Annotated in this window: 53 protein-coding genes and 1 tRNA gene (2 of these 54 only partly in view); 20 read left to right on the top strand and 34 right to left on the bottom strand. The window is 74.7% G+C overall.

Annotated features, from left to right (window positions below; genetic code table 11):
• The 4 genes from QWY29_RS08360 to QWY29_RS08345 form a co-directional block, all read left to right on the top strand.
• Positions 1–171: the 3' portion of an FAD-binding protein gene (locus QWY29_RS08360; protein WP_300960256.1), read on the top strand. It extends 1389 nt beyond the left edge of the window; only the last 171 of its 1560 coding nucleotides appear in the window; the start codon falls outside the window, past its left edge; the stop codon is at positions 169–171.
• Between the two features lie 111 nt (positions 172–282).
• Positions 283–1467: a pyridoxal phosphate-dependent aminotransferase gene (locus QWY29_RS08355; protein ID WP_300960398.1), complete on the top strand. Its 1185-nt coding sequence runs from the start codon at positions 283–285 to the stop codon at positions 1465–1467.
• Positions 1468–1509: 42 nt separating this feature from the next.
• Positions 1510–1947: a WXG100 family type VII secretion target gene (locus QWY29_RS08350; RefSeq protein WP_300960255.1), complete on the top strand. Its 438-nt coding sequence runs from the start codon at positions 1510–1512 to the stop codon at positions 1945–1947.
• Positions 1944–3365 (top strand): lipase family protein, encoded by a 1422-nt coding sequence (locus tag QWY29_RS08345; protein ID WP_300960254.1) that lies wholly within the window; start codon positions 1944–1946, stop codon positions 3363–3365. The genes QWY29_RS08350 and QWY29_RS08345 overlap by 4 nt, the downstream gene beginning before the upstream one ends.
• Here QWY29_RS08345 and QWY29_RS08340 read toward each other — a convergent pair.
• A complete protein-coding gene (locus tag QWY29_RS08340; protein ID WP_300960253.1) occupies positions 3355–4791 on the bottom strand; it encodes a YncE family protein in 1437 nt (478 codons plus the stop codon). The two genes, QWY29_RS08345 and QWY29_RS08340, sit on opposite strands and share 11 nt — an antisense overlap.
• A 102-nt stretch (positions 4792–4893) precedes the next feature.
• Between QWY29_RS08340 and QWY29_RS08335 the strand changes: the two genes are divergently transcribed.
• Genes QWY29_RS08335 through QWY29_RS08325 form a run of 3 tightly spaced genes read left to right on the top strand, consistent with a single transcriptional unit; the run spans position 4894 to position 7731 of the window.
• On the top strand, positions 4894–5343 hold the full coding sequence (locus tag QWY29_RS08335) for a hypothetical protein (RefSeq protein WP_300960252.1): 450 nt from the start codon (positions 4894–4896) through the stop codon (positions 5341–5343).
• Between the two features lie 7 nt (positions 5344–5350).
• Complete coding sequence (locus tag QWY29_RS08330; RefSeq protein ID WP_300960251.1) at positions 5351–6391, top strand: hypothetical protein; 1041 nt, start codon at positions 5351–5353, stop codon at positions 6389–6391.
• Entirely contained in the window at positions 6388–7731 is a 1344-nt protein-coding gene (locus tag QWY29_RS08325; RefSeq protein WP_300960250.1) for a hypothetical protein, read from the top strand. The genes QWY29_RS08330 and QWY29_RS08325 overlap by 4 nt, the downstream gene beginning before the upstream one ends.
• Positions 7732–7934: 203 nt before the next feature.
• Here QWY29_RS08325 and QWY29_RS08320 read toward each other — a convergent pair whose 3' ends face one another.
• The 3 genes from QWY29_RS08320 to QWY29_RS08310 all read right to left on the bottom strand — a co-directional run bounded on the left by QWY29_RS08320 (position 7935) and on the right by QWY29_RS08310 (position 10782).
• Positions 7935–8213: an HU family DNA-binding protein gene (locus QWY29_RS08320; RefSeq protein ID WP_300960249.1), complete on the bottom strand. Its 279-nt coding sequence runs from the start codon at positions 8211–8213 to the stop codon at positions 7935–7937.
• Between the two features lie 221 nt (positions 8214–8434).
• Complete coding sequence (locus QWY29_RS08315; RefSeq protein ID WP_300960248.1) at positions 8435–9904, bottom strand: VWA domain-containing protein; 1470 nt, start codon at positions 9902–9904, stop codon at positions 8435–8437.
• Positions 9901–10782, bottom strand: a complete 882-nt coding sequence (locus tag QWY29_RS08310) for an AAA family ATPase (protein ID WP_300960247.1) — start codon at positions 10780–10782, stop codon at positions 9901–9903. The genes QWY29_RS08315 and QWY29_RS08310 overlap by 4 nt, the downstream gene beginning before the upstream one ends.
• Before the next feature lie 140 nt (positions 10783–10922).
• Between QWY29_RS08310 and QWY29_RS08305 the strand changes: the two genes are divergently transcribed.
• Positions 10923–11294: a hypothetical protein gene (locus tag QWY29_RS08305; RefSeq protein ID WP_300960246.1), complete on the top strand. Its 372-nt coding sequence runs from the start codon at positions 10923–10925 to the stop codon at positions 11292–11294.
• Between the two features lie 124 nt (positions 11295–11418).
• On the opposite strand, the gene QWY29_RS08300 is transcribed toward QWY29_RS08305, so the two are convergent.
• Complete coding sequence (locus QWY29_RS08300) at positions 11419–11943, bottom strand: gamma carbonic anhydrase family protein (protein ID WP_300960245.1); 525 nt, start codon at positions 11941–11943, stop codon at positions 11419–11421.
• A gap of 77 nt (positions 11944–12020) precedes the next feature.
• Between QWY29_RS08300 and QWY29_RS08295 the strand changes: the two genes are divergently transcribed.
• Positions 12021–12599, top strand: coding sequence for a hypothetical protein (locus tag QWY29_RS08295; RefSeq protein WP_300960244.1), 579 nt, complete (start codon positions 12021–12023; stop codon positions 12597–12599).
• Positions 12600–12602: 3 nt separating this feature from the next.
• Here the strand turns inward: QWY29_RS08295 and QWY29_RS08290 are convergent, their stop codons facing one another.
• The 7 genes from QWY29_RS08290 to QWY29_RS08260 all read right to left on the bottom strand — a co-directional run bounded on the left by QWY29_RS08290 (position 12603) and on the right by QWY29_RS08260 (position 18595).
• Positions 12603–15005, bottom strand: coding sequence for an ATP-binding cassette domain-containing protein (locus QWY29_RS08290; RefSeq protein WP_300960243.1), 2403 nt, complete (start codon positions 15003–15005; stop codon positions 12603–12605).
• A 115-nt stretch (positions 15006–15120) separates the two neighbouring features.
• Positions 15121–15774, bottom strand: a complete 654-nt coding sequence (locus QWY29_RS08285) for a hypothetical protein (protein ID WP_300960242.1) — start codon at positions 15772–15774, stop codon at positions 15121–15123.
• 27 nt (positions 15775–15801) lie between these two features.
• Positions 15802–17022: a calcium-binding protein gene (locus tag QWY29_RS08280; RefSeq protein WP_300960241.1), complete on the bottom strand. Its 1221-nt coding sequence runs from the start codon at positions 17020–17022 to the stop codon at positions 15802–15804.
• Positions 17023–17065: 43 nt separating this feature from the next.
• Positions 17066–17377, bottom strand: a complete 312-nt coding sequence (locus QWY29_RS08275; protein WP_300960240.1) for a hypothetical protein — start codon at positions 17375–17377, stop codon at positions 17066–17068.
• A gap of 131 nt (positions 17378–17508) precedes the next feature.
• A tRNA-Ser gene (locus QWY29_RS08270) sits at positions 17509–17598 on the bottom strand.
• Positions 17599–17636: 38 nt separating this feature from the next.
• Positions 17637–18113, bottom strand: coding sequence for a nucleoside deaminase (locus tag QWY29_RS08265; protein ID WP_300960239.1), 477 nt, complete (start codon positions 18111–18113; stop codon positions 17637–17639).
• A complete protein-coding gene (locus tag QWY29_RS08260; protein WP_300960238.1) occupies positions 18110–18595 on the bottom strand; it encodes a tRNA adenosine deaminase-associated protein in 486 nt (161 codons plus the stop codon). Before QWY29_RS08260 ends, QWY29_RS08265 begins: the two co-directional genes overlap by 4 nt.
• Before the next feature lie 125 nt (positions 18596–18720).
• Here QWY29_RS08260 and upp point away from each other — a divergent pair, with 125 nt between their 5' ends.
• Positions 18721–19362 (top strand): uracil phosphoribosyltransferase, encoded by a 642-nt coding sequence (gene upp / locus QWY29_RS08255; protein WP_300960237.1) that lies wholly within the window; start codon positions 18721–18723, stop codon positions 19360–19362.
• Between the two features lie 205 nt (positions 19363–19567).
• Here the strand turns inward: upp and QWY29_RS08250 are convergent, their stop codons facing one another.
• From QWY29_RS08250 to thpR, 4 genes are read right to left on the bottom strand one after another with little or no spacing between them, the layout of a single operon-like run.
• Entirely contained in the window at positions 19568–20953 is a 1386-nt protein-coding gene (locus QWY29_RS08250; RefSeq protein ID WP_300960236.1) for an NAD(P)(+) transhydrogenase (Re/Si-specific) subunit beta, read from the bottom strand.
• The gene (locus tag QWY29_RS08245; protein ID WP_300960235.1) at positions 20950–21258 is read right to left on the bottom strand and encodes an NAD(P) transhydrogenase subunit alpha part 2; all 309 of its coding nucleotides are present in this window, start codon (positions 21256–21258) and stop codon (positions 20950–20952) included. Before QWY29_RS08245 ends, QWY29_RS08250 begins: the two co-directional genes overlap by 4 nt.
• Positions 21255–22379, bottom strand: a complete 1125-nt coding sequence (locus QWY29_RS08240) for an NAD(P) transhydrogenase subunit alpha (RefSeq protein ID WP_300960234.1) — start codon at positions 22377–22379, stop codon at positions 21255–21257. The genes QWY29_RS08245 and QWY29_RS08240 overlap by 4 nt, the downstream gene beginning before the upstream one ends.
• Positions 22380–22403: 24 nt before the next feature.
• Positions 22404–22982 carry an RNA 2',3'-cyclic phosphodiesterase gene (gene thpR, locus QWY29_RS08235; RefSeq protein ID WP_300960233.1) on the bottom strand — a complete coding sequence of 193 codons (579 nt, stop codon included), beginning with the start codon at positions 22980–22982 and terminating at the stop codon, positions 22404–22406.
• A gap of 69 nt (positions 22983–23051) precedes the next feature.
• Here thpR and QWY29_RS08230 point away from each other — a divergent pair, with 69 nt between their 5' ends.
• Positions 23052–23786: a GTP pyrophosphokinase gene (locus QWY29_RS08230; RefSeq protein ID WP_300960232.1), complete on the top strand. Its 735-nt coding sequence runs from the start codon at positions 23052–23054 to the stop codon at positions 23784–23786.
• A 158-nt stretch (positions 23787–23944) separates the two neighbouring features.
• Here the strand turns inward: QWY29_RS08230 and QWY29_RS08225 are convergent, their stop codons facing one another.
• Positions 23945–25090 (bottom strand): acyl-CoA dehydrogenase family protein, encoded by a 1146-nt coding sequence (locus QWY29_RS08225; protein ID WP_300960231.1) that lies wholly within the window; start codon positions 25088–25090, stop codon positions 23945–23947.
• 163 nt (positions 25091–25253) lie between these two features.
• Here QWY29_RS08225 and glgX point away from each other — a divergent pair, with 163 nt between their 5' ends.
• Genes glgX through treZ form a run of 3 tightly spaced genes read left to right on the top strand, consistent with a single transcriptional unit; the run spans position 25254 to position 31616 of the window.
• Positions 25254–27443 (top strand): glycogen debranching protein GlgX, encoded by a 2190-nt coding sequence (gene glgX, locus QWY29_RS08220; protein WP_300960230.1) that lies wholly within the window; start codon positions 25254–25256, stop codon positions 27441–27443.
• A 2-nt stretch (positions 27444–27445) separates the two neighbouring features.
• Positions 27446–29830: a malto-oligosyltrehalose synthase gene (gene treY / locus QWY29_RS08215; RefSeq protein ID WP_300960229.1), complete on the top strand. Its 2385-nt coding sequence runs from the start codon at positions 27446–27448 to the stop codon at positions 29828–29830.
• A 1-nt stretch (position 29831) separates the two neighbouring features.
• Entirely contained in the window at positions 29832–31616 is a 1785-nt protein-coding gene (gene treZ / locus QWY29_RS08210; RefSeq protein WP_300960228.1) for a malto-oligosyltrehalose trehalohydrolase, read from the top strand.
• Positions 31617–31811: 195 nt separating this feature from the next.
• Here the strand turns inward: treZ and QWY29_RS08205 are convergent, their stop codons facing one another.
• Genes QWY29_RS08205 through QWY29_RS08195 form a run of 3 tightly spaced genes read right to left on the bottom strand, consistent with a single transcriptional unit; the run spans position 31812 to position 34053 of the window.
• The gene (locus QWY29_RS08205) at positions 31812–32504 is read right to left on the bottom strand and encodes an NAD-dependent deacylase (protein WP_300960227.1); all 693 of its coding nucleotides are present in this window, start codon (positions 32502–32504) and stop codon (positions 31812–31814) included.
• Positions 32505–32557: 53 nt separating this feature from the next.
• Positions 32558–33094, bottom strand: a complete 537-nt coding sequence (locus QWY29_RS08200) for a DUF4333 domain-containing protein (RefSeq protein ID WP_300960226.1) — start codon at positions 33092–33094, stop codon at positions 32558–32560.
• Positions 33095–33117: 23 nt separating this feature from the next.
• Entirely contained in the window at positions 33118–34053 is a 936-nt protein-coding gene (locus QWY29_RS08195; protein WP_300960225.1) for a 1,4-dihydroxy-2-naphthoyl-CoA synthase, read from the bottom strand.
• A gap of 71 nt (positions 34054–34124) precedes the next feature.
• Between QWY29_RS08195 and QWY29_RS08190 the strand changes: the two genes are divergently transcribed.
• Positions 34125–34577, top strand: a complete 453-nt coding sequence (locus QWY29_RS08190) for a nitroreductase family deazaflavin-dependent oxidoreductase (RefSeq protein ID WP_300960224.1) — start codon at positions 34125–34127, stop codon at positions 34575–34577.
• A 128-nt stretch (positions 34578–34705) separates the two neighbouring features.
• On the opposite strand, the gene QWY29_RS08185 is transcribed toward QWY29_RS08190, so the two are convergent.
• From QWY29_RS08185 to QWY29_RS08165, 5 genes are read right to left on the bottom strand one after another with little or no spacing between them, the layout of a single operon-like run.
• The gene (locus tag QWY29_RS08185) at positions 34706–35317 is read right to left on the bottom strand and encodes an ACT domain-containing protein (protein WP_300960223.1); all 612 of its coding nucleotides are present in this window, start codon (positions 35315–35317) and stop codon (positions 34706–34708) included.
• Between the two features lie 44 nt (positions 35318–35361).
• Positions 35362–37155, bottom strand: coding sequence for an exodeoxyribonuclease V subunit alpha (gene recD / locus QWY29_RS08180; protein ID WP_300960222.1), 1794 nt, complete (start codon positions 37153–37155; stop codon positions 35362–35364).
• Positions 37152–40550: a UvrD-helicase domain-containing protein gene (locus QWY29_RS08175; RefSeq protein ID WP_300960221.1), complete on the bottom strand. Its 3399-nt coding sequence runs from the start codon at positions 40548–40550 to the stop codon at positions 37152–37154. Before QWY29_RS08175 ends, recD begins: the two co-directional genes overlap by 4 nt.
• Positions 40547–43891: an exodeoxyribonuclease V subunit gamma gene (recC, locus tag QWY29_RS08170; RefSeq protein ID WP_300960220.1), complete on the bottom strand. Its 3345-nt coding sequence runs from the start codon at positions 43889–43891 to the stop codon at positions 40547–40549. Before recC ends, QWY29_RS08175 begins: the two co-directional genes overlap by 4 nt.
• A gap of 40 nt (positions 43892–43931) precedes the next feature.
• A complete protein-coding gene (locus tag QWY29_RS08165) occupies positions 43932–44633 on the bottom strand; it encodes a SemiSWEET family transporter (protein WP_300960219.1) in 702 nt (233 codons plus the stop codon).
• A gap of 290 nt (positions 44634–44923) precedes the next feature.
• Between QWY29_RS08165 and QWY29_RS08160 the strand changes: the two genes are divergently transcribed.
• Positions 44924–45613, top strand: a complete 690-nt coding sequence (locus QWY29_RS08160) for a hypothetical protein (protein WP_300960218.1) — start codon at positions 44924–44926, stop codon at positions 45611–45613.
• A 59-nt stretch (positions 45614–45672) separates the two neighbouring features.
• On the opposite strand, the gene QWY29_RS08155 is transcribed toward QWY29_RS08160, so the two are convergent.
• The 4 genes from QWY29_RS08155 to QWY29_RS08140 form a co-directional block, all read right to left on the bottom strand.
• Positions 45673–46128 carry a PGPGW domain-containing protein gene (locus QWY29_RS08155; RefSeq protein WP_300960217.1) on the bottom strand — a complete coding sequence of 152 codons (456 nt, stop codon included), beginning with the start codon at positions 46126–46128 and terminating at the stop codon, positions 45673–45675.
• An 88-nt stretch (positions 46129–46216) separates the two neighbouring features.
• The gene (locus QWY29_RS08150) at positions 46217–46765 is read right to left on the bottom strand and encodes a nuclear transport factor 2 family protein (protein ID WP_300960216.1); all 549 of its coding nucleotides are present in this window, start codon (positions 46763–46765) and stop codon (positions 46217–46219) included.
• Positions 46762–47586 carry a lytic murein transglycosylase gene (locus tag QWY29_RS08145; RefSeq protein WP_300960215.1) on the bottom strand — a complete coding sequence of 275 codons (825 nt, stop codon included), beginning with the start codon at positions 47584–47586 and terminating at the stop codon, positions 46762–46764. The genes QWY29_RS08150 and QWY29_RS08145 overlap by 4 nt, the downstream gene beginning before the upstream one ends.
• Complete coding sequence (locus tag QWY29_RS08140; protein WP_300960214.1) at positions 47583–47750, bottom strand: hypothetical protein; 168 nt, start codon at positions 47748–47750, stop codon at positions 47583–47585. Before QWY29_RS08140 ends, QWY29_RS08145 begins: the two co-directional genes overlap by 4 nt.
• Positions 47751–47768: 18 nt before the next feature.
• Between QWY29_RS08140 and QWY29_RS08135 the strand changes: the two genes are divergently transcribed.
• The 3 genes from QWY29_RS08135 to QWY29_RS08125 all read left to right on the top strand — a co-directional run bounded on the left by QWY29_RS08135 (position 47769) and on the right by QWY29_RS08125 (position 50856).
• Complete coding sequence (locus QWY29_RS08135) at positions 47769–48605, top strand: adenylate/guanylate cyclase domain-containing protein (RefSeq protein WP_300960213.1); 837 nt, start codon at positions 47769–47771, stop codon at positions 48603–48605.
• 160 nt (positions 48606–48765) lie between these two features.
• Entirely contained in the window at positions 48766–49134 is a 369-nt protein-coding gene (locus tag QWY29_RS08130; RefSeq protein ID WP_300960212.1) for a response regulator transcription factor, read from the top strand.
• Between the two features lie 42 nt (positions 49135–49176).
• A complete protein-coding gene (locus tag QWY29_RS08125) occupies positions 49177–50856 on the top strand; it encodes an FAD-binding dehydrogenase (protein WP_300960211.1) in 1680 nt (559 codons plus the stop codon).
• Between the two features lie 10 nt (positions 50857–50866).
• On the opposite strand, the gene QWY29_RS08120 is transcribed toward QWY29_RS08125, so the two are convergent.
• The 3 genes from QWY29_RS08120 to QWY29_RS08110 all read right to left on the bottom strand — a co-directional run bounded on the left by QWY29_RS08120 (position 50867) and on the right by QWY29_RS08110 (position 53624).
• On the bottom strand, positions 50867–51670 hold the full coding sequence (locus tag QWY29_RS08120) for an HAD-IIA family hydrolase (protein ID WP_300960210.1): 804 nt from the start codon (positions 51668–51670) through the stop codon (positions 50867–50869).
• A 195-nt stretch (positions 51671–51865) separates the two neighbouring features.
• Positions 51866–52867 (bottom strand): alpha/beta fold hydrolase, encoded by a 1002-nt coding sequence (locus QWY29_RS08115; protein WP_300960209.1) that lies wholly within the window; start codon positions 52865–52867, stop codon positions 51866–51868.
• 55 nt (positions 52868–52922) lie between these two features.
• Positions 52923–53624, bottom strand: a complete 702-nt coding sequence (locus QWY29_RS08110) for a TetR/AcrR family transcriptional regulator (protein ID WP_300960208.1) — start codon at positions 53622–53624, stop codon at positions 52923–52925.
• 58 nt (positions 53625–53682) lie between these two features.
• On the opposite strand from QWY29_RS08110, the gene QWY29_RS08105 reads away from it, so the two are divergent.
• Positions 53683–55032: a cytochrome P450 gene (locus QWY29_RS08105; protein WP_300960207.1), complete on the top strand. Its 1350-nt coding sequence runs from the start codon at positions 53683–53685 to the stop codon at positions 55030–55032.
• Positions 55033–55122: 90 nt separating this feature from the next.
• Here QWY29_RS08105 and QWY29_RS08100 read toward each other — a convergent pair whose 3' ends face one another.
• Together QWY29_RS08100 and QWY29_RS08095 are read right to left on the bottom strand one after the other, a co-directional pair.
• Entirely contained in the window at positions 55123–56037 is a 915-nt protein-coding gene (locus tag QWY29_RS08100; RefSeq protein ID WP_300960206.1) for a glycine betaine ABC transporter substrate-binding protein, read from the bottom strand.
• 102 nt (positions 56038–56139) lie between these two features.
• Positions 56140–56555, bottom strand: the 3' portion of a protein-coding gene (locus tag QWY29_RS08095) for an ABC transporter permease (protein ID WP_300960205.1). 643 nt of this gene lie beyond the right edge of the window; the window shows 416 of its 1059 coding nt (coding positions 644–1059); its start codon lies beyond the right edge, outside the window; it ends in the stop codon at positions 56140–56142.

Genomic DNA, 56555 nt, shown 5'->3' with positions numbered 1-56555 from the left:
TCCAACATCGCCCAGGACGGCAAGGGCTACTGCTCGGGCACCCAGCTCGGCGAGGGGTCGTTCTTCGGCCGGCGCGCCGGCGTGGCGGCGAGCCGCCGTGGCCTGAGCGCAGCGAAGGCCACGATCGGCGGCGAAGGTCGAGGAGCGTCGGCCCAGGCCCGAACGCAGTGAGGGACTGGGCGACGCGTCTCGAGACCCGGTGGGACGACGGCCCACCTCTGGTCCGCGTCACCACCGCCCCCGCTGGTCGAGCCGCGCAGACCGCCTAGGGTCGGCGGCGTGATGACCGACCGCCTCGCCGTCGCCAGCCGCGCCAACGTCCCGCCGTTCCACGTGATGGACCTGCTGGCGGCGTCGGCGGAGCGGCAGCGCGAGCACGGCGACATGCTCAACCTGCTGGCCGGCCAGCCGAGCACGGGCGCCCCGGCGCCGGTGGCGGCCGAGGCGGTGCGGCTGCTGCAGTCCGGCGACCCGCTCGGCTACACCCCCGCCGCCGGCATCCACGAGCTGCGCGAGACGATCGCGGGCCACCACCGTCGCGCGCACGGGATCGAGGTCGACCCGGCCGAGGTCGTGGTGACGACGGGGAGCAGCGGCGGCTTCCTGCTGGCGTTCCTGGCGGCGTTCGACGTCGGCGACAAGGTGGCGATGGCCCGTCCCGGCTACCCCTGCTACCGCAACGTGCTGGCCGCGCTGGGCTGCGAGGTCGTCGAGATCGCGACCGGCCCCGCGACGCGCTTCCAGCCGAGCGTGGAGCAGGTGGCGGCGCTGCACGCGGAGGTCGGGCTCCAGGGCCTGGTCGTCGCGAGCCCGGCGAACCCGACCGGCACGATGCTGCTGCCCGAGGAGCTCGCGGCGCTGGCCCGCTGGTGCGAGGAGAACGGCGTCCAGCTGATCAGCGACGAGATCTACCACGGCATCGAGTACGCCCCGCTCGACGGCGCGGCCCCGCTCGCCCGCAGCGCCTGGGAGACCTCGCGCGAGGCGGTCGTGTTCTCGTCGTTCTCCAAGTACTTCTCGATGACCGGCTGGCGCATCGGCTGGATGCTCGTCCCGCAGCGGCTGCGGCGGGCGGTCGACGTGCTGACCGGCAACTTCACGATCTGCCCCCCGGTGATCGCCCAGCGCGCGTGCCTGGCGGCGTTCGACGACGCGTCGTACGCCGAGCTCGACGGCCACGTCGCGCGGTACGCCGCCAACCGACGCGTCCTCCTCGACGGCCTGGCCGGGCTGGGGATCACCCGGCTCGCGCCGGCGGACGGGGCGTTCTACGTCTACGCCGACGTCGCGCACCTGACCGACGACTCGATGGCCTTCGCCCACGACCTGCTGCAGCGGGTCGGCGTCGCGGTGGCGCCGGGCATCGACTTCGACACCGCCGAGGGCGGCCGCTTCGTCCGGATGTCGTTCGCGGGCCAGCAGTCGGAGATCGAGCAGGCGCTCGCGAGGTTGTCCACAGCCCTCTGACCGGCGGGTTACCGCCGCGCGGCGGTCGGGCAGACCTGCTCCATGGACGGAGCAGGCACGAGCAGGTACGGCGACCCCGCCGCGGTCCACGCGCTCGCGGCGCGGCTGCGCGACCTGTCGGCCGCCGTCGCGGACGAGGCCGAGCGGCTGCGCCGGCTCGCCGAGGAGGTCCCCTGGTCCGGTCGGGCCGCCGACGCCCTGCGCGAGCGGGCGCGCACCGGGGTCGCCCGCCTGCGCCGCTGCGCCGCGCTGCATGAGGACGCCGCCGAGGCGCTCGAGCGGCACGCCGCGGAGGTCGAGCGTCGCCAGGCGCAGGTCGCTGCGGTCGAGGGGCGGTTCCGGTCGCTGATCGAGGCCGCGCGGGACGCGGTGGACGGCTGGCTGGGCGGTCGGCTCGACGGCTGGCTCGACCGGTTCGACCCGCCGCCGGCCGGCCACCGGGACTGGCTCGACGTCGACCTGCCGGGGCTGCTGCGGTGAGCCCCGACGTGGTCGTCACCGAGGTGGTCGGCGGGTCGCACGGGCTGGCGGCGGCGTACGCCGCGGTGCGGGCGGTCGCCGACGCCTACGACGCCTCCGGCGACCGGATGCGCGGGTGGGCCGACCTCGACCGGCGGGTGCTGCTCGACGCCGACCTGCTCGCCTCGGCGCCGCTGGCACCGCTGACCTTCGCCGAGGCCGAGGCAGCCGTGCTGGCCGCGGCGACCGGCCCCGACGGGGCCCTGGTCGCGAGCGTCGGCTGGGAGGCCGATGCCGCCGCGGCCCGCGCCGCGGTCGCCGGGCTGGCGGCGGCCGACGAGCTGGCGCGCGGCGCGTTCGAGGTGCTCGACCACGCGCTGGGCCAGGCGCTCGGCACGCTGCTGCCCGCGGCCGTGCCGGTGCTCCTGCCCGCGCTGCCGGCGCTGGTCGTCGCCGGTCCGCTGCTGGCGCCGGTGGTCGACGACCTGCTGACCGACGTCGTCGCCGACCACCCCGACCTCGCGCAGCACCTGGTGAACGGCGGCGGTGGCCTGCTCGACGGGCTGCTCCTGGCCGGGCTGCTCGCCCGGCTGGCCCGGTCGCCCCGGCTTCCCCGCGACCTGGAGGCGGCCGCCGCGGCCGTGGCGGCGGCGTACGGCGATCCCGGCCGGGGCCGCGCCGAGCGGCTCTGGCCGCTGAGGGCCGTCCGCCAGCCGCGAGGCCTGGGCGACCTGCTCGCCGACCTCGACGAGGTGCACCGCACCGGCCCGGACGGCACGATCGAGGTGCGCACCGCCACCGCGCCGGACGGCTCGGTGCGCCACGTCGTCCACCTGCCGGGCACCGACGACATGACCACCCTGCCCTGGACCCGCGACGAGGACGCCCGCGACCTCGCGACGAACCTGCTGCTGCTCGCCGGGCTCGACAACCCCTACCAGCAGGGCGTGCTCGAGGCGCTGGGCCAGGCGGGCGTCGGTCCGGGCGAGCCGGTGCTGCTGGTCGGGCACTCCCAGGGCGGGATGGTGGCCGCCGCGCTGCTGGCGGCGGACGGCCCGGTGGCGGTCACCGACGTGGTGACCGCCGGGTCACCGACCGCCCACCTGGACGGCTTCCCGCCCGGCACCCACGCGTTGTCGCTGGAGCACCGGGGCGACCTGGTGCCGCTGCTGGACGGCGAGGACAACCGCGACCGGCCGGAGCAGACGACCGTGCGCTTCGACGACGGGCCGTCGTCGGGCGTGGCCGACGCGCACGGCACCGACCGCTACGTCGCGGCCGCCGCCGCGCTGGACGCGTCCGTCGCCGCGGGCAGCGCGCACCCGTCGGTGGTCGACGCGCTCGACCGGCTCGAGGAGCGGGGGTACGTCGCCGGGCCGGCGGGGACGGTGGTGACCAGCCAGGTGTTCGTCGTGGTCCGCGACGAGGTCACGGGGTGAGGGCGTCGATGATCCCGTCGAGCGGGGAGCGGTCGGGCACGACGTTGGGCAGGCCCGCGACGAGGCGGCGGTCGACGAACCCGTTGCGCACGCGCTGGGGGTGGTAGCCGACCTTCGCGCTGCGGACGATCCGGCCCGTCCTGTAGGAGATCTTGGAGATCTTGTCCGAGCCGCTCCAGGAGATGTAGCAGTGCTCGCCGTCCCAGCTCGGGGTCACCCAGTAGGGCTTGAGCCCGCCCTTCAGGAGCTTGCCGGTCGTGAAGCTCTTCGCGTCGACCACGGTGGCGTAGTCCGACATGGTGCCGGCGACGCAGATCTTGGTGCCCCGGTGGTTCATCGCGATCCCGTGGTGGGCGGAGTCGAGCAGGTAGAGCTCCCGGGGGGTGGTGGGGACGAGGTTCGGCAGCCGCTTGACGCGGGTGATCTTGCCGCTGCGGCGGTCGAGCTCGACGAAGCCGTGGAAGAACGAGAGCTGGAAGTAGAGCTTCTGCTCGTCCGGGCTCAGCGTGATCGGGCGGACGGCGGTGCTGACCTCGTCCATGCCGCGCTCGTCGAGGGCCTTGCGCAGGTCGTAGCGGCGCACGACCTTGTTGGTCCGCGCGTCCACGACCTGCAGCACGCGTTCGTCCTTCAGCGGGTCGAGCGCGGGGTCGTCGAGCGGGGTGTAGACCAGCCCGATGCTGGCGTGCAGGATCCGCCGGCCGTCGTCGATGTAGGTGCTCTCGTGCGGGGAGCCGCCCGAGGGGAACTGCCCGAGGTCCTTGCCGTCCTTCATCCGGATGACGTGGACGACGTTGCCGGTGGAGGCGCTGACCACGACCCGCTTGCCGTCGGGCGAGACCGCCATGTGGTCCGAGCGGACGCCGGCGACCGGGAACCGCCAGGCGATCTCCTGGGTCCTCAGGTCGATGGCGACGACGTCGCCGAAGGACGGGCGGGACACGACGAGCAGCCGGCCGTCGTTGGAGGAGTACATGTCGTCGACGAACTGGTCGTGACCCTCGCCGATGAGCGCGCGGATCGCGAGGAAGTACGCCAGGCGGTAGGGGTTGAGCGCGATCTCCTGCATCCGCGCGGCGCGGTCGGGGATGATGTTGATCCGGCCCAGCTGCTTGAACGACCCCGGCGTCACGATGCTCGCGGTGCCGTCCCAGTTGTTGCCGACGAAGACCGCCCGGCGGACCCCGGCCGGCTTGCGTGCCGCCTGCTGGGCCGAGGTCGGCAGCGCGCGGAGCGCGACCCGGTCGAGCCGCTTGCCGGCGGCACCGGCCGCACCACCGGCCGCCGCACCGGCGGCCGGTGGTGCGGCACGGTCCGGCTCGGCCCCCGCCGGGGCGGCGAGCGTGCCGGCGACCGCGAGGGTCAGGGCGAGTACCGGGGCGAGGACCAGTCCGGCCACGGCGGGCGGGAGCGTGCGGCGGCGCATGGTCTGATCCTGCCCGGTCGCGGCGTTTCGGGACAGGACCGTCCGGGAAAGCGACCGGGAGCCGAGGCACCGGGCCCCCGACCGGCCCGGCGAGGAGGACCGATGTACGGCGACACCGACGTGATGCGCCGGCGCGTGGACCAGCTGCGCGAGCAGGCCACCGACCTGCGCCGGCTGGCCGACCAGCTGGTGGCCCGCACCGAGGGCACCGGCTGGACCGGGCGCGCGGCGGAGTCGCTGTCGGACCGCGTCCGCGAGCGGGCCTCCCGGCTGCGCGAGGTGGCGGCCGGCCACGACCAAGCCGCGGACTCCCTCGACGCCCACCTCCAGGAGGTCGACCGGGTCAAGGACGCCATCGCCCAGCGCGAGCGCAAGGCGGCCGGTCTCGTCACCGACGCCCGGGCGCGGGTGGCCCGCGTGGAGTCCCAGGCCGCGACCGACCCCACCGGCGTCACCCGCACCGCCGACCCGACCGACCTGCAGCTCGCCGCCTTCGACCCTCCCCCGCCCGGCCACCGCGACTGGCTCGGCGTCCACCTCCCCGGACTGTGAGGCACCCGTGACCCTCGTCGACCTCAGCGCCCCGCCGGCGGCCCCCGACCCGGCCCAGTTCTCGGAACAGCCGGCCGGGCTGCTCGACGCGCTCCCCCGCCGCGTCGCGCTCACCCTGGCCGAGCTCCGCTGCGCCGCCGCGCACGCCGGCGACGCCCCCCTGCCCTTCGACGTCCCCGCGACCACCTCCGATCGTGCGGGCGGTCCCGAGGCCGGTCCCGAGGCCGGTCCGTACGCCGGTCCCGGGGCGAGCGCCGCTGCCGGCGGCCTCGAGTCGCGCCTGGGCCGCTCGCCCGGCTCGGTCGAGGACGACGCGTGGGCGACCGTCATGACCGCCCTGCACGAGCCGGTCGGCTCGCTCGCCCGCCGCGGGCTGCTCGTCGACGGCGCCCTCGACGAGGGGCTCGCCGGCGCCGTCGGGCTGCTTGCCGTCCCCGACGTCGCCCTCGACCTCGACGTCGCGGTGCAGACCGCCGGCGGCGCGCTCCGCGCCCGGGCCTGGCACCGGCAGGCGGGCGGGGCCGTGGCGACCCTGGCCACGCTGGACGGTGTGGTCTTCGAGCTGTCCTGGTTCGCCGCGGAGCACTGGCCCGCCGAGCTCGCCCGCGTGCCGGTGCTGCCCGAGGACCACGACGCCGGCCGCTCGTCGGTGCCCGAGCGGGTCGACCTCCCCTACGAGCTGGCCGACGCCGCGGCCGAGGCGGTCCGGTCCTCGCGGCCCGACCTGCTCGCGGTCCTGGCCGACCAGCACGCCGCAGCGGTCCACGACGGCGACGGGACGGCGTACGGCACGACCGAGGTGCTGGACCTGCTCGCCGGGCTCGGCACCGAGGCCCAGGGCCGGCTGCGCGCGATGGTCGCCGACACCCGGGCGGAGCGCACCGAGGTCGTCGGCGTCGCCTCGTGGGTGCTGCTCGGCGACGGGTGGCACGCGCTGCGGCCCTACCGGCACCGCACGAGCGGCGAGGCCCGGGTGGAGGTACGCCGCGTGGAGCCCCCCGACCTCGGCCCGCTGCTCGCCCCGGTGCTCGCGGAGGTGACCCGATGAGCGACCACCTGACCGGCGCCCCGGAGGAGGAACCGACCGTGCCGCGTGACGCGGTGGAGGCGGCGGACCTGGCCGACAAGTACGAGCGGATGACCCGGCTGGCCGACCTCTTCGATGCCGCCGGCGAGGAGGCCCGGTCGCGGGCGGCGCTGGGCGCGGAGGTGCTCGGCGACCCCGACGTCGCCGACTCCGCCGAGGTCGCCCGCGCGAGCTGGACGGAGGTCGAGCGCGACGTGCTCGCCGCGACCGGCGAGAAGCACGGGCTGCTCGCCCGCTCCGCCGAGCTCGACGCCGACGCGCTCGTCGTGCGCGCCACCGTGGCGACGTACCGCTGGATCGACGAGCTCGCCGAGGAGGCCTCACGGACGCTCGGCGCGATCGCGGGCCGCGCGATCGGCTACCTCGCGCCGGAGGTCGCCCTCGGCGGCCCGGTGGTGAGCGCCGGCCTCATCGAGACCGATGCGCTCGACCGCGACGGCGTGGCGGCGTACCTCTCCGAGCTGGCGCAGGAGCACCCCGACCTGCTCGAGCACGTCTCCGGGCGTGGCGGCCTGCTCGACACGTTGTCGATGCGCTCGCTGCTCACCGTCGGGCTGCTGGCCGGCGAGACCGGCCGGGCGGCCGCGCGGGGCGGGCTGCGCGCCCTCGGCGTCGACGAGCTGCGGACCGACCTCGGCGCCGCGCTGCGGGACGTCGCCGGTGGTGTGGTGGACGAGCCGGAGGACCCCGCTGTTCCTTCCGGCGAGGTGCCGGGCGCCGGGGGCGCGCCCCGGGGGCTCGCCGGGCTGATGACCGCGCTGGAGGGGGTCGCGGCCTCGGTGGCCGTCGAGCGGGTCGCGGAGGGCCGCTGGATCGCCTACCTGCCCGGCCCGAGCGGCGGCGGTCGCCGGCTGCGGCTCGTCAGCGGCGACCCCACGCCGTACGCCGCCCAGGTGGTGCGCGCGGTCGAGGCCGCCGTCGGTGACGACCCGGCCGCGCGGGTGATGCTCGTGGGCTCCGCCCAGGGCGGGGTGACCGCGGCCGAGGTGGCTGCCGCGTCGCCGTCGTTCACCGTCGAGCAGGTCGTGACGGCCGGCGCCCCCGGCGCCCAGGTGACCCGGGTGCCCGAGCCGACCCGCGTGCTGGCGCTCGAGGACCGCGCCGACCCGGTCGCGCTGCTCGGCTCGCTGATGAACCTGGAGACCCCCAACCGGGTGACCGTCGTCTTCGAGGCGGGCGCCGTCGACGGCTCCGCCGGCAGCGCGTACGTCGTGGGTGGCCGGGCCGCGGACGCCGCCGACCACCCGGCCCTGCGCGCCGAGCTCGACCGGCTCGCGTCGCTGGGCTACCTCGCCGGCTGACCCGCCCGACCGACCGCCCCCGGCTGACATCTCAGGGGAGTCCTGCACATATCGGGGTAGATCTGCCCCGATATGTGCAGGGGTCACCGGTTAACCGGTGACTCCTGCACCCCGCCTCCCCCGGAACTCAGCCCCCGGAAATCAGCGGAGGGCCGGGCTCCGAGAAGGAGCCCGGCCCTCGGCCGGTGGTGCAGGGGCGGCGATCAGCTGCCGGAGACCGCCGTCTTGAAGGCGGAGGCGGCCTTGAAGGCCGGCGCCGTGGTGGCGGCGATCTCGATGGTCTCGCCGGTCTGCGGGTTGCGGCCCTGGCGCGCCGAGCGCTCGCGCGACTCGAAGGTGCCGAAGCCGGAGATGCTGACCTTGTCGCCGGCCGCGACGGCCTTGACGATGCTGTCGAGGACGGCGTCGAGGGCCTTCTCGGCCTCCTTGCTGCCCAGGCCGGTCTGCTCGGCGACGGCGTCGCGCAGCTGTCCCTTGTTCATGTGTTGCTCCTGTTCGTCAGGTCTGCGGGGGTCGTGCCGTGCCGGCCCGGCGAAGGGCCCGGCGGCACGCCCGGCGGCCTGCGCGTGGTGCCGCAGGCGCGTCCGGCGCTCCGCAGGCTAGCCGCACCACGGCGTGTTGGCGCATCCGCGGGCCCCGGAACGCCGGGCGTGTCGCGCTCGGAGCACCCCAGGAACGTCCCCCGGGGCCGCCCGAGGACCCGTCACAGGATGTCGTGCACGAACTCCCCGAGCTGGGTCAGGTTGCGGCACTCGACCATCGGCACGACGGCCCCGTAGCGCGACGCGGCGGAGTCGCCGTTGTCCCAGTGGCGGCGGTGCTCGGGGTTGAGCCACCACGCGTGCCGGATGCCGCCGACGAGCTCGGCGAGGGTGTCCAGGGCCAGGTCGGAGTAGTTGGAGCGGGCGTCGCCGAGGACCAGCAGCGACGACTTCGGGCCGAGGGCGTCGGCGTGGTTCTCGGCCAGCTTGGTGATCGCCCGGCCGTAGTTGGTCCGCCCCCACAGCGCCGCGTGGGAGGTGCTCGCCGCGAGGTCGGCCATCACGTCGACGACGTCGGCGCCGGGCTTGAAGTGGTGGGTGACCTCGTGGACGTGGTCGATGAAGGTGAACGCACGGACCTTCTGGAACTGGTCACGCAGCGCGAAGACCAGCAGCAGCGTGAACTGCGCGAAGTTCGCCACCGACCCGCTGACGTCGCACAGCACCACGAGCTCGGTGCGGTGCGGCCGCTTCGGCTTGTGGTGGGTGGTGAGCGGTACGCCGCCGGTGGAGATCGACGCGCGCACGGTGCGGCGGAAGTCCAGCGGGCCGCGTCGTCGGGCGTGCTGCTCCTTGGTGAGGCGGGTCGCCAGCCGCCGCGCGAGCGGGTAGATCTCGCGGCGCATCTCCTCCAGGTCGGTGCGGCGGGCCGAGAGGAAGTCGAGCCGGTCGATGCTGGGCCGCAGCGCCACGTTGGCGACGTGCTCGGGCCCCTTCTCCTCGGCGATCCGCCGGCGGGCGTCGTCCTCGACCCGGCGGGTGAACGCGTCGACCCGGCGCCCCGCGGTGCGCGCGGCCTCCTCGTCGGTGCGGCCCTCGGCGAGCAGCCCCGCCACGAGCTGGTCGGTCAGCTCGGCGGGCGAGACCCGCTGCAGCGCGGTGTACGCCGACCAGCTGGACAGCCCCGGACCGCGCCCCGGCATCGCGCCGAACCGCGCGACCATCTCGGCCGCGAGGTCGCCCAGCGCCTGCTGGTCGTCGGCGCCCAGCGCCTCGGCCAGCCGCTCGCGGAAGTCCCGCAGCGCGGCCGCGCCGTCGCGCACCGAGAACCGCTCGCCCGCGGCGTCCGGACCGGTGGCTCCGTCCTCGGCGTCGTCGGCCCCGTCGCCGCCGGTCCCCGCGGCGCCCACCCCCGAGCCGACCATCCGCGGGAACCACAGGTCGAAGAGCGCGTCGAAGGTGGGCCGCTGCGACTGCTTCTTGACCAGCGTGGCGGCGTACGCGGCCTGGACGGTCTGTCGGCTGCCCCACTGCACCGCCGACAGCGCGGCGACCGCGTCGAGGTCCTCGGCGAGGGAGACCGACAGGCCGGCCGCGCGCAGCGCCTCGAGGAACGCGATGTGCCGGTCGAGCAGGCCGCTCCCGCTCCGCTGCTCGCCCGGCTCGTCGACGTCGCCCACCCGGTAGTTCACCGGCGCAGCCGCAGCTCGCGGACGGCGCGGTCGTGGTCGGAGGCGTGCTTGAGGACGACGCCGAGGGTGTCGGCGATCGCCTTGTCGTCGAGGTCGCCGATCTCGAGCGCGATGAGCGTGCGCGCCCAGTCGACCGACTCCGCGATCGAGGGCGCCTTCTTCAGCTCCAGCTCGCGCAGCCGGGCGACGGTGGTGACCAGCTGGCCGGCGACGCGCTCGTCGAGGTCCGGCACCTGGCTGGAGACGATCTCGCGCTCGCGCTCGGCGTCGGGGTAGTCCAGGTGCAGGTAGAGGCAGCGGCGCTTGACCGCCTCCGACAGCTCGCGGGTCGCGTTGGAGGTCAGCACGACGAAGGGCCGGCGCACGGCGCTGACGGTGCCGAGCTCGGGGATGGTGACCTGGAAGTCCGAGAGCACCTCGAGCAGCAGGCCCTCCACCTCGACGTCGGTCTTGTCGACCTCGTCGATGAGCAGGACCGTCGGCTCCTCCCGGCGGATGGCGGTCAGCAGCGGACGAGTCAGCAGGAACTCGTCGGTGAAGATGTCGTCGTGGGTCTCGTCCCACGACGACGCGTCGCCGGTCGCCTGCGTGGCCTGGATGCGGAGCAGCTGCTTCTTGTAGTTCCACTCGTAGAGCGCCCGGGCCTCGTCGAGCCCCTCGTAGCACTGCAGCCGCACCAGCTCGGCGCCGCTCGCGCGGGCGACCGCCTTGGCCAGCTCGGTCTTGCCGACGCCGGCCGGGCCCTCGACGAGCAGCGGCTTCTCCAGCGCACCGGCGAGGTACGCCGTCGTGGCGGTCGCCGGGTCGGCGAGGTAGCCGGTCGCCGCCAGCCGCTCGGTCGCGTCGTCGGGCGAGGAGAACCAGTCGGCGGTCGTCATGGCCCCATCCTCACCCATCGGTCCCCGGCGCGGCCGGTCCAGAGATCTCGCTCACGTGGGCGGGCCCGGGCGTGACCGGCCCCGGGGCGGGTCGTTGTCCCCGGCGTACCCATCCGATCCACCGGCAGCGGGAGTCCGCGATGCGACCGACCAGCAGGCGAGCCCCGTCCCGGGCGCAGCTGCCCTCGGTGCTGCTCGCGGTCAAGGCCGCCGTGCTCGGGGCGGTGCTCGCGCTGACGGTGACCACCGGCGTCAACGCCGCCGGGACGACCGCCGCGCCCGACGCCCGGCCGCCGGTCCTCACGATGGACCCCTCCGCGCAGGTGGTGCAGCAGGTGATGAGCCAGCACAACTGCTCGCCCACCGGCTTCGCCCCCGGCACCCAGCCGGACTCCGCTCTGGTCCGCACCACCCGCGGCCACCTGCGCGTGGTCACCTTCGACCGCGGGTGGGACGTCTTCACCGGCCGCCGCCCCGGCCTCCTCGTCGCGGTCTGCCTCGGCCGACCCTGACTTCGCGGCCCGTTTGTCCGCCTCGTGCTGCTGGGCGTGCGCCCCGGCGCACGCTGGGCAGCACGAGGCCGGAACCGGAGCCCTCAGGGCAGGCGGGTCAGGCGGGCGGGTCAGGCGGGGTGGTTCAGGCCGGGTGGGCGGTGGCGGCGTGCCGCTTCGCGAGGTCGGCGTAGTAGGGCGCGTTGGTGTCGACCCAGAACTGCGAGGACGTGCCCTCGATCGGCTTGACCGCCTTGCAGGGGGTGCCGGTCGCCACGACGCCCGGCGGGATCTCGGTGCCGGGGGTGACGACCGAGCCGGCGGCGACGAGGGTGCCGGCGCCGATCGTCGCGCCGTCCAGCAGCGTCGACCCGTTGCCGACCAGGGCACGCTCGCCGACCTCGGTGCAGTGCACGACGCAGCCGTGGCCGACGGTGGCGTCCGGCCCGACGGTCAGCACCTGGTCCGGGCCCGCGTGCAGCACGCTGTTGTCCTGGATGTTGGTGCCCGACCGCACCACGATCCGGCACACGTCGCCGCGGAGCACGGCGCCGTACCAGACGCTCGCACCGGCCTCGATCGTCACGTCGCCGATGAGCGTCGCGGTCGGTGCGATCCAGGCGTCGGGGTGGACGTCGGGGCGCTTGCCCTCGAACTCGAAGAGGTTCACGGGCGCCATTCCACACTGCCCGGGAGTCGGCGGACGACCGGGGTTCGGCCTGTGGTCGGACGGGCAGGATGCCGCGCGTGCGACGACTCCGAACCGCCCTCGGCGTCCTGCTGCTCGCCCTGCCGACCGCGTGCGGCGAGGAGACCGGAGGCGCCGGGGACGCGGCGTACGACCCCGACGACGACTCCAGCACCTACGACTCGCCCCGCTCCGAGGACGTCTTCGACAGCGGCGCCGGCCCCTACGAGGCGACGCTGACGCTGGCCGACGGCCGCACCGTGCGGATGTGGTACGCCGAGGCCGGCGACCGGCTCATGGAGCAGCACCGCGCCGCCGACGGCGGACGCTGGACCCCGCCGCAGGTCGTCTCCGAGCCCGGCGACGAGGACCCCTGCCAGGGCATCGAGCTCGTCGAGGACGAGGGGCTGGTCGCGGTCATCGCCGACCTCGGCAGCTACTGCTACGACGGCGAGCCGCCGATGTCGTCCATCGCTGCGGTCGGCGCCGGGGACCTGACCGAGTGGGACGTCCACGTCACCCGCGGCTTCGACGGGTGGACCGAGGTCGAGCCGACCGGCGGCAGGTTCCAGTGGTCCGGCGGCGGCGCGGAGCTCACCTGGTCGGTCGCCGACGGGTTCTCCCGCCCCTCGGACTGAGGCTCACGCCCCGGCGCCCGCCCCAGCGCCCGCCCCGACGTACGCCGCGAGGTGCTGGCCGGTGAGCGTCGAGCGGTCGGCGACCAGGTCGGCCGGGGTCCCCTCGAAGACCACCCGCCCGCCGTCGTGGCCGGCCCCCGGGCCGAGGTCGATGATCCAGTCGGCATGGGCCATCACGGCCTGGTGGTGCTCGATGACGATGACGGACCTGCCGGCGTCCACGAGCCGGTCGAGCAGGCCGAGCAGCTGCTCGACGTCGGCGAGGTGGAGGCCGGTCGTCGGCTCGTCCAGCACGTAGACCTCGCCCTTGTCGGCCATCTGCGCGGCCAGCTTGAGCCGCTGCCGCTCGCCCCCGGACAGGGTCGTGAGCGGCTGGCCGAGGGTGAGGTAGCCCAGGCCGACGTCGGCGAGCCGGGCCAGCACCTTGTGGGCCGCCGGCACCTTGGCCTCGCCGTCGGCGAAGAACGCCTCGGCCTCGGCCACCGACATCCCCAGCACCTCGCTGATGTCGCGGCCGCCGAGCTTGTGCTCGAGGACGGCCGGCTGGAACCGCTTGCCGTCGCAGTCCTCGCAGGTCGTCGCCACCCCCGCCATCGTCGCGAGGTCGGTGAAGATGACGCCCGCCCCGTTGCAGGTCGGGCAGGCGCCCTCGGAGTTGGCGCTGAAGAGCGCCGGCTTGACCCCGTTGGCCTTGGCGAAGGCCTTGCGGATCGGCTCGAGCAGACCGGTGTACGTCGCCGGGTTGCTGCGCCGGGAGCCCTTGATGCCGCTCTGGTCGATGGCCACCACACCCTCGCGGCCCGCGACCGAGCCGTGAACAAGGGAGCTCTTGCCCGACCCGGCCACGCCGGTGACGACGACCAGCACGCCGAGCGGCACGTCGACGTCGACGCCGACCAGGTTGTGGGTGCTCGCGCCACGCACCTCCAGCGCGCCGGACGGCGTACGCACCTGCTCCTTGAGCGCGGCGCGGTCGTCGAGGTGCCGGCCGGTCAGCGTGCCGCTGGTCCGCAGCCCGTCGAGCGTGCCCTCGAAGACGATCTCCCCGCCCTCGGTGCCCGCGCGCGGACCGAGGTCGACGACGTGGTCGGCGATCGCCATGGTCTCGGGCTTGTGCTCGACGACGAGGACGGTGTTGCCCTTGTCGCGCAGCTGGAGGAGCAGCTCGTTCATCCGCTGGATGTCGTGCGCGTGGAGGCCGACGGTCGGCTCGTCGAAGACGTAGGTGACGTCGGTGAGCGAGGAGCCGAGGTGGCGGATCATCTTCACGCGCTGGGCCTCGCCGCCCGACAGCGTGCCGGAGGGGCGGTCGAGCGAGAGGTAGCCCAGCCCGATCGCCGCGAACGAGTCGAGGGTGTGGCGCAGGCTCTGCAGCAGCGGCGCCACCGACGGCTCGTCGAGGTCGCGCACCCACGCGGCGAGGTCGCTGATCTGCATCGCGCACAGGTCGGCGATGTTGCGCCCGCGGATGCGGGAGGAGCGGGCCTCGGGCGCGAGCCGGGTGCCGTCGCAGTCGGGGCAGGTGGCGAAGGTGACCGCGCGCTCGACGAAGGCCCGCACGTGCGGCTGCATCGCCTCGACGTCCTTGACCAGGAAGGACTTGTGGATCGAGGGGATGAGCCCGAGGTAGGTCAGGTTGATCCCGTCGACCTTGATCTTGGTGGCCTCCTTGTGGAGGAGGTCGTCGAGCTCGCGCTTGCCGTAGTCCTTGATGGGCTTGTCGGGGTCGAAGAAGCCGCAGCCGCGGAAGATCCGGCCCTGCCAGCCGTCCATGCTCCAGCCGGGGATCGTCAGCGCGCCCTCGTTGAGCGACTTGGTCTCGTCGTACAGCGCAGCCAGCGCGATGTCGGAGACCGCGCCCCGGCCCTCGCAGCGCGGGCACATGCCGCCGAGCCGGTTGAACGTGGCCTTCTCGGTCTTGCTGCGCCCGCCCTTCTCGACGGTGATCGCGCCGGCCGCGCGGACCGAGGGGACGTTGAAGGAGTAGGCGTTCGGCGGGCCGATGTGGGGGTCGCCGAGCCGGCTGAAGAGGATCCGCAGCATCGCGTTGGCGTCGGTGACCGTGCCGACCGTCGAGCGCGGGTTGGCGCCGAGCCGCTCCTGGTCGACGATGATCGCGGTGGTCAGCCCGTCGAGGAGGTCGACCTCCGGACGGGCCAGCGTCGGCATGAAGCCCTGGACGAACGCGCTGTAGGTCTCGTTGATCAGCCGCTGCGACTCCGCGGCGACCGTGCCGAAGACCAGCGAGCTCTTGCCCGACCCGGACACCCCGGTGAAGACCGTCAGCCGCCGCTTGGGGATGTCGACGCTCACGTCGCGCAGGTTGTTGACGCGCGCGCCGCGCACCCGGATCAGGTCGTGGGTGTCGGCGGGGTGCGCCCCGGCCGGCGTGGTGGTCTCGGTCATGGCTCTCCGTCCTCCGTCGGGCGGGGCCAGCATGCCGGACCCCGCCGACAGCGACCACCGCCCTGCTGCTGCTCGGGGTGCTGACCGGCCGGGCGGCCCGGGCTCATCGGTCGGGTCAGGAACCGGCGGCGACCCGCTCGGCGAGGCGGACGGCGGCGGTGAGCACCAGGTCGGCGGTCTCGGGGTCGGTCACGGCCCGCTCGGGGACCAGCCCGCCGAGGAGCGCGGCGGGCTGGGTCAGCCAGGCCCAGGCGCGCCAGGGGTCCATCCGCGCGGCGAGCAGCGGCTCGAGGACCGGCGCGAGGTCGGGGCGCAGCTCGCCCTCCGCGGTGAGCTGGAACGCCGGCACCACGCTGCGCTCGTCGACCGGCACCACCAGCAGGCGGTGGGTGGAGGCGGCCTTGTGCACCGCGAACCGGGTCGCGTCGACCGACGCGCCGCGGACCTCCGCCAGCGCTGCGTAGTCGAACCACGGGGTCGCCAGCAGCTCGACCCGCAGCCGTGCGTGCCGCCGCAGCACCACCAGCGCGACCGGGACGGCGTGCTCGGGCTCGGAGCCCTCGTTGCGCAGCAGCCGCTCGACGTCCTGGAGCTGGGCGAGCGAGAGGTCCTGGCCGGTGCCGGGGTCGATCCACCGGGCCCGGGCGCCGCTGCCGCCGTCGCGGCGGAACGTCGGCAGCCCGGCCTCGGTCAGGTGGCCCTCCAGCCCCAGCGACTCGATCCAGGTCGCCAGCTCCTCGCCGAGCGCGGCCCGCTGCTCCTCCGTCACGGTCCCAGCCTGCCGCATCGGGGCGGGTCAGCCGCAGTCGCCGACCTCGAACGAGCGGCACCGGTCGGCCCGCGCTCCGCCGATCACCCGGTCGGTCCCCGCCCCGCCCCGCAGCACGTCAGCGCCCGACGAGGCGGTGACCCGGTCCCACCCGCCGCCGAGCCGGGCGTCCAGCGGACCGGTCGCCTGGCCGGCGTCGACCACGTCGCGCGCCGCCGTCCCGCGGTAGGTCCACCCGGCGCCGTACCAGAGCTCGAGCACCTCGACCCCGGCGTACGCCGCCGTGCCGGCCGCCGTCGCGACCGTGCCGCGCCGCGCGTCCACCGCCACCCGGCGGGCCTGCTCGCCCCGGCCGCCGAACAGGCGCAGGGCGTCGCTCCCCTCCCCGGCGTCGAGCCGCCACCCGCGGGCCGCCCGGACGTCGGCGAAGTCGTCGCCGCCGCCGAGGTCGACCACGACCGGCTCCGCACCCAGCGCCCGGACGTAGTCGGTGCCGTCGGTGCCGGTCACCCGGTCGCGCCCGCCGTGGCTCACGACCGTGTCGTAGCCGCCGAGGACCGTCGGGCCCAGGACGACCACGTCGTCGCCGTCGCGGTCCGGTGCGCCGTCCGGGTCGAGCCGGACCCGGTCCATGCCCGCCCCCGCCTGCACCGTGTCGGAGCCTGCGCCGGGCTCGAGGAGGTCGTCGCCGTCGGTGCCGACCACCGTGTCGTCGTGCGGGGAGCCCTCGAACGTCACCGGCTGGCCGGCGACCACCAGCCGGTCGGCGCCCTCCCCGGTCACCGTCGCGGCGGGCAGGTCGATGCGCACCGGCGTCGCGGAGCCGGCGTACGTCACCCGGTCGGGGACCGCCGCGCCGTCGCCGTCGAGGTCGGCGCCCGGGTCGAGCAGGTCGTCGCCCGGCCCGCCGGCGAGGGTGTCGCCGAAGGTGTCGATCGTGCGCGTGCGCTCCTCGCGGTCCTGTCCGCCGTGGAGCGCGTCGTCGCCGAGGCCGCCCTCGAGCCGGTCGGCACCCTCCCCGCCGCACAGGACGTCGTCCCCGCCGCGCCCGAGCAGCACGTCGTCACCCCCGAGCCCGACGACCACGTCCGGGCCGGGCGTCGCCCGGATCGTGTCGTCGGCGGGCGTGCCGACGATCGTCGCCTCCAGGCCCCGGCAGGTGGGCGGTGCGTCGGCGGCGACGGTCGGGCTCGCGGCCAGCGTGGCGGCGAGCAGCGTCAGCGGGAGGAGGGCACGAACGGTTCGCATGCCTGGTGCGACGCCGGGCGGGCCCGGCTGGTTCGCGGGTCCGTCAGGCGTAGCGGTGGTTCTTCTCCGCGTGGCCAGCCGGGCGGGTGCAGGTCCGCCCGCTGATCGCGCGGTGGCCGCAGGCCGACTCGGCCGGCGGCGTGCTCCCGCTGTCCGCGGTCGGCGCCGCGGCGGGCGCGCGGCGCGGGGCAGCCTTCCGGGCGGCCGGAGCGCTGCCGCTGGCCCGGCCGGGGCTGGTGCTCGGGCTCGTGCTCGGGCTGGTCCTGGTGCTGGTGCTGGGGGCGGCGGTGCGGGCCGCCTTGTCCTGCTCGTAGCGGGCCTCGCGCAGCGCGCGCAGGTTGTCCATCTTGCTCATCGGCGATCCACGGGACGGACCCTACGCGTCGCCACCCCCAGACCCCGGACGGGCCGCACGAGGACCACGCACGACCGCCCCCGGGAACGACCGAGCCCCGACCGGCGTGCCGGTCGGGGCTCAGGTGGTGCTGGCGGTGGCGGTGGGATTTGAACCCACGGTGGGTTTGACCCCACACATCATTTCGAGTGATGCACCTTCGGCCGCTCGGACACGCCACCGCGGAGGAATGTACCGGAGCGCCGACGGGCCGACGAAATCAGGCGGGGCCGGGCTCGCGGTGGGTGCGGAAGAACTCCTCGAGCAGCCCGGCCGACTCCTCGGCCAGCACGCCGCCGACGACCTCGGGGCGGTGGTTGAGCCGACGGTCGCGGACGACGTCCCACAGGCTGCCGACGGCGCCGGCCTTCGGGTCCCAGGCACCGAGGACGACCCGCTCGACCCGGGCGAGGACGGCGGCGCCGGCGCACATGGTGCACGGCTCGAGGGTGACGACGAGGGTGTGCCCGTCGAGGCGCCACTCGCCCCGGGCGCGGGCGGCCCCGCGGAGCGCGACGACCTCGGCGTGGCCGGTGGGGTCGGCGTACGCCTCGCGGACGTTGCGGCCGGTGCCGACGACCGCGCCGTCCGGGTCGAGGACGACGGCGCCGATCGGGACGTCGCCGGTGGCGAGCGCGGCGCGCGCCTCGGCTAGGGCGGCGAGCATGGGCTCCCGCCAGTCGTGGGGTCCGCTCACGCCGAGGTGAGCCCCACGGCGTCGTCGAAGAGCTCGCCGAACCCCAGCCGCCGGGCCACCTCGGAGAGGACCTCGTCGGGGTAGGAGTCCGGGTCGTCGATGAGGGCGCCGAGGTCCATCGCCGGCATGCCGAGGTCGCCGAGCAGGTCCAGGTCGCCGGCCGGGACCTGGTCGTCGTCGTCCTCGGGCATCGGCAGGTGGAGGAAGTCCAGGGCCGAGGCCGCCAGCTCCCACTCGTCGGCGGCGGTGATGTCGGAGAGCAGCACGCGGGTGCTCGGACCGGCGACGCGGACGACGAGGAAGAAGTCCTCGTCCATCGCGACCATCCCGACCGCGCCGGCGTCCCCCGGCAGCCGCCGCAGCCCGCCGGCCAGGGCGGTGACGTCGTCGAGGTGGTCGTGGACGAGCTCCGCGACCGTCCAGGCACCGCCCTCGCGGTACGCCGCCACGGCGAAGTCGACGTCGTCGAGCCGTTCGGCCATCTCGTCCTCCTGCGCCGGTGGGGACTGCGGGCGCCCCCGCGGACCAACCAGCGTGGCAGACCTCCGCCGCGGGGCCAACCCCCTTCGGCCGGGCCGCTGCCGCGACGACCTCTAGAGTGCGCCTCATGCGCACCCACGTCGTGGACCACCCGCTCGTCGCCCACAAGCTGACCGTCCTCCGCGACAAGAGCACCGACTCGCCGACGTTCCGCCACCTCGCGGACGAGCTGGTGACCCTGCTCGCCTACGAGGCGACGCGGGACGTGCGCGTGACGGACTACGAGATCGAGACCCCCGTCTCCCCCACCACCGGCGTCGCGCTGGCCTCGCCGAAGCCGCTGGTCGTGCCGATCCTCCGCGCCGGCCTGGGCATGCTCGACGGGATGATGCGGCTGCTGCCGACCGCCGAGGTCGGCTTCGTCGGCATGGTCCGCAACGAGGACACGCTGCAGGCTTCGACGTACGCCGAGCGGCTGCCCGCGGACCTCTCGGGCCGCCAGTGCTACGTGCTCGACCCGATGCTGGCCACCGGCGGCACCCTCGCGGCGGCGATCAAGTTCCTCACCGACCGCGGCGCCGACCACATCACCGCGATCTGCCTGCTGGCCGCGCCCGAGGGCTGCGCGCGGCTCGAGCGCGACCTCGAGGGTCTCGACGTGCCCGTCACGATCGTCACCGCCGCCCTCGACGAGCGGCTCAACGACAAGGGCTACATCGTGCCGGGCCTCGGTGACGCCGGCGACCGGCTGTACGGCGTCGCCGGCTGAGCTGGTCCGGCTGGCCCCGGATCTCGCCGGGCGGGTCTGGGGAGCCGTCTCCGGGCGGGTCTCGGGGCGCCACTCCGCGGCCATCTCTCCCGCTTCCCGGCCGATGCAGTGGCCGCGGAGCGGGAACATCCCAAGTTAACCTGGGATGCTCGCACCCCCGGAGGCCCGATCTCGGCGACCCCGGACGGGCGGGACGAGCGAACGCTCAGAGGGCCTTGACGGCGGCGAGCAGCTTGGCGAGCGACTCCTTGGCGTCGCCGAAGAGCAGGGTGGTGCGGGGGTCGAAGAGCAGCTCGTTCTCGATGCCGGCGAAGCCGGGGCGCATCGACCGCTTGAGGAAGACCACCTGCCGGGCCTGGTCGACGTCGAGGATCGGCATGCCGTAGATCGGGGCCGAGGGGGTCGTGCGCGCGGCCGGGTTGACCACGTCGTTGGCGCCGACTACCAGCACGACGTCGGTGTGCGGCAGCTCGGGGTTGATGTCGTCCATCTCGACCAGCTGCTCGTAGGGCACCTGCGCCTCGGCGAGCAGCACGTTCATGTGGCCGGGCATCCGGCCGGCCACCGGGTGGATCGCGTAGTCGACCCGCGCTCCGCGGGCGGCCAGCACCTCGACGAGCTCGCGCAGCGTGTGCTGGGCCTGGGCGACCGCGAGCCCGTAGCCGGGCACGACGACCACGCGCTCGGCGTACCCCAGCAGGATCGCGACGTCCTCCGGTCCGGCGCTGCGGACCGGCCGGTCGGAGGCCTCCCCGGCGCCGAGCGTGGACCCGCCGCGCAGCGCGCCGAAGAGGATGCTGGCGACCGAGCGGCCCATCGCCCGCGCCATGAGCAGCGTCAGGAACGTGCCGGACGCGCCGACCAGGGTGCCGGCGACGAGCAGCACGATGTTGCCGAGCACGTAGCCGCCGGCGGCGACCGTGAGGCCGGTGAGGGCGTTGAGCAGCGAGATGACGATGGGTACGTCGGCGCCGCCGACCGGCAGCACGAGCAGCACGCCCACCGCCAGCCCGACGAGGGCCAGCCCGACCGCCCAGCCGACCGCGACCTCGGCGACGACCAGCCCGGCGAGCACCAGCGTCGCCAGGAGCAGCGCACCGAACAGCACCGGCAGGCCCGGGAACACCACCGGCCGCGAGGTCATCAGCTCCTGCAGCTTGGCGAACGTGACGACCGAGCCCGCGAACGACACCGCGCCCACGGCCACCGTGAACGCCGTCGCCCCCACGTCGAAGGCCGGGGTCGCGTCGCCGAGGTGGCCGAGCTCCAGCAGCGCGACCAGCGCCGCGGCGCCGCCGCCGACCCCGTTGAAGAGCGCGACGAGCTGCGGCATCTGGGTCATCTGCACCCGCTGCGCCCCGACGGCGCCGACGACGCCGCCCACCGCGATGGCGACCAGGATCAGCGCGACGTGGTCGAGGTCGAGGTAGGTGAACGGCACGGCCACCGCGACCACCGCCGCCGCGGCACCGACGAGGTTGCCGCCCCGCGCGGTGCGCGGGCCGGCCAGGCCCTTGAGCGCGAGGATGAAGCAGACCGCGCAGGCGAGGTAGACCAGCTGCACCCAGGTGGGGGCGAGGGTGGGGGTCACGAGCCGTCACCCCGCGGGCGGCGGGCTGGCTTGCGGGAGAACATCTGGAGCATCCGGTCGGTCACCACGAAGCCGCCGACCATGTTGACGGTCGCCAGCACGGTGGCGACCAGCCCGACGACGAGGGTGAGCGTGGAGTCGGCGGTGCCGGTGACCAGCACCGCGCCGAGCAGGATGATCCCGTGGATCGCGTTCGCGCCGGACATGAGCGGCGTGTGCAGCGTCGAGGAGACCTTGGAGATCACCTCCACGCCGACGAAGACCGACAGCACGAAGACCGTCAGCCAGACCACGGCCTCGCTCATCGGACCCCCTCCAGCAGCTCGCGGGTCGGCGCGTGCCGCACGACCCCGTCGTGGGTGACGCAGCAGGCGTCGAGCACCTCGTCGTCGAGGTCCGGCTCGAGGGTGCCGTCGGCGGTGAGCAGCTGGACCAGGCTCACGACGTTCTGCGCGTAGAGCCGCGACGCCGGCCCGGGCATCTGCGCCGGCACGTTGCGCCCGCCCCAGACCTGCGCGCGCCCGAGGCGCACCACCTCGCCGGGCACCGACCCCTCGACGTTGCCGCCGCTGTCGGCCGCCAGGTCGACCACCACCGAGCCCGGCCGCATCGCCTCGACCATCGCCGCGGTCACCAGCACCGGCGCGGTGCGCCCGGGCACTGCGGCGGTGGTGATCAGGCCGTCGGCCGCCGCGACGTACGGCGCCAGCAGCTCGCGCTGCAGCGCCGACCGCTCCTCCGACATCTCCCGGGCGTAGCCGCCCGCGCCGTCGAGCGTCGGCAGGTCCAGCTCGATCGCCTGCGCGCCCATCGACCGGATCTCCTCGGCGGCCGCGGCCCGCACGTCGTAGGCCTTGACCACGGCGCCGAGCCGCCGGGCCGTCGCGATCGCCTGCAGCCCGGCCACGCCCGCGCCGAGCACCACCACCTGGGCCGGCGGCACCGTGCCGGCGGCGGTCATGTTGAGCGGGAAGAACCGGCGCAGCAGGCCCGCGCACACCACCGCGCAGCGGTAGCCCGAGACCAGCGACTGCGACGACAGCGCGTCCATCGACTGCGCCCGCGAGATCCGCGGCACCAGCTCCATCGCGTACGCCGTGACGCCGATGTCGCGCAGGTCCGCCACCAGCGCCAGCTCCTGGCCGGGTGCGAGGAACGAGACCGTCGCCGCTCCCCGCCGCAGCCGGCGGGCGGTCGCCACGTCGATCGGCTGGACCGCGAGCACCAGGTCGGCCTCCTCGACGGCCCGCTCGTCGAGGGCGGCCCCTGCGGCGGCGTACTCCTCGTCGGCGTGGAGCGCGCCGCGGCCCGCACCCGGCTCGACGAGGACATCGTGGCCGGCGGCGACCAGGGCGGGCACGAGGTCGGGCACGAGCGCGACCCGCGTCTCGCCCTCCCGCGTCTCGCGGACCACCGCGATCCTCACGTGACCTGCCTCACGTGGGGCAACCTAGCCCAGGCCGGCCCCCGCGAGCGGGAGCTCGGCGACCGGTTCGTGCCGCGGGCGTCGGCGCGGCCCCTCGCCGAGGTACGACGCGACGAGCGTGACCCGGTCTGCAGTCCACGTCGGGCCGGCGTAGGCGTCGAGCAACCGCACCCAGCGCGTCGCCTCCGTCGGCCGGCCGAGCCGAGCCACGGTCAGGTGCGGCCGGAACCGCTGCCCGTCCACCGCGACCCCGCTGCGCGACGCCGCCGCCCGGCACCCGGCCGCCAGCCGGTCCAGCTCGACCGCGCCCGCCTCGTCGGCGACCAGCCCCGCCCACAGCACCCGCGCCCGCGCGACGTCGGGGAACGCGCCGCCACCGGCCACCCGCACCCCGAAGGGCGTACGCCGCCGCGCAGCCGTCCCCAGCCGCTCGACCAGCTCGTCGAGCGACCGGTCCGCGACGTCGGCGTAGAAGGCCAGCGTCAGGTGGAGCTGCTCGGCCGTGGCCCAGCGGAACGCGCCCTCCCCACGACGCGGCGCGAGGAACTCGTCGAGGTGCTCGACGGCCTCCTCCGGCGGCACGAGGGCGGCGAACAGGCGCACGCCCCGACCCTAGCCACGGGGCCGGGCCCGGCACCCGGACCGGCGCGCGCCGCGGCGTACGTTGGGGGCGTGAGCGAGGGGGCCTGGGACGAGACCGTGCGGCGGTTCCTGCTCGAGCACCGCTTCGGCATGGACGAGGTCGTCACCAAGCTGTCGATCCTGCGCGACGAGTTCGCCCACCTGCACGACTACAACCCCATCGAGTCGGTCAGCTCGCGGCTGAAGTCGCCCGAGAGCCTGCTGGAGAAGATGGAGCGGCGCGGCATCGACCTCGACGGGCCGGACCCGCTGGCGCGGGTGCGCCAGGAGATCACCGACGTCGCCGGCGTGCGCGTGACCTGCAGCTTCGTCTCCGACGTCTACCACGTCGTCGACCTGCTCATGGCCCAGCCGGACGTGACGACGCTCGAGCTGCGGGACTACATCGCCGACCCGAAGCCCAACGGCTACCGCAGCCTGCACGCGCTCGTCGAGGTGCCGGTCTTCCTCTCCGGCGGCTCGGTGCCGGTCGTGGTCGAGGTGCAGTTCCGCACGATCGCCATGGACTTCTGGGCGAGCCTGGAGCACAAGATCTACTACAAGTACCGCCGCGACGTCCCCGCCGACCTGCTCGCCGGCCTCAAGGAGGCCGCGGACACGGCGTACGCCCTCGACGCCACGATGGAGCGGTTGCACCAGGAGGTCCGCGGCCTCGATCCGCTCGACGACAGCGTCGTGGGGTCGCTCCGCGGCGCGCCCGGCTCGATGCCGGCCTCCGAGCTCATCGACTCGCTGCGTCGGCTCGGCTCGCCGCCCGACGCCTGAGCGGGCTGGTTCAGCACGTCGCCGCAGCCGTCAGCTTCATCGGGGCCCCGATGAAGCTGACGGTCCCCCGACGAAATTCCATCGGGGGACCGTGAGGTTCATCGGGTAGCCGATGAACCTCACGCCCTCCGCGGTCGCCGGGACGGGACGAGAAGGACTCAGAGGCCGAGGTCGCGGCCGATGAGCTCCTTCATGATCTCGTTGGAGCCGGCCCAGATGCGCGAGACGCGGGCGTCGCGCCAGGCGCGGGCGACGCGGTACTCGTTCATGAAGCCGTAGCCGCCGTGCAGCTGGACGCAGTGGTCGAGGATCCGGTTCTGGATCTCGGAGGTCCACAGCTTGGCCTTGGCCGCGTCGACGGGGGTCAGCTCGGCCTTGTCGTGCATCTCGACGCAGCGGTCGATGAACGCCTGGCTGACGTCGATCTGGGTGTCGATGTCGGCCATGAGGAACTTGTTGTGCTGGAAGGTGCCGACCGGGGCCCCGAAGGCGGTGCGCTCCTTGGTGTAGGCGACGGTCTCCTCGAAGATCTGCTTGGCGTGCGCGAGGTTGGAGATCGCGCAGCCGAGCCGCTCCTGCGGGAGCTTCTGCATCATGTGGATGAAGCCCATGTCGAGCTCGCCGACGATGTGGTCGTCGGAGAGGCGGACGTTCTCGAAGAACAGCTCCGCGGTGTCGGACTCGGGCTGGCCGACCTTGTCGAGCTTGCGGCCGCGGCTGAAGCCCTCGGCGGTCGCCGGGATCGCGAACAGCGTGATGCCGCGGGCCTTCTTCTCCGGGCTGGTGCGCACCGCGGTGATGACCAGGTCGGCGGAGTAGCCGTTGGTGATGAAGGTCTTCGAGCCGTTGATGACCCAGTCGTCGCCGTCGCGGACCGCGGTGGTCTTCAGCGCGGCGAGGTCGGAGCCGCCGGAGGGCTCGGTCATGCCGATGGCCAGCAGGATCTCGCCGGCCGCGACGCCGGGCAGCCAGCGCTGCTTCTGCTCCTCGGTGCCGAGCTCGACGAGGTACGGCGCGGTGATGTCGGCGTGGATGCCCCAGCACGAGCCCAGCGCGGCGTTGACCTTCGAGAGCTCCTCGGCGATCACGGCGTTGAACCGGTAGTCTCCGGCGCCCGCGCCGCCGTACTCCTCGGGGATCTCCAGACCCAGGAAGCCCTGCTTGCCGGCCTCGATCCAGAAGTCCCGCGGGATCGCCTTGGCCTCGGCGTGCTCCTCGACGTGGGGGATGACCGACCGCTCGAGGAACTCCCGGACCGAGCCGCGGAAGGCCTCGTGGTCCTCGTCGTAGATGTCGCGCTTCATGGCCCCGATCCTACTCGCGGGTAGCACACCCCGAGAGGTGAAGGGTGCCTGGCGGACCGAGTGGGTATCGGAGGCGCTCGGGGGCGCGCCCGCGCGCCCGCGGATTCGATCGATCCAAACGGGTCGGTCCACACCACACCACCGCGCGACGAAGGGCACCACCATGACCGAGACCACGACCGAGGTCTGGCCCGGCCAGCCGTACCCGCTGGGTGCGACGTTCGACGGCACCGGCACCAACTTCGCCCTCTTCAGCGAGGCCGCCGAGCGCGTCGAGCTGTGCCTCTTCGACGAGGCCGGCACCGAGACCCGCGTCGAGGTCACCGAGGTCGACGCGTTCGTCTGGCACTGCTACCTGCCGGCCGTCCAGCCGGGCCAGCGCTACGGCTACCGCGTGCACGGCCCCCACGACCCGGCGCAGGGCCTGCGGTGCAACCCCAACAAGCTCCTGCTCGACCCCTACGCCAAGGCCACCAGCGGCGACATCGACTGGGACCAGGCGCTCTTCGGCTACGACTTCGGCGACCCCGACTCGCGCAACGACGACGACTCGGCGGCGCACATGACCAAGGCCGTGGTCATCAACCCGTTCTTCGACTGGGAGGGCGACCGCCCGCTCGGGATCCCCTACAGCGAGAGCTTCATCTACGAGGCGCACGTCAAGGGCCTGACCCAGCTGCACCCGGACGTGCCCGAGGCGCAGCGCGGGACGTACGCCGGCCTGGCGCACCCCGCGGTCACCGAGCACCTGACCAAGCTCGGCGTGACCGCGATCGAGCTGATGCCGGTCCACCAGTTCGTGCAGGACAGCACGCTGCTGGAGAAGGGGCTGCGCAACTACTGGGGCTACAACACCCTCGGCTTCCTCGCCCCGCACGCCGACTACGCCTCGACCGACGAGCCCGGCCAGCAGGTCCAGGAGTTCAAGTCGATGGTCAAGGCGATGCACGCCGCAGGCATCGAGGTGATCCTCGACGTGGTCTACAACCACACTGCCGAGGGCAACCACATGGGCCCGACGCTGAGCTTCCGCGGCATCGACAACCAGGCCTACTACCGCCTCGTCGACGACGACAAGCGCTACTACATGGACTACACCGGCACGGGCAACAGCCTCAACGTCGGCCACCCGCACTCGCTGCAGCTGATCATGGACTCGCTGCGCTACTGGGTGACCGAGATGCACGTCGACGGCTTCCGCTTCGACCTGGCCTCGACGCTGGCGCGCGAGTTCTACGAGGTCGACCGGCTGGCGACGTTCTTCGAGCTCGTCCAGCAGGACCCGGTGGTCTCGCAGGTCAAGCTGATCGCCGAGCCGTGGGACATCGGCCCGGGCGGCTACCAGGTCGGCGGCTTCCCGCCGCAGTGGACCGAGTGGAACGGCGCCTACCGCGACACGGTCCGCGACTTCTGGCGCGGCGAGCCGGCGCTCGGCGAGTTCGCCAGCCGGCTGGCCGGGTCCTCCGACCTCTACGAGCAGTCGGGCCGCCGCCCCTTCGCGAGCATCAACTTCGTCACCGCCCACGACGGCTTCACCCTGCGCGACCTCGTCTCCTACAACGAGAAGCACAACGACGCCAACGGCGAGGACGGCAACGACGGCGAGAGCCACAACCGCTCCTGGAACCACGGCGCCGAGGGCCCCACCGACGACCCGGAGATCCTCACCGCCCGGGCGCGCGAGCAGCGCAACTTCATCACCACGCTGCTGCTGAGCCAGGGCGTGCCGATGCTGCTGCACGGCGACGAGATGAGCCGCACCCAGGACGGCAACAACAACACCTACGCCCAGGACTCCGAGATCGCCTGGATGCACTGGGACCGCGCCGACACCGCGCTGCTGGAGTTCACCGCCGCGATCTCCCAGCTGCGTCGAGACCACCCGACGTTCCGTCGCAAGCGCTTCTTCACCGGCACCGAGGTCCGCACCGGCGACGGCGAGCGGCTCAACGACATCGTGTGGCTGCACCCCGAGGGCCGGCCGATGGAGGACGGTGACTGGGAGGGCGGCCAGCAGGTCATCGGCATGTACCTCAACGGCGACGGCATCGCCGGCAAGGACGAGCGCGGCCAGCGCATCGTCGACGACCACTTCCTGCTCTACTTCAACGCCGACGGGCCGACCGAGGTCACCCTCCCCTCCGACGAGTACGCCGCCGGCTGGGACGTCGTCGTCGACACCGGCCACGACGCCGGGCCGGAGGGCGGGCCGACCGGCCTCGAGCCCGGCTCGACCCTGGCGCTGGAGACCCACAGCCTGGTCGTGCTCCAGCAGCACGCCGCGCCCGAGGCCGAGGTCGACACCTCCGTCGCCGCGTCCGTCGCTGCGCTGATCGAGAGCGGGCAGGAGTGACCGTGGAGGGCAGGCACCGCGACCCCGGACCGGCCGACGGCCAGCGGGTGCCGGTCAGCACCTACCGGCTGCAGGTCAGCGAGGACCTCGACCTGTTCGAGGCGGCCCGCCGGCTGCCGTACCTCCGCGAGCTCGGCGTCGACTGGGTCTACCTCTCCCCGCTGCTCGCGGCCGAGGAGGGAAGCACCCACGGCTACGACGTCGCCACCCACGACCGGATCGACCCGGCCCGTGGCGGCGAGGAGGGCCTGGCCGCGCTGGCGGCCGAGGCCCGGCGGCTCGGGATGGGCGTGCTGGTCGACATCGTGCCCAACCACGTCGGCGTGGCCGCGCCCGCGGAGGACTCCTGGTGGTGGGACGTCCTCAAGCACGGCCGCGAGTCCGAGCACGCGACCGCGTTCGACATCGAGTGGGCCGCCGGTGACGGCCGGATCCGGATCCCGGTCATCGGCGACGACGACCTCGACGAGGCGGGCGTCGTCGCCAACCTCCGCGTGGTCGACACCCCCGACGGCGGCGAGCTGCTCTACCACGACAACCACTACCCGGTGGCGCCCGGCACGTGGTCCGAGGGCGACGACGCAGGCGACGTCCACGCCCGCCAGCACTACGAGCTCGTGCACTGGCAGGTGGCCGACGAGGGGCTGAACTACCGGCGGTTCTTCGCGGTCAACACCCTCGCCGCGGTGCGGGTGGAGGACCCCGAGGTCTTCGCGGAGTCGCACAAGGAGGTGCGGCGCTGGTTCGAGGAGGGGCTGGTCGACGGCCTGCGGGTCGACCACCCCGACGGCCTGCGCGACCCCAAGCGCTACCTCGACGACCTCGCCGAGCTCACCGGCGGCGCCTACGTGATCGTGGAGAAGATCCTCGAGCCCGGCGAGGAGCTGCCCGAGGGCTGGGCGACGGCCGGCACGACGGGGTACGACGTGCTGGCCCACGTCGACCGCGTGCTGACCGATCCCGCGGGCCAGGCGCCGCTCGACGCGCTCGAGGCACGGCTGCGCGGCGGGCCGGTCGACTGGCACGCGATGATCCACGGCACCAAGCGGGAGGTCGCCGACGGCATCCTCAACAGCGAGGTCCGCCGGATCACGCGCGAGGTGCGCCGCATCCTGCCCGCCGGCCCCGACACCACGACCGACCGCGTCGTCGACGCGGTCGCGGAGCTGCTCGCCTGCTTCCCGGTCTACCGCTCCTACCTGCCCGAGGGCCGCGAGCACCTCGACCAGGCCTTCGCGGCCGCGCGCGAGCACCGCCCCGACCTGGCGGCGACCCTCGACGTCCTGCTGCCGGTGCTCAGCGACCCGTGGACGCCGCCGGCCCGCCGCTTCCAGCAGACCAGCGGCATGGTGATGGCCAAGGGCGTCGAGGACTGCGCGTTCTACCGCTACTCCCGGCTCACCTCGCTCAACGAGGTCGGCGGCGACCCGAGCGTCTTCGCACTCGACCCGGCCGACTTCCACGAGCACATGACCGTGCGCCAGGGGCGATGGCCGCACGCGATGACGACGCTGTCGACCCACGACACCAAGCGGGGCGAGGACGTCCGGGCCCGGATCACGGCGTTCGCCGAGGTCCCGGAGCAGTGGGAGCGCACCCTCGACGCGCTGCTCGGGCTCGTGCCGCTGCCCGACCCCGGCTTCGGCTCGCTGCTGTGGCAGGCCGTCGTCGGCGCCTGGCTGCCCAGCGACCCCGACCTGCGCGACCGTCTGCACGGCTACGCCGAGAAGGCGATGCGCGAGGCCGGCGACCGCACCACCTGGACCGACCCGGACGAGGCCTACGAGGCCGCGGTCCACACCGCGGTCGACGCCGCCTTCGACCGCAACGACGTGCGCGCGGTGATCGAGGGCTTCCTGCCCTCGGTGGTCGGCCCCGGCTGGGTCAACGCGCTGTCGGCGAAGCTGCTCTCGATCACGCTCCCCGGCGTCCCCGACGTCTACCAGGGCAGCGAGCTGTGGGAGCAGTCGCTCGTCGACCCCGACAACCGCCGCCCCGTCGACTTCGACGCCCGGCAGTCGCTGCTGGCCCGCGCGGAGTGGTCGCCGGTCGGCGCCACCCTCGACGACCCGGCCACCGCCAAGCTCCGGGTCGTCACCACGGCGCTCACCCTGCGGCGCGAGCGACCCGAGCTGTTCGGGTCGTACGCCGCGGTTCCGGCCACCGGCGCGGCCGCCGACCACGCGCTCGCCTACGACCGCGGCGGCGCGATCACCATCGTGACCCGGCTGCCCGTCGGGCTGGCCGCCCGCGGCGGATGGGGCGACACCGAGCTCGCGCTCCCGCCCGGCCGGTGGCGCGACGCCGTCACCGACCGGCCCGCCTCCGCGCGGCTCACCGACCTGCTCGACACCCACCCCGTGGCCCTGCTCGTCCCGGAGGACTGACATGACCGCCCCCACCCGACGCCCCGCCCGCGGCCCCTTCGACGTCTGGGCGCCCCGGCCGACCCGCCTGCGCCTGGCCCTCGGACCGGCCGACGCCACCGAGGTCGTCGAGATGGTCCGCGGCGAGGACGATTGGTGGACGCCGGCCGAGCCGGTGCCCGCCGGCGGCGAGGTCGACTACGGCTACCTCGTCGACGACCAGGGCGAGGCGGGCACCGTGCTGCCCGACCCGCGCTCGCGCCGGCAGCCGCAGGGCGTCCACGAACGGTCGCGCACCTACGACCCCACGGCGTACTCCTGGGGCGACGGGGCGTGGACCGGCCGCCAGCTGCCCGGGTCGGTGATCTACGAGCTGCACCTCGGGACGTTCACGCCCGAGGGCACGCTCGACGCGGCCATCGGCAAGCTGGAGCACCTGCGCTCGATCGGCGTCGACCTCGTCGAGCTGCTGCCGGTCAACGGCTTCAACGGCACGCACAACTGGGGGTACGACGGCGTCCTGTGGCACACGGTCGCCGAGCAGTACGGCGGCCCGGCGGCGTACCAGCGCTTCGTCGACGCCTGCCACCGGGCCGGGCTCGGCGTCGTGCAGGACGTCGTCTACAACCACCTCGGGCCGAGCGGGAACTACCTGCCCGTCTACGGGCCGTACCTGACCAGCGGCCGCAACACGTGGGGCGACTCGCTCAACCTCGACGACGAGGGGTCGGCCGAGGTGCGCCGCTACATCCTCGACAACGTGGCGATGTGGCTGCGCGACTACCACGTCGACGCGCTGCGGCTCGACGCCGTGCACGCGCTCGAGGACTCCTCGGAGGTGCACCTGCTCGAGGAGATGGCGGTCGAGGTGGCCGCGCTGTCGGCGCACCTGCGGCGGCCGCTCACCCTCATCGCGGAGTCCGACCTCAACGACCCCCGTCTCGTGACGCCGCGGGAGGCGGGTGGCTACGGGCTCGACGCGCAGTGGAGCGACGACTTCCACCACGCCGTCCACGTCGCGCTGACGCGGGAGACGACCGGCTACTACGCCGACTTCGAGCCGCTGTCGGCGTTGGCGAAGGTGTGCGAGAAGGGCTTCTTCCACGACGGCACGTGGTCGTCCTTCCGCGAGGCCGACCACGGCGTGCCGGTCGACACCGAGCACATGCCGACCTGGCGGCTCGTCGTCGCCAACCAGAACCACGACCAGATCGGCAACCGCGCCGTCGGCGACCGGATCGCCGAGGTGCTCGACGACGACCAGCTCGCCTGCGCGGCGCTGCTGACCCTCGCCGGCCCCTTCACCCCGATGCTCTTCCAGGGCGAGGAGTGGGCCGCGTCGACGCCGTTCCAGTTCTTCACCTCCCACCCCGAGCCCGAGCTGGGGAAGGCGACCGCCGAGGGGCGGATCGCGGAGTTCGCCAAGATGGGCTGGGACCCCTCCGTCGTGCCCGACCCGCAGGATCCGGAGACCTTCCACCGCTCCAAGCTCGACTGGACCGAGGTCTCCGAGGGGCGGCACGCGGTGCTGCTCGACGTCTACCGCCGGCTCGCCGAGCTGCGGCGCACGGTCCCCGCGCTGACCGACCCCGCGTTCACCTCGGTCTCCTGCACCGCCGACGAGGCCACCCGCGTCTTCACCATGGCGCGCGCCGGCACGCTGATGGTGGTCAACTTCGGCGACGAGCCTGCCGACCTCACCGTCGACCCCGACCTGGCCGTCCTCTTCGCCACCCCCACCGGCGCCGAGCTGCTCCCCGGCGGCGCGTTGTCGCTGCCGCCGCACGTGGGGGTCCTGCTGGGCTGACCCGGCCTCAGCGGCTGGTCGAGGAGATCGCGCAGCGCCCGGCAGCTGGTTGAGGAGGTCGCGCAGCGCCCGGCGGCTGGTTGAGGAGGGCCGTCAGGCCCGTCTCGAAACCCGCCGCAGCCCGATCTCCGGCGGGTTTCGAGACGGTTCCCAGCGGAACCTCCTCAACCAGCCGGAAGGCCCCAACCAGACGGGTCAGCGCCTGACGAGCACCTCGTCCACCCAGGCGGGGACGAGCTCGCCGGCGCGGCCGTGGCGGGTCTCGTGGAAGAGCGTGGTGACCTCGCTGGCCTGCAGGTTCAGCTCGAGGGTGCGGGCGCCGTACGTCGCTGCCTGCTGCACGAAGCCGGCGGCGGGGTAGACCGCGCCGGAGGTGCCGATCGAGACGAACAGGTCGGCCGACTCGAGCGCGAGGTAGATCCGGTCCATCTCGTAGGGGATCTCGCCGAACCACACCACGTCGGGCCGCAGGTCGGGCGTGCCGCAGCGCGGGCAGGGCGGCAGGTCGGCGAGGTCGCGGTCCCAGCGGGAGCGTCCCCGGCAGGCGCGGCACACCGCGGACAGCAGCTCGCCGTGCATGTGCAGCACGCGGGTGGAGCCGGCGCGCTCGTGCAGGTCGTCGATGTTCTGGGTGACGACGAGCAGGTCGTCGCCGAGCGACTCCTCCAGCCGCGCGAGCGCGTGGTGGGCGGGGTTGGGCGCCACGGCGGTGAGCGCCTTGCGGCGGGCGTCGTAGAAGCGGTGCACCACGAACGGCTGCGCGTCGTACGCCTCGGGCGTGGCGACGTCCTCGACCCGGTGGCCCTCCCACAGCCCGTCGGCGTCGCGGAAGGTGGGCACCCCGCTCTCGGCGGAGATCCCGGCTCCGGTCAGCACGACGACCTTCATGGCGCAACCATCTCCATGCACCGAGTGTGTCACCGATCGCGCCGCGCCGGGGCTCAGCCCACGAGGCGGTACCGGATCCGCACCTGCAACCCGTCCACCCGCTCCACGGTCGCCTCGACCCTGGTGCGCCGGTCGCCGTCCGGCGGCGCGGCCCGGCAGGCCACCGACGCCCCGACCACGCCGGGCAGCTCGGCCTCGCAGACGACCTCGCCCACGACGTACTCGTCGTCGGTCAGCGCCGCCAACACCGTCCGCGCGACCTCGTCGGCCGGCACCACCGGCACGGTCTCGAACGTCGGCCCCTCGTCGGTCTCGCCGGTGACCGTCGCGCGGACCGTCACCACGTCGCGCCGCACCGCCACCCGGCACTCCTGGCTGGCGCCGACCTCGCCGGCCAGTGGCCCGTCGCACCGCACGTCGACGCGCGCACGGCCCGCGGCCGGGTAGAGCGCGGCCACCTCGTCGGCCAGCGCGGCCGCCGACAGCTCACCGGTGGTGGCCTCGCCGCAGCCCGCCAGGCCCCACCCGAGCAGGCCCAGCACCGCGGCGAGAGCTGCGGGGGCTCCGGGGACTCCAGGGACGGGGCGCACGGCGGGTCGGTGCCCGGGTCGGCTCAGTAGTACCAGGGGTAGTCCGACCAGTCCGGGTCGCGCTTCTCCAGGAACTGGTCGCGGCCCTCCTGGGCCTCGTCGGTCATGTAGGCCAGGCGAGTGGTCTCGCCGGCGAAGAGCTGCTGGCCGACCAGGCCGTCGTCGATGGCGTTGAAGGAGTACTTCAGCATCCGCTGCGCCGTCGGGCTCTTGCCGTTGACGATCCGGCCCCACTCCAGCGCCGTGGCCTCGAGCTCGGCGTGCGGGACGGCGCGGTTGACGGTGCCCATCCGCACGCCGTCCTCGGCGGAGTACTCCTGGCCGAGGAAGAAGATCTCGCGGGCGATCTTCTGCCCGACCTGGCGGGCCAGGTACGCCGACCCGAACCCGCCGTCGAACGACCCGACGTCGGCGTCGGTCTGCTTGAACCGCGCCTCCTCGGCGCTGGCCAGCGTCAGGTCGCACACCACGTGCAGGCTGTGGCCGCCGCCGGCCGTCCAGCCGGGGACGACGCAGATGACGATCTTCGGCATGAACCGGATCAGCCGCTGCACCTCGAGGATGTGCAACCTCGCGAGGCGGGCCTTGTCCACGGTGACCACGGCGTCGCCGCCCTCGACCCCGTCGGCCTTCTCGTACTGATACCCGGCGCGACCGCGGATCCGCTGGTCGCCGCCGGTGCAGAACGCCCACTTGCCGTGCCGCTCGCCGGGACCGTTGCCGGTGAGCAGCACGCAGCCGACGTCGCTGGTGGTCCGGGCGTGCTCGAGGACGCGCAGCAGCTCGTCGACGGTGTGCGGCCGGAACGCGTTGAGCACGTCGGGGCGGTCGAACGCGACGCGCACCGTGCCGTGCGCCTTCGCGCGGTGGTAGGTCAGGTCGGTCAGGTCCTCGAAGCCCGGGACGACGTCCCACAGCTCGGCGTCGAAGATCTCCGACACCCCGTCGATCGCGCTCATGGCGACCGACCCTAGCCGCGGCGCGCCGACGCCGAGGAAGAGGATCGGGCCGGAATGGGTTCCGGTAGGTCATGGACCTCTTGGACGGTGAGTACGAGCCCAGCCCCAGCGAGTGGGTGCGCAACCAGGTCGAGACCTACGAGCGCACCGGCGGACGCGAGGCACACACGCTGATGGACAAGCCGGAGTGGCCGATCGTGGTGATCACCTCGAAGGGCGCGAAGTCCGGCAAGCTGCGCAAGAACCCGGTGATGCGCGTCGAGCACGAGGGCGTGTACGCCGCGGTCGCGTCGAAGGGCGGCGACCCGGAGCACCCCAGCTGGTACGCCAACTTCGTCGCCCACCCCGTCGTGCAGCTCCAGGACGGCCCCGAGCCGGCCCTCTACCGCGCCCGGGTCGCCACCGGCGCCGAGCGCGTGGAGTGGTGGGACCGGTGCGTAGCCCAGTACGCGCCGTACGCGGAGTACCAGGAGAAGACCGACCGCGAGATCCCCGTCTTCCTCCTCGAGCGCGTCGAGGACTGAGTCCGACTGCCCCGGCCCGTCGGTCGGGGTAGTAACGGTCAGGAACGTCCGTGACTATCCCGCTGGGGGACGAATTCGTCCGTTACTACCCCGGCAGCGGGCCGAGCGGCGGGGGTGGGGGGCGGGGTTCAGTCGACCCGGGCGATGGTCTGGGCGAGCCCGACGAGGTGGTCGAGCCGGGCCAGCTCGGAGTCGAGGAACTCCGGCCCGCCGCGGCGGCCGATCACGATGATCTCGTTGCCGTCGAGGCGGGTGGCGGCGTAGATCGTCACCTCGTCGCCCTCGACCTCGAGCCGCTCGGTGTGGTCGATCTCCACGAACGGCAGCTCGTCGGGCGCGGCCTCGGTGCGGTGCCGGGTGCCGTGGGCGCGGTGCACACGCGCGGCCCAGTCGGCGCGGAAGGTGACCGGCAGCAGGTCGACGCACCGGTCGACGGCCTGGGCGGGGTTGGCGGTCAGCTCCTCCACGGCCTCGAGGTCGAGCACGAGGTTGCCCCCGGCGGCGTACCGGCTGATCCACACGACGCTGACGCCCTCGATCGAGTTGCAGGCCGAGACCACGGAGTCGGGCATCGCGCCGCCGGACATCTCGAGCAGGACGTCGTCCAGGGCGGTGCCGTCGTGCCGCTTCTCGACGATCTCGATGGCCTCGATGTCACCGCCGGCCTCACCGATCGCGGTCGCCAGCCGCCCCAGCGAACCAGGGACGTCGGGGAGCTCGACGCGCAGCAGGAAGGGCATGTCTTGACACTAGTGGGCCGAGATGACGGCTGGATCTCGTCGTGTCAGGTCGCGGACCCGGCGCCACGGGCCGCCAGGAGGCGCTGCCGCAGGCCGGTGGCGCGCTGCGCCCGGGTCTCCACGGCCGCCCGGACCGCGGCCTCAGAACCGACGACGCGCACGTGGTCCTGGGCCCGAGTGACCGCGGTGTAGAACAGCTCGCGGCTCAGCAGCCGCGACCCCTCCTCCGGCAGCAGCACGGTCACCCGCCGGGCCTGGCTGCCCTGGCTCTTGTGGATGGTCATCGCGTGCATGGTCTCCACGGCGTCGAGCCGGCCGGGGGCGAAGTCCTGCAGCCCGCGCGAGCCCGCGATCCACGCCCGGGCGCGGCCGTCCGCGCCGAGCACGACCGCACCGGTCTCGCCGTTGTAGACCTCGAGCGCGTGGTCGTTGGTGGTGACGAGCAGCGGCCGGCCGACGTACCACTCCTGGCGCAGGTCGACGCCGAGCTCCTCGCCGAGCCACTGCTCGACGTGGCGGTTCCACAGCCGCACGCCGTAGGGGCCCTCGCGGTGCGCGCAGAGCAGGCGGTGCTCGTCCAGGGCGCGTACGGCGCCGACGGGGTCGCCCTGCTCGGCGGCCCGCCGGACGGCGAGCGCCGAGGCGAGCGTGTCGTCGTGCAGCACGGCCGCCGGGTCGTCGGTCTCGACGTACTCGACCTGGCTCGACGGCGCCCGCAGCGCGGCGAGCACCTCGTCGGCGGTGCCGGTGCGCAGCGCCTCGGCGAGGGTCTTGATGTCGGCGCGGGAGCGGTAGTTCTCGGTCAGCGAGACCACCGGCGAGGCCGGGTCGCCCTCGTGGCCGGCGACCAGGTCGGAGAGGACCGCGCCGGCGCCGACCGAGGTCAGCTGGCGCGGGTCGCCGACGAGCAGCAGCCGCGCCTGGGGCCGGACCGCCTCGAGCAGGCGCGCCATGAGGGTGAGCTCGACCATCGAGGACTCGTCGACGACGACCACGTCGTGGGTGAGCCGGTTGGTCCGGTCGTGCCGGAAGCGGGTCGCGTTGTCGGCGCGCCAGCCGAGCAGCCGGTGCAGCGTCATCGACTCGACCGAGAGCCGGTCGCGGTCCTCCTCCGGCAGGCCGGCCAGCTCGGCGTCGACCGCCTCCTGCAGCCGAGCGGCGGCCTTGCCGGTCGGTGCGCTGAGCGCGACCGAGAGCCGGCGCCCGGCGGCACCCGGCGCCGCCTGGGCGGCGAGGACGGCCGCCTGGTCGGCGAGCACCGCGAGGATCCGCGCGACCGTGGTCGTCTTGCCGGTGCCGGGGCCGCCGGTGAGCACGGTGGTCCACTGCCGGGCGCTGCGCTCGGCGGCCTCGCGCTGCTGGTCGTTGAGCCGGCCGCCGACCCGGGCCAGCGCCGCGGTGAGCGCCGCCTCGTCGACCGGCGGCGGCTCCTGGCGGGTGCGGGCCACGAGGTCGGCGCACACCTGCTGCTCCAGGCGGGCGTAGCGGTCGAGGTAGACCAGGCCGTGCTCGACGCGCAGCGCGCCCAGCTCGACCAGCCGCGAGCCCTCGACGGCCGCCAGCCAGGTGACCGGGTCGGGCCAGGTGAGCTCGGGCGCGACGTCCGGCACGGTCGCCAGGTCGACGGCGACCGACCCGTGCCGCACGGCCCGCACGGCGAGCGCCAGCGCCAGCAGCACCTCGTCGTCGGCACCGCCGGCGAGGTCGGCGACCCGGTCGGCGACGTGCAGGTCGCCGGCCTCGAGCAGGCCGGCCCGGTTGAGGTCGGCGAGCGTCCCGGTCGCGCTCAGGGCGAGCCGGTGGTCGTGGTCGCCGACCGGCTCGAACAGCTCGGTCATGCGCCCACCGCCCCGGCCACGCGTCCGTCGAGCAGGTCGGAGAGCTCCTCGACCAGCGCCACGGGCGGGCGCCAGGTGAAGACGCCGCACGGCTGCCCGTCGACCACCGGCGTGGCCGGGCCGCACATGCCCCGCAGGTAGAGGTAGAGCACGCCGCCGAGGTGCACCTCGGGGTCGTAGCCCGGCTGGCGCCAGCGCAGGAACCGGTGCAGCACGGCGGCGTAGAGCAGGGCCTGCAGCGGGTAGTCGGAGTGGCCCATCGCCGCGTCCAGCGCCTCGGGGCGGTAGGCGTGGGCGGTCAGCGGCTCGTCGACCGGACCGAGCCAGTTGGTCTTGTAGTCGACGACCACGTAGCGCGGACGGTCCTGCTCGTCGCGCAGCCGCAGCACCACGTCGACCGAGCCGGTGAGGTAGCCGCGCAGGCTCTGCCCGCCCAGGGCCGGCTGGTCGAGCCGCTCGGCGTAGCCGCGGACCGGGTCGCCGTCGGGCAGGTGCCGGCGCAGCAGCGGTGCCAGGTCCCCCAGGCGCGCCTCCCGACCGGCGGGGCCGGCGAGGTCGCCGCCGGAGAGCGGCAGCTCGAACTCCATCTCCCGCAGCCGGTCGCGCAGCGGCACCCCGCGCAGGGTCGTCGGCACGACGGTGCCGCCCACGGAGCCGAGCGGGGAGTCGCAGACGGCGACCAGCGCGTCGGCCAGCTCGTCGGGGTCGACGGGCACCGGCCAGCGGACCAGCTGCTCGCGGACGTGCCCGAGCAGCTCGGCGCGCAGGTCCGGGGCGTCGGGGTCGGTGTGCTCCAGCACCGCGTGGACGAGCGACCCGAACGTCGCCCCGACCGGCAGCGCGGCCATCGGGGACGGCACGGACTGCTCCGCGGGGACGGGCGCCGGGACCGGGACGTCCGGCTCGTCCTCCTTGGCGACCGTCTCGGGCTCGCTGGCCACGCCGCCCGCTCCGGGGGCGACGACGTCGACGCGGGTGAGGGCGGAGTACGACGTGCGGCGCCACGCGACGTCGACGTCCCGGTCGAACCGGCGCACGGCCAGGGCGGGCGGCGCCGGTCGCACCGGGTCGGCCCCGGGGTCGGCGTGCTCCGCCGGCTCGACGGTCGGCCCACCGGCGGCCTGCCACCGGGAGAGGAACTCGGCGGCCTCGTCGTCGCTCAGGGTGCGGAACTCGGTGGGCACCTCGGCCATCCCGGGCCGGCGGCCCAGCAGCATCCGGTGCAGCGGGGAGCACGGGGTGTTGCGGGTCGGCGCCCACCAGGCGACGACCTGCGAGCGGGCGCGGGTGAGGGCGACGTACAGCAGGCGGAGGTGCTCGGCGGCCTCCTCCTCCGACCAGCGCCGGACGTGGTCGGACCAGTCGTCGCCGCCCGGTCCGGCGACGGCGAGGCAGCGGGTGCCCGCGGCGTCGTGGAAGAGCGGGGTGGACGGCTTGGGGACGTTGCGGTCGGCGAGGGCGGGCAGGTAGACGACGGGGTACTCCAGGCCCTTGCTCGCGTGGATCGTCACCAGCTGCACCGCGGCGGCGTCGGAGTCGAGCCGACGGGTGCGCTCGGTGCCGCGGCCCTCCTGGGCGTCGGCGACCTGGCCGCGCAGCCAGGTGAGCATGGCGACCAGCCCGAACCGCTCGGTGAGCGCGACCTCGTGGAGCGCCTCGCCGATGTGGCGCAGGTCGGTCAGCCGGCGCTCGCCGCCGACCTCCGCGAGCACGCGGGCGGGCAGGCCGGCGACGGTGGCGGCCTCGAGCACGGCCGCCACGCCGCGCCGGGTGAACACCTCGACCCACGAGCGCAGCGTGTCGGCGACCTCGTCGGTCAGCCGGTCTCCGCCGGCGTCGAGCTCGGCCGCGGTGTGGCCGAGGAAGCAGGTCAGCGCGGCCGTGCGCACGCGGGTGCTGCGGTGCGGCTGCTCGAGCGCCTCGAGCAGCTCGAGCCACTCGGTCGCCGCGGGGGTCGCGAAGACGCTGCCGCCGCCGGCGATCACCGCGGGCACGCCGACCTCGTGGAGGGCGGCGCGGCAGGCGGCCAGGTCGGCGTGGCGGTAGGCGATCACCGCGACGTCGCGCGGCTCCAGCGGCCGGCCGTCGAAGGTCGCCCCGGACGCCAGCAGCCGGCGGACATCGAGCGCGAGGTCGCGGGCGACGTGGGGGCGGACCTGGGCGACGTACAACGGGCCCGAGCCGCGCCGGCCCAGGTGGTCGCGGCGCACGACCCGCAGCCGGAACGGTGCGGTGCTCGGCGCCCCCGCCAGGCGCGAGCCGTCGTGGTGGTGGGTCACGTCGTGCACCACGATCCGCGGGTCGCCCAGCTCGGCGCCGCGGAGCACGGTCTGGAAGGAGTCGAGCAGGCGCTCGTCGCTGCGCCAGTTGACCGGGAGCGTCTTGGTCGTCGTGGCGGTGGCCGCCGCCTGGAGGTACGTCGTGACGTCGCCGCCGCGGAAGGCGTAGATCGCCTGCTTGGGGTCGCCGATGAGCACCATGGTGGCGTGGCCGGTGAACGCCCGGTCCAGGACCTGCCACTGCACCGGGTCGGTGTCCTGGAACTCGTCGACCAGCACGATGCTCCAGCGCTGCCGCATCCGCGCCCGGGCCGGTGCGTCCGGGTGCTCGAGCGCGCCGGCGAGCTGCTCGAGCAGGTCGTCGTAGGAGAGCACGCCGAGCCGGCGCTTGCGGCGGTCCATCTCGGCGCGCACGGCGTGGGCGAAGGCGACCCGCCGGCCGGCGGGGGTGGAGCGGTCCTGGTGGGCCGGCTCCAGCCGCGCCTGGGGGTCGCCCACCACGGTGCGCGCGATGCCCATTGCCTCGGCCCGGCTGAAGGCCGGGTCGGTGCCAGCGAAGGCGAACGCCCGCAGGTAGAGGTCGTCGACGACCTCGGTCAGCAGCTCGTCGAGGTCCTCGACCAGCCGCGCGCGGGCGTCGGTGTCGCCCGCGACGCCCAGCGAGCCGAGCACCATCGAGCAGAACTGGTGGGTCGTCGCGATGGTCGCGCCGTCGAACCCGGCCAGCGCCTCGGTCACCCGCCGGTGCCGCAGCGCCCGCTCGGCCGCGTCGCAGTCCAGCAGCAGGTCCAGCAGCGCCGACGGCTCGGTGGGCGCCAGGGTCGGGTCGTCGGACAGCGCACGCTCGGCCTCGACCAGCTGGCCTCGCACCCGCTCGCGCAGCTCCTGGCTGGCCGCGCGGCCGAACGTCACGACGAGCATCCGCTCCAGGGAGCAGACCCCCTCGGCGACGTACCGCGTGACGAGCGCGCCGATCGTCCAGGTCTTGCCCGTGCCGGCGCTCGCCTCGAGCAGCGTGGTGCCGGTCGGCAGCGGGTCGCGGATGTCGAAGGCGGTCGGGCCGGTGGTCGGGCCGGCGGTCGGGCCGGTGTTCGGGTCGGTCGTCGGGGTCGTCACAGCGCGGCCACCTTCTCCCCCAGGGTGAGGACGGGCTCCCACACCGTCCAGGCGTACGTCGCCAGGCCGGCGTCGAGCAGGTCCGACAGCGGGGCGCGCTCGCCCCACACGCGCACGTGGTGCGGGTCGGCGTCCTCGCGCTCGATGCCCCAGCTGCCGCCGGTGTCGGTGCGCCACTCCCGCTCGGCGGCCTGCGCCGGGGAGCGGTCGTTGCCCATGAGCTCCAGCAGCCGGGCCTCGGCCCAGGCGTGGGCGGTCAGCACCGGCATGGGCAGCGGCCGGGTCAGCCCGAGGTCGCGCAGCTCGACCAGCTCACGGAGCCAGTCGACGGCCCGGTGGTCGAGCGGGCCGGCCAGGGCGCGCTTGGGCCCGGCCTTGTCCCGGCCGACCGCGTGGGCGGTCCAGTGCTGGTCGGGGCGACCGGCGCTCAGCGCGAGCAGGTCGACCCAGGAGGCGAGCCGCTGCTTGGCCTTGAGCCGGGAGTAGCTGAGCGAGACCACCCGGGTGCCGTGCACCCGCTGGACGACCCCGCTGAGCCGTCGCCCGTCGCCGAGCGGCACGTCGACGTCGATGCTGCGGGCGGCGCCGCCCCGCAGCTCGGCGGTGCGGTTCCAGAGCTTCTCGGACTCCTCGGCGACCTCGACCAGCTTCTGGTGGCCGAGCCGGCCCGGCGGGAGGGAGCCGCGCAGCTGCTCGGCGGTCATCACCGAGGTGGCGTCCTGCCCGGCGAGCAGCTCGCCGAGCAGCCGGTCGCCGACCTCCCACGAGCGCAGCCCGTCGAGGTCGACCGGGATGCCGTCGCTGACCTCCTCGGCCGAGCGGGGCGAGCCGACGTCGAGCCGGCGGCGCAGGAAGGTGCGGGCCGGGTGGCGCAGGAAGTCGTGCAGGTCGGCGAGGGCGACGTCCTCGGTGTCGCGCTCGGCCAGCGGCGCGGCGATGAACACCGGGCGCGGGTGCCGCTCGCCGACGGCGGCGCGGGCGCCGGCGAGGGCCGGCTCGTCGAAGGCGAAGGGCCCGGGCACGCCGAGCGCTCCGTCGGCGAAGCCACGCACGTCGTAGGGCTGCAGCGGGTGGCGGACGAGCACCTGCTCGCGCACCGGTGCCGCCGCCGTCCGGTCCAGGGCGTCGAGCACCTCGCCCAGCGGCACCGCCGGCGGGCGGGCGGCGCCCGAGTGCTCGTTGGCGCCGGTGTAGGTGACCACCAGGGTCTCGGTCGTCGCCATGACCGCGTCGAGCAGGAGCTGTCGGTCCTCGCTGCGGGGGTCGCGCTCGCCGGTGAGCGGCCGGCGGGCGAGCACGTCGTCCCCGTCGACCGTGGCGTTGCGCGGGAAGACGCCGTCGTCGAGGCCGACCAGGCAGACCACGCGGTGCGGCACCGACCGCATCGGCACCATCGTGCAGACCGTCAGCGTGCCGGTGCGGAAGTTCGCCCGGGTCGGTCGACCGGCCAGCCGGGATTCCAGCAGCGCGCGCACGTCGGCCAGCCGCAGCGGCACGTCGGCGCCGGCGCCCGCCGACTCCACGGCCCGGGCCAGCTCGCGCTCGAGCTGCGGCAGCTGCCAGGCGTCCTCGACGGGCACGTCGGTCAGCGCGCGGACCCCGTCGTGGAGCGCGGTCATCCACTCCCCCACCTGGACGGCCGCCTCGAGGCCCCGCAGGCACTCCTCCAGCCGGGCCATCAGCTCGGCGAACCGGCCCACGAGGTCGATGTCGCTGCTTCCGACGTCGTCCAGCGGCAGCCCGCGCCCGAGGTGGCGGTGGTCGTCGCCGCTCATCACCACGCCCAGCAGCAGCCGGTCGAGGCCGGCGCGCCAGGTGTTGTGCTCGAAGCCGTCCATCGCGAAGCCCGCCCGGCCCGCGGCGTCCAGGCCCCAGCGGATGCCCGCGTCACCGACCCAGCGGGTGACCCGGGCCAGCTCGTCGTCGGTCAGCCGGAAGCGCGCCCGCACGGGCTCGGCCGCCATCAGGTCGATGACCTCGCTGGCCCGCACCCGGCCGCCGGCGAGCTCCACGACCCGCGCGGCGACCGCGAGCAGCGGGTTGGTGCTCGTGAGCGCCCGGTCGGCCAGCCGCACGCGGAGCCGGTGGGCCGGGTGGCCCCGGTCGTCGGGGACGACGTCGGCCAGGCCGAAGCCGGCGGAGACCAGCGGGGCGTAGGTCTCGATGTCGGGGCACATCACGAGGATGTCCCGCGGCTCGAGGGTCGGGTCGTCGGCGAGCAGCCCGACGAGCACCTCCCGCAGCACGTCGACCTGCCGGGCCGGGCCGTGGCAGGCGTGCACCTGCACGCTGCGGTCCCCCGCGTCGAGCCGGCGCCCGGCCCGGGTCGCGGCGTCCGGCGCGGCGTTGGCGCGCAGGTCGTGCTGGAGCCAGCCGAGCAGCGTCGCGGCCTCCCCGGCGCGGGGGTCCTCCCCGGCGTCGGCGACCTGGTGCTCCTCCGCGGGGGCGGGCGCGAGCGTGCGGCGCAGCTCGCGGGTGTCGCGGCCGAGCGAGGCCAGCAGCGGGTGGCCGACCCGGGCGGTGGTGTCGTCGTCGGCGCGGACGACCGGGCCGACGACGTCGGCCAGCGTCCGCCACAGCCCCGGCGACGGCTGGGGCAGCCACAGGTGCACGTCGCGGCTCGACCCCAGCGCGGCGAGCAGCTCGACCTCGGTGACCGGGAGGCGGGTGTGGCCGAAGAGCGAGAGGCGGTCGGGCAGGTCGAGCCCGCGGCCGCCGTCACGCAGCGCGGCCAGCGTGTGCTCGTGCCGGACGTCGGGCGGGTCGACCGGCACCCGGTCGAGCAGCCGGCGCCAGAGCTCGGCCTGCCAGCGCAGGTCCTCGTCGAGCGGGGCGCCCGCGCCGTCGGTGTCGCGCCCCTGCCGCCAGTCGGCGACCAGCGACGGCCGCTGCACGGCGTACGACGCGTAGAGCCCGGCCAGCCGGCGCGCCACCGACCAGCGGCGGTTGCGGCGCAGGGCGGCCTCCTCGCCCTCCAGCCCGTGGCCGAGGTGGGTGGCCAGCGTCGCGCACCACGGCTCGTCGAGGCTGTCGTCGATGACGCCGAGCAGCGGCCAGACGAGCCGGTCGGGGTCCCACGCGTCGTCGCGGTCGCGGTCGAGCAGCAGCCCGACCAGCGAGCGGGGGCTCAGGAAGCGCACCCCCGCGCAGACCCCGTCGGAGGCACCCGGCGAGGTGCCCAGCCGGTGGGAGAGCCGCTGGGTGAGCCAGCGCTCGACGCCCTTGGCCGGGACGGCCACGACCTCCTCCGCGAACGGGTCCGCCAGCGGCTGCGACAGCAGCTCGCCGAGGGCGTCGGCGAGCTGGTCGGTCCGCGGGGCGGAGTGGAGGTGGAGAGGCACGCGGCGCAGCATGCCACCCGGCGCCGACAGCGCCGGAGGATCAGGCGACCAGGCTCAGCTCGTCGGCGGTGACGGCGCTGGTGACGGGGCCGGTGACGCCACCGGTGACGCCGCCCGGGGCGACGGGCGCGGGCAGCCGCACCAGGCGGGCGTGGACGTGCGGCGGGATGCCGACGCGCAGCAGGATCGCGAGCGAGCCGGTCGTGGCGACCGCGGCGTAGATGACGTTCGCCTCGACGCCGGCGAGCACGCCGTACGCCCCGGCCAGCAGCGCGTCGACGACCAGCATCACCCAGCCCGTCACCGCGATCGCGGTGACGTCGTGGCTGCGCCAGGCGGTGAGCGCCGCGGGGGTGACCAGCAGCGCGACCGAGCAGCCGAGCACCACCGTGACGGGGCCCTGGCCGATCCACAGCGCGGACACCGCGGCGGTGGAGACGACCGCGCCCCAGACGAACGGCAGCCAGAGCCGCTCGCGCGAGCCGCCGCGGTGCCAGGCCAGGACGAGCGCGCCGGCGGTCGCCGGGATGCTCACCGCGGCCGGGAGGGCGACCCAGACGTCGCGCTCGAGGGTGCCGTACGCCGTCCACGCCACGTTGCTGATGCTCGAGCAGCCGAGCGCCGCGACGCTGACGCCGGCCGCCGAGGCGGTGCGGCGCAGCTTCCGGAACTGCGGCACGGTGTAGCCGAAGGCCAGGAGGGTCGCGGCGAGCCCGATGAGGCTCGTGAGCTCGAGAGGCACTGCTCGTCCATCCGTTCTGCTGCGCGGGCGCGCACGTACGACGCGGCCGGCCCGTCGGTGGACGGGACGACCGCGGGGGGTCTGTTTCCGGTGAGGGTGGAGCGCGATCAGCCGGCGAGTCATCAGCCGGGCCGCTCCACGGGAAATCTTACGGCATCTGGGGACGTGCTCCGGACGATCTGCGGACTCACACCCTCCGCGGAGGGGTGATCTCCGGCACACGACGCCCCTAACCTGGGGCCCACCTGGCTCGTTGAGCCCAGGACCGCCCCGCCAGCACTGGAGTCGCCATGTCGCACCCCGTCCTCCGCCAGCTCCTCACCGCGCTCGCGGCCGCGGCCCTCGTGGTCGGGTCGGCCGTCGGCGCCGGCGTGCTGCTCACCTCCGCGGGCACCGCGACCGCCTCCGCGGCCCCTCCGGGGTGCATCGCGGAGCAGAACACCTACGACGACGAGAGCGCCCGCGCCGAGCGGCTCGAGCGCGTGCTGGCGAAGAAGTCCGCCAACGTGACGAGCGCCCGGAAGGCCTACCAGAAGACCGCGAAGGGCTCGAAGCAGCGAGTGAAGGCCAAGCAGCTGCTCGAGCAGCGCAAGAAGGCCAAGAAACGCGCCAAGGCCGACCTCGTCCGGACCCGGGCCGACCGCGAGGCCGCGCGCCAGGACCTCGAGGACTGCCGCGCCCTGGCCACCTCCAGCCCGACGGCGACGCCCACCACCGGTGGCCCGACCGCGACCGTGACGCTGAACCCGAGCCCCAGCCCGTCGTGCTCGCCCTCGGCCAGCCCGACGAGCGCCCCGAGCACCCCGGCCCCCACGCTGCCGACCTCGCCGACCTCGCCGACCACGCCGACCTCGCCGACCACGCCGACCTCGCCGACCACGCCGGTGGCCAGCCCCACCGCCGACCCCTGTGGCGGCGGCAGCCCGCTGGACCCGCTCTGCGACCTGCTGCCGATCCCGATCCTCTGCTCGCTGCCCTGAGACCAGGAGCGCGGGCCGGGCGGGTCGGGCCAGGCCAGGCCGAGTGGGATCAGGTCAGGTCAGGCGCTGCGGTCCGCGCGGTCGATGTCGCGCTCGAGGGCGGCGACCGCCTCCGGCTTCCCGTGGAAGCGGCGGTAGCTGTAGACGAGCAGGGCGAGCGCGACGATCCCCGAGACGATCTGGGTGATGCCGGTGGCGATGCCGCCGGGCAGCCACCAGGAGTCGGAGAAGGCCCACCACGACGGCGCGTCCGGCTTGATGCTCCACAGCACGCCCGCGGCGACCAGCAGCAGCGCGCCGGAGGTGGAGAGCAGGATCCGCAGCGGGGTCTCGACGGACTCGGCGGCGCCCTTGAGCGCGCGGTACTTGACCGGGTCGAGACGTCGCTCGGCCCACTCGTACTGCTGGCTGAGCACCGCCAGGCCCCCGAAGAGCATGAGCAGCCCCGGCCCGGGGAGCACGAGGGCGGCGATGCCGGCGACGACGAGGAGCCAGCCGACGACCTCGAGGGTCACCCGGCGGGCCGCACCCTTCACGTGTCCAGCTCCGTCACCGCTCCGAGGTCCGCCATGACCCCGAGCATCGCAGAGCGCGGCAACCGCATCAGCCGGCCTGGCCGCCGTACGCCGCGACGTACGCCCGTCCGTCGTCCTCGAGGCGGCCGTGGGCCTCGGCGACCGCGGCCCACCGCAGCGTCATCCGCAGGAACCGCAGCGGGTTGTAGACGTCCTCCTCGCGCGAGAAGAGTCCGTCGCCGGCGTAGGTCATGATCGTCAGGTTCGACTCCGAGTGGACCGAGCCGTCGCCGGGGTCCGGCATCGGGTTGCCCACCTCGCAGATGAGGCGCGAGCGCTCGACGTCGACGGTCTGCCAGGCCAGCGGGAAGCCGGTCATCAGCCGCCCGGGGAAGCTCGTCATCGTCCGCACCGACCACGCCCGGATCTCCTCGCGGCCGCGGAAGGTGCCGTAGGCGTGCTCGACGTACGTCGCGTCCTCGGTGAACAGGTCGGCGTAGCCGCGCCAGTCGCCGCTCGCCACGAAGCCGGCGACCTGCCGGTGGAACGCGGCGTACGCCTCGGTGATCTCCTCGGCGCTGAACGTGCCGGTGCTGGCGCCGGTGGTGCTGGCGCTGGTGGCGGGTGTCGTGGTCACGAGGTCGTCCTCTGGGCGTAGGCGGTGGCGGCGGCGTGCACGGCGGCGACGTACTCCTCGGCGTGGTTGTAGGTGAACACCGCGGCGGACCAGCCGGCCCCGGTGGCGAGGTCGTGCCCGTCGGCGCACAGGTAGCGGGCGGCGGCGAGCGCGGCGTCGTCGAGGTCGTGGGGGTCCTCGGTGCCGTCGCCGTCGCCGTCGGCGGACCAGGTGCGCCACGACGAGGGGATGAACTGCAGCGGTCCGACGGCGTGGTCCCAGTCGCGGTTGCCGTGCCAACGGCTGGACCGCGGCGTGGCCGGGATCGCCGCGAACCGCCCACCGTCCAGCGCCGGACCCAGGATCGGTTCGGACGGGACGCCGTCCTCGCCGAGCGTGCGGCCGTCGATCGTGCCGTGCTGGGACTCCACCCAGCCGATGCCCGCCAGCGTCGTCCAGCCGAGCGCGCAGCCCTCGGGGGCCATCAGGGTGGCGCGGCCGTACGCCGTCAGGGCCGGCAGCGGGATGCCTGCCTTGCCGGCGGTCTCGGCGGCCCACGCCGCGTCGACGAGGGGTACGCCGCCGGGCGCGCGGGCCGCGGACCGGCCGGCCCGCCCTGGCTCCACCTGTCCCGGACCGGCCTGTCCCGACCGCGCCGGTGCCGCGCCGTCGTCGGGCGGGGCCACGAGGTCGGGGTCTGGCGTACCGGTGACCGCACCCGCGGGCCGGCTGCGGGCGGGGTCGAGCACCTGCTGCTGGACCCAGAACGCCGCACCCGAGAGCAGCGCCAGCACGAGCACGAACCCCAGGGCCGCGGGCAGGCCGCGCACCCGACCGGTCATGCGGACCGGCCGGCGGCGTCGGCGTTCTTCGTTGCCTGGTGCGGGGCGTGGCTGATGGTGACCTCCTGGGCGGGGTCCAGCATGTCCGCCGTCGACGCGTGTGTCGAGGCGGTCGGCCGGTCGGCGAGCACTCCGCGCGGACGTCGCGCGGGCAGGACGGCCACGTGCTGGATGATCGCCGGGTGAGCACCTCGATCCTGCTGCTGGTGCTCGCGGTCGCGCTCGAGGCGGTCGGTCTCGCGGTGCTCCTCGGGCTGTGGCTGGGCGGGCGACGCCGCGTGCGGGTGCTGCGCGCCGAGGTCGCCGCGCTCGAGGACGCCGCGCTCGGCGGCGGGCGCAGGACCCCGCGGCGGCTGGTGCCGCGGCCCGACGAGGTGGTCAAGGCGGTCTGGGAGACCGCGGCGCTGGTGCGGGAGAAGGGCCTCGGTGGGGCCTTGCGCACCTCGGTCGAGGACCTCGCCGGCTGGGCGCAGGTGGAGCGGCCCGACCTGGTGCGGCTCGCGGGCGCCGACGGCACGGTCGCGATCCTCTTCTCCGACATCGAGGGCTCGACGGCGCTCAACGAGCGGCTCGGCGACCAGGCGTTCGTCCGGCTGCTGGCCCGCCACGACCAGCTGGTCCGCAGCCGGGTGGCGCGGCACGTCGGCCACGTGGTGAAGACCCAGGGCGACGGGTTCATGGTCGCCTTCTCCACCGCCGAGCAGGCCGTGCGGTGCGCCTCGTCGGTGCAGCGCGCCCTCGACCGCGGGCGGCTCAAGGGCCGCACGCCGGTCGCGGTGCGCATCGGCATCCACCAGGGCGACGTGGTCCACCGCGACAACGACATCTTCGGCCGCAACGTCGCCCACGCCGCCCGCGTCGCGGCGCTGGCCGGCGGCGGCGAGGTGCTGGTCAGCGGGCCCGTCGCAGACGCGCTGGCCGGCCACGACGACCTGGTGCTGACCGAGCCCCGCGCCGTGGAGCTGAAGGGGCTGGCCGGCGAGCACCTCGTCGCCGCCGTCGACTGGTCCGCGGGCTAACCGGGTCAACCCGGGCGGCGTCCTCGGGCGGCGTCCTCGGGCCGGTCCACGACGGTTCACTTGCGTGGCAATGTCCCCGTTCCGGCCCGCAGGACCGCGACAACCGCGCAATTGCGCGATTCCGGCCATCCGCACCCCCGACCCGCGCGATCCTCCTCGCATGGCCACGGTCCTGGTCGCCGACGACGACCCCGACATCCGCTACCTCCTCGAGGTCAACCTCCAGCTCTCGGGGCACGAGGTCGTGTCGGCCGGCGACGGCCGGGAGGCGCTGCGGGCCCACGCCGACCACGAGGTCGACGTCGCGGTGCTGGACGTGTCGATGCCGGACGCGACGGGCCTGGAGGTGATCCGGTCGATCCGCCACGGCGACCGGCGCGCCGCGATCCCGATCGTGCTGCTCACCGCCCTCGCCCACCCCGACGACCGCGAGCGCGGGCTGGCGGCGGGCGCGGACGACTACATGACCAAGCCGTTCAGCATGCGCTCGCTGTGCTCCTGGGTCGACCGGCACGCGGTCACCGGCTGACCCCTCGCAGCGACTGTCGGTGCCGTCGGCGAGCATGAGCCCATGAGCGGAGCTTCGGGGGACCTGCGGGCCGACGTCGTCGTGGTCGGTGCCGGCCTGGCCGGCCTGGTCGCCGCGGCGGAGGCCGCGGACGCCGGCCGCAGCGTGCTGCTGCTGGACCAGGAGGGGGAGCAGAACCTCGGCGGCCAGGCGTTCTGGAGCCTCGGCGGGCTCTTCCTCGTCGACAGCCCCGAGCAGCGCCGGATGGGCGTCAAGGACAACCTGGAGCTGGCCCGGCAGGACTGGTTCGGCAGCGCGCAGTTCGACCGGCCCGAGGACCGCTGGCCGCGCGCCTGGGCGGAGGCCTACCTCCAGTTCGCCGCCGGCGAGAAGCGCTCCTGGCTGCGGCAGATGGGCCACCGCGTCTTCCCGGTGGTCGGCTGGGCCGAGCGCGGCGACGGCACGGCCGGCGGCCACGGCAACTCGGTCCCCCGCTTCCACATCACCTGGGGCACCGGGCCCGGCGTCGTCGAGCCGTTCGAGCGGCGGGTGCGCGACCACGTCGCGGGCGGACGCATCCGGTTCGGCTTCCGCCACCGCGTCGACGGGCTGGTCGTCGAGGGCGGCGTCGCCGTCGGCGTGCACGGATCGCTCCTGGAGCCCGACCCCGCCGACCGCGGCCGGCCGACCAGCCGCGCGGTGGTCGGCGACTTCGAGGCGCGCGGGTCGGCGGTCGTGGTGACGAGCGGCGGCATCGGTGGCGACCTGGAGCTGGTACGTCGCAGCTGGCCGGCCCGCCTCGGCACGCCCCCGCGGCGGATGGTCGCCGGGGTGCCCGCCCACGTCGACGGCCGGATGCTGCAGATCACCCAGGCCGCCGGTGCGACCGTCGTCAACCCCGACCGGATGTGGCACTACGTCGAGGGCCTGCGCAACTGGGACCCGATCTGGGACGACCACGGCATCCGGATCCTCCCCGGCCCCTCCTCGCTGTGGCTCGACGCCGAGGGCAACCGGCTGCCGGCGCCGTACTTCCCCGGCTTCGACACCCTCGGCACGCTGCGCCACCTGCGCGCGACCGGCCACGACTACTCCTGGTTCGTGTTGACCCAGCGGATCATCGAGAAGGAGTTCGCGCTGTCGGGCTCCGAGCAGAACCCCGACCTCACCGGCAAGGACATCAGGCTCCTGCTCTCGCGGGTCAAGAAGGGCGCGGCCGGCCCGGTCGAAGCGTTCAAGCAGCACGGTGAGGACTTCGTCGTCGCCGAGACCCTCGAGGAGCTCGTCGCCGGCATGAACCGGGTCGGTGACGACGACGTGCCGCCCCTCGACCCCGCCCGCGTGCGCGCCGTCGTCGAGGCGCGCGACCGCGAGATGGACAACACCTTCGGCAAGGACGCCCAGGTCACCGCGATCCACGGGGCGCGGACCTACCGCGGGGACAAGCTGATCCGCGTCGCCACGCCGCACAAGCTGCTCGACCGCGCGGCCGGCCCGCTGATCGCGGTGCGGCTCAACATCCTCTCCCGCAAGACCCTCGGCGGGCTGGAGACCGACCTCGACGGCCGCTGCCTGCGCGCCGACGGCACGCCCTTCCCCGGGCTGTGGGCCGCGGGCGAGGTCGCCGGGTTCGGCGGCGGCGGGATGATGGGCTACAACGCGCTCGAGGGGACGTTCCTCGGCGGCTGCATCTTCTCCGGCCGCGTGGCCGGCCGGGCCGCCGCGGCGGCGGTCGCCTCCTGAGCCGGTCGGGTCAGTCCCGCGGCAGCGTCTGCCCGCGGGCCAGATCGACCAGGTCGGCGATCGAGTCGACCACCCGGGTGGGCCGGTAGGGGAAGGTCTCGACCTGCTCGCGCCGGGTCGAGCCGGTCAGCACCAGCACGGTGCGCAGGCCCGCCTCGAGCCCGCTGACGATGTCGGTGTCCATCCGGTCGCCGATCATCACCGCCGACTCCGAGTGCGCGTCGAGCCGGTTGAGCGCCGAGCGCATCATCAGCGGGTTCGGCTTGCCGACGAAGTACGGCGAGCGCCCGGTCGCGGTGCTGATCAGCGCCGCCACCGAACCGGTCGCGGGCAGCTTGCCCTGCTGGCTGGGCCCGCTCGGGTCGGGGTTGGTCGCGATGAACCGTGCCCCGTCGTCGATCAGCCGGATCGCCTTGGTGATCGCCTCGAAGGAGTAGGTGCGGGTCTCCCCCAGCACGACGTAGTCGGGGTCGCGGTCGGTCAGCACGTACCCGATGTCGTGCAGCGCCGTCGTCAGACCGGCCTCCCCGACGACGTACGCCCGGCCCCGCGGCCGCTGGTCGGCCAGGAACTGGGCGGTGGCCAGCGCCGAGGTCCAGATCGCCTCCTCCGGCACGTCGATGCCGCTCGCGAGCAGCCGCGAGCGCAGGTCGCGCGGGGTATAGATCGAGTTGTTGGTGAGCACGAGGAACTTCCGGCCCGACGCCTTGAGCGCCTCCAGGAACTCCCCCGCCCCCGGGATCGGCTCCTCCTCGTGCACCAGCACGCCGTCCATGTCGGTCAGCCAGTACTCGATCAGCCGGTCCTCGCTCATGCCCCCGAGTCTGGCAGGCCCGCGCGTCTTCCTGACTCCCCTGGGACTCCCGCGGGCCGCTCCTCTCCCTGCCGACCCGCCGGCCCGGTTGTCCACAGGCCGCGGGCCGTCGGCGGGATAGTCCGTGACGTTTGGCAGGCGATCCCGGCCGAAACACCTGCCGACCGTCACGGACTACCCCGGCACCCGGCAGGGTTACTCGGCGAGGACGCGCCGGACGACGGCGTCGAGGTCGTCGGGCGGGAAACCGGCGGCGAGGGCGGCGCGGACGGCGTCGGCCAGGTGGTCGAGCTCGGGGGGCGGGGCGTCGTCCTCGGGGCCGAGCGCGTGCTCGCGGACGAGCCGGGCGACCTCGTCGGGCGCCTCGGCCGGGGCCAGGTGGCCCACGCCGTCGAGCTCGACGAACGTGCCGCCGGTGGCGGTGGCGAGCTCGAGGAGCAGGCCGGGCGGGGTGGGTACGTCGTGCGAGCCGGCCACCGCGAGCACGGGCACGGCGACCTCGGCGGACCGGAGCCGGTCGCGGACGTCGAAGGCGGCGATCGCGGCGCACACCGCGGCGTACGCCTCGTCGTCGGTCTCGGTCAGGGAGGTGAGCAGCGCGGACACGCGCTCGGGGTCGCGGTCGACGAAGCCGGGGCCGAACCAGCGGCGGTTCGAGGCCTCGACGAGCGCCTCGGTGCCGCGCTCGCGGACGGTGTCGGCGCGCTCGAGCCAGGTGGCGGGCTCGCCGAGCCGGGCTCCCGTGCCCAGCAGGGTCGCGGACTCGACCCGGTGCGGGGCGTCGAGGAGCAGCTGCAGCCCGACGGCCCCGCCGACCGAGTCGCCGGCGTAGTGGAAGGAGGGGGCGTGCAGCCCCTGGGACATCGTGCCGACGAGGTCGAGCACGCCGCCGGCGAGGTCCGCCACGGTGAGCGGTTCCCCGCCGGCGGCGCGGTCGGCGTGCGTCGTGCGGTTGGTGCCGTGCCCCGGCAGGTCCCAGGCGACGACCTGGAAGTCGCGCGCGAGCGTCCGCGCGCAGGCGCTCCACAGGGCGGTCGCCGACGTGCCCAACGACGGGCCGAGGACCAGCAGGGGGTGGTCGGGCCGCCCGCCGAGGCGGACGGCCGTCAGCGAGGCGGTCAGAGGACGAGCAGGGCCAGGACGATGACGGCGATGATCAGGGCGATGACGGCGATGGTGCGGGTGTTCATGGTTCACCTTTCTCGGGGGTGACGGGCTGGTGCCCGGCCCGCGGTGGCCACAAACCCCCAGGTCAGGGGTGGTCCGGTCCGGTCCGGGCCGGAGGGGTGCCGCCGACGAGGAGAGCAAGCACCCGGCCCATCAGGTCGTCGGGCACGGCGGCGGGGTCGGTCGTCCGCTCGATGGCGAGCCCGTTGGAGAGCGCGAGCAGCAGCGTCGCCACCGACGACGCGGGCAGGGGCAGCTCGGCGCCGGCCTGCTCGGCGTGCGCGGTGACCGCCTCGGCGACGGTGGCGCGCAGCTCGCGGTGGCGCAGCACGAAGGAGTCGTCGGCCCGCCCGGTGCGCACGGCCCGCTGCCACAGCTCGAGGAAGAGCAGGTGCCAGTCGTGCTGCTCGTCGCTCGCGGCGGTCAGCCGGTCACCGAGCGCCTGGGCCCGCTCGGCCAACGTCGTGGAGGGGTCGTCGACGGCGGCGAGCCCGAGGTCGAGGTACGCCGACACGCGATCGTCCGCGAGCGCGGCGACCAGCCCCTCCTTGCTGCCGAAGTTGGAGTAGACCGCGCCCTTGGTGAACCCCGCGGCGGCCGCCACGTCGTCGAGGCTCGTCCGGTCGATCCCCTGGCGGGCGAAGGTCCGGGCGGCCGCGTCGAGCAGCGCGCGGCGTACCTCCTCGCGCGCGGGCCGGCGGCGGCCCTCCACGCCCGACGCCGCAGACGCCCGGGACGTCGCGGAAGCCGACCCGGACACCGACCCGGCCGCCGATCCCGTTGACATGGCCCGGGACGATACTCGAAAGTATCGGATACCGCTCAGTATCGAGGGAGGACCTTCCGTGCTGCTCCGCACCGCGACCCGTCCGGCCGCGCGCACCACCGACGCCCTGCGCCCCGCCGTCCGGTGGGGCCTGGGGCACGCGCTGCCCCGCACCGTGATCGCGAGCGCCGGCCGCCGCGGCGACCTGCACGGGCAGCTCATCGTCCACACCAGCACCAGCACGGACGCGCCCGTCGAGCTCTTCGACGCCATCCGTGCGCAGGGCCCCCTCCACCGGGCGCGCTACGCGTACGTCACCGCGACGCTGCCGGTGGTCCGCGAGGTGCTGGCCAACCCCGACGTCCGCGCCGGGGTCGACCTCGGCACCGGCGCCGGGCCGCTGGGCCGACTCGGTCGCTGGGCCCACCGGACGACGCCGATGGGCCCGCTCACGCCGCCGTCGCTGCTGGTCACCGAGCCGCCGGACCACACCCGGATGCGCAAGCTGGTCACCCGGGTCTTCTCGGTCAAGGCCGTCCAGCGCCTGCGCGAGCGGACCGAGGAGATCGCCGACGACCTGCTCACCTCCCTGGAGCAGCAGGCCGGGGCCGGGCGCCCCGTCGACCTGGTCGAGGCCTACTGCGCCCTCCTGCCGGTGACGGTGATCGCCGAGGTCCTCGGCGTGCCCGACTCCGAGCGGCACACGGTGCTGGAGTTCGGCACCGCGGCCGCGCCGAGCCTGGACCTCGGCCTGTCGTGGCGCCGGTTCCGCACCGTCGAGCGGGCGCTGTCGTCGTTCGAGGCCTGGCTGGTCGACCACATCGAGGCCAAGCGGCGCGACCCCGGCGACGACCTGCTCAGCCAGATGGTCGCCGCCCGCGACGACGACGGCGTCGCGCTGACCGACCGCGAGCTCATCGCGACGGCGGGCCTGGTGCTCGCGGCCGGGTTCGAGACGACCGTCAACCTGCTCTCCAACGGCATCGCGCTGCTCCAGGAGCACCCCGACCAGCGGACGCTGCTCGCCGCGGAGCCCGACCGGTGGTCCAACGCGGTCGAGGAGGTGCTGCGCCACGACCCGCCGGTGCTGCTCACCGGCCGCACGGTCGTCCGCGACACCGAGATCGCCGGCACCCGCGTCCCCCGCGGCGCCGTCGTGACCACCCTGCTCGCCGGCGCCAACCGCGACCCCGACGTCTTCGCCGACCCGCACCGCTTCGACGTCGCCCGCGAGAACGCCGCCGACCACGTGTCGTTCTCCGCCGGCCGGCACTTCTGCCTCGGCGCCGCCCTGGCGAGGATGGAGGGGCAGGTCGGCCTCCAGCGGATCACCGAGCGGTTCCCCGACCTCCGCCTGGCCCCCGGCGCCACCCGCCGCGACACCCGCATCCTGCGCGGGTACGAGCGGTTGCCCGCCGTGCTGGGCTGAGGCTCGAGCCGGTCGCCAGGAACCGGCGGGGCCCCGGACACACCACGGGCCCCGCCGCATCGGCGGGGCCCGCGGCGTACGTCGGGGTGGTCAGCCCTTCAGCGCCTCCAGCACGTCGGGGTTCTCCTCGAGCCAGGCCTCGACGGCCTCGTCCTCGCGGCCCTCGCCGAACTCGTTGACGACGAGGTTCTCCAGCGAGCCGTACTGGTCGTCGTCGAGCGACAGCCGGCTGATCATCTCGGCGACCTCGGGGTGCTCCTCGGAGAAGCCCTCGGTCGCGATCGCGTTCAGCGTCTCGGCCTCGCCCAGCGCGCCCTCGGGGTCCTCGAGGTCCTTGACCGGGAACTCGGAGTTGGCCCAGAACGGCTTCCACAGCGTGACGACGATCGGCTGCTCGGCGTCGGTGGCCTTGCGCAGCTCGGCGAGCATCGCGGTCGTCGAGGACTCGACCAGCTCGAAGTCCTCGTCCAGGCCGTAGGCCGGCATGACCGACTCCTTGGTGACCTTCGTCAGGCCGGCGCCGGGCTCGATGCCGATGATCTTGCCGTCGTACTCGCTGGCCTTGCCCTGCAGGTCGGCGATCGACTCGAGGTCGCTGTACTCCGGCACCGCGAAGGTCAGCTTGGCGCCCTCGTAGTAGGCGCCGAGGTCCTCCAGGTCGTCACCGAACTGGTCCATGTACGCCGCGTGGGTGACCTGCGGCCACGCCGAGGGGTAGATGTCGATGTCGCCGTTGGCGACGCCGGTGTAGAGCGGGGCGGCCTCGGAGATCTCGGTGATCTCGACCGTGTAGCCCTCGTCCTCGAGGACGTTCTTCCACAGGTGCGCGGCGCTGAGGCCGTCGGTCCACGAGGGGATGATCCCCAGGGTGATGTTCTTGTCCCCGCCGCTGCTGGCGGAGGCGTCGTCGGATGCGTCGTCGGAGCCGCACGCGGTCGCCATCGCCCCCAGGGTCAGGAGGCTGGCCGTCGCGACGGCCCGGCGCAGTGCCCGCTTGCTGTTCATTCGTCGTTCCTCTCGTCGTGCACGTGGCTGCCCGGGAGGACCGGGCCCCGAGACTCCGGCGGGCTGTGCGGGCCGCGCCGGGTGGCTGGTGGAGGGTCCGGGTCAGGCCTGGGCGCCCTCCCGCTCCGAGGCGGCCGGGTCGGCGGGAGTCGCCGGGGTGGCAGGGGTGGCAGGGGTGCCCGAGGCGGTCGAGGAGAGCGAGCCGGCCGCCGCGGACGAGGGGCCCGCGTCCGCGGTGGCCCGGCGTCGGGCGAGGAGGGTGCGCAGACGCCCGCGACCCGGCGTACGACCGCCCGCCGAGGCGGTGACCCGGTCGAGGTAGACCGCGAGCACCACCACGGAGAGGCCGGCCTCGAAGCCGAGGCCGATGTCGAGGCGGGAGATCGAGCTGGTGACCGCGCCGCCGAGGCCGCCACCGCCGACGAGACCGGCGATGACCGCCATCGACAGCGCCAGCATGATCACCTGGTTGACGCCGGCCATGACGGTCGGCAGGGCGAGCGGCAGCTGGGTCTCGC

The organism is Nocardioides abyssi, assembly GCF_030412915.1.
Lineage (GTDB): Bacteria > Actinomycetota > Actinomycetes > Propionibacteriales > Nocardioidaceae > Nocardioides > Nocardioides abyssi.
This window is presented reverse-complemented; position numbering and strand designations above follow the sequence as displayed.

Bases quoted from the DNA above. Each gene is read 5' to 3' on its own strand.
- QWY29_RS08355 (WP_300960398.1), top strand. From the start codon at position 283: ATGACCGACCGCCTCGCCGTCGCCAGCCGCGCCAACGTCCCGCCGTTC.
- QWY29_RS08350 (WP_300960255.1), top strand. From the start codon at position 1,510: ATGGACGGAGCAGGCACGAGCAGGTACGGCGACCCCGCCGCGGTCCAC.
- QWY29_RS08340 (WP_300960253.1), bottom strand. From the start codon at position 4,791: ATGCGCCGCCGCACGCTCCCGCCCGCCGTGGCCGGACTGGTCCTCGCC.
- QWY29_RS08335 (WP_300960252.1), top strand. From the start codon at position 4,894: ATGTACGGCGACACCGACGTGATGCGCCGGCGCGTGGACCAGCTGCGC.
- QWY29_RS08325 (WP_300960250.1), top strand. From the start codon at position 6,388: ATGAGCGACCACCTGACCGGCGCCCCGGAGGAGGAACCGACCGTGCCG.
- QWY29_RS08320 (WP_300960249.1), bottom strand. From the start codon at position 8,213: ATGAACAAGGGACAGCTGCGCGACGCCGTCGCCGAGCAGACCGGCCTG.
- QWY29_RS08310 (WP_300960247.1), bottom strand. From the start codon at position 10,782: ATGACGACCGCCGACTGGTTCTCCTCGCCCGACGACGCGACCGAGCGG.
- QWY29_RS08305 (WP_300960246.1), top strand. From the start codon at position 10,923: ATGCGACCGACCAGCAGGCGAGCCCCGTCCCGGGCGCAGCTGCCCTCG.
- QWY29_RS08290 (WP_300960243.1), bottom strand. From the start codon at position 15,005: ATGACCGAGACCACCACGCCGGCCGGGGCGCACCCCGCCGACACCCAC.
- QWY29_RS08280 (WP_300960241.1), bottom strand. From the start codon at position 17,022: ATGCGAACCGTTCGTGCCCTCCTCCCGCTGACGCTGCTCGCCGCCACG.
- QWY29_RS08275 (WP_300960240.1), bottom strand. From the start codon at position 17,377: ATGAGCAAGATGGACAACCTGCGCGCGCTGCGCGAGGCCCGCTACGAG.
- QWY29_RS08260 (WP_300960238.1), bottom strand. From the start codon at position 18,595: ATGGCCGAACGGCTCGACGACGTCGACTTCGCCGTGGCGGCGTACCGC.
- upp (WP_300960237.1), top strand. From the start codon at position 18,721: ATGCGCACCCACGTCGTGGACCACCCGCTCGTCGCCCACAAGCTGACC.
- QWY29_RS08245 (WP_300960235.1), bottom strand. From the start codon at position 21,258: ATGAGCGAGGCCGTGGTCTGGCTGACGGTCTTCGTGCTGTCGGTCTTC.
- QWY29_RS08225 (WP_300960231.1), bottom strand. From the start codon at position 25,090: ATGAAGCGCGACATCTACGACGAGGACCACGAGGCCTTCCGCGGCTCG.
- glgX (WP_300960230.1), top strand. From the start codon at position 25,254: ATGACCGAGACCACGACCGAGGTCTGGCCCGGCCAGCCGTACCCGCTG.
- treZ (WP_300960228.1), top strand. From the start codon at position 29,832: ATGACCGCCCCCACCCGACGCCCCGCCCGCGGCCCCTTCGACGTCTGG.
- QWY29_RS08205 (WP_300960227.1), bottom strand. From the start codon at position 32,504: ATGAAGGTCGTCGTGCTGACCGGAGCCGGGATCTCCGCCGAGAGCGGG.
- QWY29_RS08195 (WP_300960225.1), bottom strand. From the start codon at position 34,053: ATGAGCGCGATCGACGGGGTGTCGGAGATCTTCGACGCCGAGCTGTGG.
- QWY29_RS08190 (WP_300960224.1), top strand. From the start codon at position 34,125: ATGGACCTCTTGGACGGTGAGTACGAGCCCAGCCCCAGCGAGTGGGTG.
- QWY29_RS08185 (WP_300960223.1), bottom strand. From the start codon at position 35,317: ATGCCCTTCCTGCTGCGCGTCGAGCTCCCCGACGTCCCTGGTTCGCTG.
- recD (WP_300960222.1), bottom strand. From the start codon at position 37,155: ATGACCGAGCTGTTCGAGCCGGTCGGCGACCACGACCACCGGCTCGCC.
- QWY29_RS08160 (WP_300960218.1), top strand. From the start codon at position 44,924: ATGTCGCACCCCGTCCTCCGCCAGCTCCTCACCGCGCTCGCGGCCGCG.
- QWY29_RS08145 (WP_300960215.1), bottom strand. From the start codon at position 47,586: ATGACCGGTCGGGTGCGCGGCCTGCCCGCGGCCCTGGGGTTCGTGCTC.
- QWY29_RS08130 (WP_300960212.1), top strand. From the start codon at position 48,766: ATGGCCACGGTCCTGGTCGCCGACGACGACCCCGACATCCGCTACCTC.
- QWY29_RS08125 (WP_300960211.1), top strand. From the start codon at position 49,177: ATGAGCGGAGCTTCGGGGGACCTGCGGGCCGACGTCGTCGTGGTCGGT.
- QWY29_RS08120 (WP_300960210.1), bottom strand. From the start codon at position 51,670: ATGAGCGAGGACCGGCTGATCGAGTACTGGCTGACCGACATGGACGGC.
- QWY29_RS08110 (WP_300960208.1), bottom strand. From the start codon at position 53,624: ATGTCAACGGGATCGGCGGCCGGGTCGGTGTCCGGGTCGGCTTCCGCG.
- QWY29_RS08100 (WP_300960206.1), bottom strand. From the start codon at position 56,037: ATGAACAGCAAGCGGGCACTGCGCCGGGCCGTCGCGACGGCCAGCCTC.